Origin of the sequence: Bradyrhizobium agreste (genome assembly GCF_016031625.1) — a bacterium.
Taxonomy (GTDB): Bacteria; Pseudomonadota; Alphaproteobacteria; order Rhizobiales; family Xanthobacteraceae; genus Bradyrhizobium; species Bradyrhizobium agreste.
Genome location: NZ_JACCHP010000012.1, coordinates 115,344 through 171,581, shown reverse-complemented (window position 1 = coordinate 171,581; position 56,238 = coordinate 115,344). Strand labels below are relative to the sequence as shown.

At 65.0% G+C, this 56,238-nt stretch carries 52 protein-coding genes and 2 tRNA genes (2 of these 54 running past the window's edge); 33 read left to right on the top strand and 21 right to left on the bottom strand.

All coding sequences use genetic code 11. The features are described from left to right. The 9 genes from HZZ13_RS19995 to HZZ13_RS19955 form a co-directional block, all read left to right on the top strand. A protein-coding gene (locus HZZ13_RS19995; RefSeq protein WP_197961246.1) for a mechanosensitive ion channel domain-containing protein crosses the window boundary here: on the top strand, positions 1 to 653 show its end. The gene continues 1,678 nt to the left of window position 1, outside the view; the window shows 653 of its 2,331 coding nt (coding positions 1,679–2,331); its start codon lies off the left edge, out of view; the stop codon is at positions 651 to 653. A gap of 383 nt (positions 654 to 1,036) precedes the next feature. Next, positions 1,037 to 2,689, top strand: a complete 1,653-nt coding sequence (locus HZZ13_RS19990) for an NAD-dependent malic enzyme (protein ID WP_311972687.1) — start codon at positions 1,037 to 1,039, stop codon at positions 2,687 to 2,689. A gap of 265 nt (positions 2,690 to 2,954) precedes the next feature. Further along, a complete protein-coding gene (locus HZZ13_RS19985; protein WP_197961244.1) occupies positions 2,955 to 3,347 on the top strand; it encodes a BlaI/MecI/CopY family transcriptional regulator in 393 nt (130 codons plus the stop codon). Further along, complete coding sequence (locus HZZ13_RS19980) at positions 3,344 to 5,863, top strand: M56 family metallopeptidase (protein ID WP_197961243.1); 2,520 nt, start codon at positions 3,344 to 3,346, stop codon at positions 5,861 to 5,863. Before HZZ13_RS19985 ends, HZZ13_RS19980 begins: the two co-directional genes overlap by 4 nt. Positions 5,864 to 6,027: 164 nt before the next feature. After that, on the top strand, positions 6,028 to 7,482 hold the full coding sequence (locus tag HZZ13_RS19975) for a DUF1800 domain-containing protein (protein WP_197961242.1): 1,455 nt from the start codon (positions 6,028 to 6,030) through the stop codon (positions 7,480 to 7,482). Between the two features lie 2 nt (positions 7,483 to 7,484). Beyond that, positions 7,485 to 8,735 carry a DUF1501 domain-containing protein gene (locus HZZ13_RS19970; protein WP_197961241.1) on the top strand — a complete coding sequence of 417 codons (1,251 nt, stop codon included), beginning with the start codon at positions 7,485 to 7,487 and terminating at the stop codon, positions 8,733 to 8,735. A 29-nt stretch (positions 8,736 to 8,764) separates the two neighbouring features. Continuing rightward, positions 8,765 to 8,929 (top strand): hypothetical protein, encoded by a 165-nt coding sequence (locus tag HZZ13_RS19965; protein WP_197961240.1) that lies wholly within the window; start codon positions 8,765 to 8,767, stop codon positions 8,927 to 8,929. Positions 8,930 to 9,081: 152 nt separating this feature from the next. Next, the gene (locus HZZ13_RS19960; protein WP_197961239.1) at positions 9,082 to 9,600 is read left to right on the top strand and encodes a septal ring lytic transglycosylase RlpA family protein; all 519 of its coding nucleotides are present in this window, start codon (positions 9,082 to 9,084) and stop codon (positions 9,598 to 9,600) included. A 103-nt stretch (positions 9,601 to 9,703) separates the two neighbouring features. Next, a complete protein-coding gene (locus HZZ13_RS19955) occupies positions 9,704 to 9,859 on the top strand; it encodes a hypothetical protein (protein ID WP_197961238.1) in 156 nt (51 codons plus the stop codon). A gap of 69 nt (positions 9,860 to 9,928) precedes the next feature. On the opposite strand, the gene HZZ13_RS19950 is transcribed toward HZZ13_RS19955, so the two are convergent. The 3 genes from HZZ13_RS19950 to HZZ13_RS19940 form a co-directional block, all read right to left on the bottom strand. After that, on the bottom strand, positions 9,929 to 10,234 hold the full coding sequence (locus HZZ13_RS19950; protein WP_197949542.1) for a hypothetical protein: 306 nt from the start codon (positions 10,232 to 10,234) through the stop codon (positions 9,929 to 9,931). 84 nt (positions 10,235 to 10,318) lie between these two features. Next, entirely contained in the window at positions 10,319 to 10,591 is a 273-nt protein-coding gene (locus tag HZZ13_RS19945) for a hypothetical protein (RefSeq protein ID WP_197961237.1), read from the bottom strand. 141 nt (positions 10,592 to 10,732) lie between these two features. Next, positions 10,733 to 11,653 carry a LysR substrate-binding domain-containing protein gene (locus HZZ13_RS19940; protein WP_197961236.1) on the bottom strand — a complete coding sequence of 307 codons (921 nt, stop codon included), beginning with the start codon at positions 11,651 to 11,653 and terminating at the stop codon, positions 10,733 to 10,735. A gap of 162 nt (positions 11,654 to 11,815) precedes the next feature. Between HZZ13_RS19940 and HZZ13_RS19935 the strand changes: the two genes are divergently transcribed. Next, positions 11,816 to 13,144 carry an MFS transporter gene (locus tag HZZ13_RS19935; protein ID WP_246504489.1) on the top strand — a complete coding sequence of 443 codons (1,329 nt, stop codon included), beginning with the start codon at positions 11,816 to 11,818 and terminating at the stop codon, positions 13,142 to 13,144. Between the two features lie 85 nt (positions 13,145 to 13,229). Here the strand turns inward: HZZ13_RS19935 and HZZ13_RS19930 are convergent, their stop codons facing one another. Then, positions 13,230 to 15,917, bottom strand: coding sequence for a flavin-containing monooxygenase (locus tag HZZ13_RS19930; RefSeq protein ID WP_197961234.1), 2,688 nt, complete (start codon positions 15,915 to 15,917; stop codon positions 13,230 to 13,232). 192 nt (positions 15,918 to 16,109) lie between these two features. Between HZZ13_RS19930 and HZZ13_RS19925 the strand changes: the two genes are divergently transcribed. Then, positions 16,110 to 16,358 (top strand): hypothetical protein, encoded by a 249-nt coding sequence (locus HZZ13_RS19925; protein ID WP_197961233.1) that lies wholly within the window; start codon positions 16,110 to 16,112, stop codon positions 16,356 to 16,358. 76 nt (positions 16,359 to 16,434) lie between these two features. After that, positions 16,435 to 17,904: a carboxylesterase/lipase family protein gene (locus tag HZZ13_RS19920; RefSeq protein WP_197961232.1), complete on the top strand. Its 1,470-nt coding sequence runs from the start codon at positions 16,435 to 16,437 to the stop codon at positions 17,902 to 17,904. 6 nt (positions 17,905 to 17,910) lie between these two features. On the opposite strand, the gene HZZ13_RS19915 is transcribed toward HZZ13_RS19920, so the two are convergent. After that, entirely contained in the window at positions 17,911 to 18,090 is a 180-nt protein-coding gene (locus HZZ13_RS19915) for a hypothetical protein (protein ID WP_124159907.1), read from the bottom strand. Between the two features lie 153 nt (positions 18,091 to 18,243). Between HZZ13_RS19915 and HZZ13_RS19910 the strand changes: the two genes are divergently transcribed. Next, a complete protein-coding gene (locus HZZ13_RS19910) occupies positions 18,244 to 19,038 on the top strand; it encodes a DODA-type extradiol aromatic ring-opening family dioxygenase (protein WP_157284693.1) in 795 nt (264 codons plus the stop codon). A gap of 55 nt (positions 19,039 to 19,093) precedes the next feature. Here HZZ13_RS19910 and HZZ13_RS19905 read toward each other — a convergent pair whose 3' ends face one another. The 4 genes from HZZ13_RS19905 to glgC all read right to left on the bottom strand — a co-directional run bounded on the left by HZZ13_RS19905 (position 19,094) and on the right by glgC (position 22,944). Next, entirely contained in the window at positions 19,094 to 19,798 is a 705-nt protein-coding gene (locus HZZ13_RS19905; protein ID WP_197961231.1) for a substrate-binding domain-containing protein, read from the bottom strand. 138 nt (positions 19,799 to 19,936) lie between these two features. After that, a complete protein-coding gene (locus HZZ13_RS19900) occupies positions 19,937 to 20,197 on the bottom strand; it encodes an SWEET family sugar transporter (protein WP_197961230.1) in 261 nt (86 codons plus the stop codon). A gap of 33 nt (positions 20,198 to 20,230) precedes the next feature. Then, positions 20,231 to 21,685: a glycogen synthase GlgA gene (gene glgA / locus HZZ13_RS19895; protein ID WP_197961229.1), complete on the bottom strand. Its 1,455-nt coding sequence runs from the start codon at positions 21,683 to 21,685 to the stop codon at positions 20,231 to 20,233. Further along, positions 21,682 to 22,944, bottom strand: coding sequence for a glucose-1-phosphate adenylyltransferase (gene glgC, locus HZZ13_RS19890; protein WP_197961228.1), 1,263 nt, complete (start codon positions 22,942 to 22,944; stop codon positions 21,682 to 21,684). Before glgC ends, glgA begins: the two co-directional genes overlap by 4 nt. A 339-nt stretch (positions 22,945 to 23,283) precedes the next feature. On the opposite strand from glgC, the gene HZZ13_RS19885 reads away from it, so the two are divergent. From HZZ13_RS19885 to HZZ13_RS19870, 4 genes are all read left to right on the top strand, one after another. Then, positions 23,284 to 23,706, top strand: coding sequence for a hypothetical protein (locus HZZ13_RS19885; protein WP_197961227.1), 423 nt, complete (start codon positions 23,284 to 23,286; stop codon positions 23,704 to 23,706). A gap of 274 nt (positions 23,707 to 23,980) precedes the next feature. Continuing rightward, positions 23,981 to 24,826 (top strand): CmcJ/NvfI family oxidoreductase, encoded by an 846-nt coding sequence (locus HZZ13_RS19880; RefSeq protein WP_197961226.1) that lies wholly within the window; start codon positions 23,981 to 23,983, stop codon positions 24,824 to 24,826. 104 nt (positions 24,827 to 24,930) lie between these two features. Next, the gene (locus HZZ13_RS19875; RefSeq protein ID WP_376707060.1) at positions 24,931 to 25,245 is read left to right on the top strand and encodes a septal ring lytic transglycosylase RlpA family protein; all 315 of its coding nucleotides are present in this window, start codon (positions 24,931 to 24,933) and stop codon (positions 25,243 to 25,245) included. 43 nt (positions 25,246 to 25,288) lie between these two features. Beyond that, the gene (locus tag HZZ13_RS19870; RefSeq protein ID WP_197961225.1) at positions 25,289 to 26,458 is read left to right on the top strand and encodes a Gfo/Idh/MocA family protein; all 1,170 of its coding nucleotides are present in this window, start codon (positions 25,289 to 25,291) and stop codon (positions 26,456 to 26,458) included. A gap of 184 nt (positions 26,459 to 26,642) precedes the next feature. Here HZZ13_RS19870 and HZZ13_RS19865 read toward each other — a convergent pair whose 3' ends face one another. From HZZ13_RS19865 to HZZ13_RS19855, 3 genes are all read right to left on the bottom strand, one after another. Further along, a complete protein-coding gene (locus HZZ13_RS19865; RefSeq protein WP_197961224.1) occupies positions 26,643 to 27,953 on the bottom strand; it encodes an ABC transporter substrate-binding protein in 1,311 nt (436 codons plus the stop codon). A gap of 167 nt (positions 27,954 to 28,120) precedes the next feature. Then, complete coding sequence (locus HZZ13_RS19860; protein ID WP_246504487.1) at positions 28,121 to 29,305, bottom strand: calcium-binding protein; 1,185 nt, start codon at positions 29,303 to 29,305, stop codon at positions 28,121 to 28,123. 221 nt (positions 29,306 to 29,526) lie between these two features. After that, positions 29,527 to 30,744: an SMP-30/gluconolactonase/LRE family protein gene (locus HZZ13_RS19855; protein WP_197961223.1), complete on the bottom strand. Its 1,218-nt coding sequence runs from the start codon at positions 30,742 to 30,744 to the stop codon at positions 29,527 to 29,529. A 212-nt stretch (positions 30,745 to 30,956) separates the two neighbouring features. Here HZZ13_RS19855 and HZZ13_RS19850 point away from each other — a divergent pair, with 212 nt between their 5' ends. The 5 genes from HZZ13_RS19850 (at position 30,957) to HZZ13_RS19830 (ending at position 35,772) form a co-directional block, all read left to right on the top strand. After that, entirely contained in the window at positions 30,957 to 31,226 is a 270-nt protein-coding gene (locus HZZ13_RS19850; protein ID WP_210349407.1) for a hypothetical protein, read from the top strand. Positions 31,227 to 31,928: 702 nt separating this feature from the next. Beyond that, positions 31,929 to 33,491, top strand: coding sequence for a 2-isopropylmalate synthase (locus HZZ13_RS19845; RefSeq protein ID WP_197961221.1), 1,563 nt, complete (start codon positions 31,929 to 31,931; stop codon positions 33,489 to 33,491). 227 nt (positions 33,492 to 33,718) lie between these two features. Continuing rightward, entirely contained in the window at positions 33,719 to 34,723 is a 1,005-nt protein-coding gene (locus tag HZZ13_RS19840; protein ID WP_197961220.1) for a TRAP transporter substrate-binding protein, read from the top strand. A gap of 198 nt (positions 34,724 to 34,921) precedes the next feature. Continuing rightward, complete coding sequence (locus tag HZZ13_RS19835) at positions 34,922 to 35,530, top strand: Spy/CpxP family protein refolding chaperone (protein WP_197961219.1); 609 nt, start codon at positions 34,922 to 34,924, stop codon at positions 35,528 to 35,530. 166 nt (positions 35,531 to 35,696) lie between these two features. Next, positions 35,697 to 35,772, top strand: a tRNA-Lys gene (locus HZZ13_RS19830). 202 nt (positions 35,773 to 35,974) lie between these two features. On the opposite strand, the gene HZZ13_RS19825 is transcribed toward HZZ13_RS19830, so the two are convergent. Both HZZ13_RS19825 and HZZ13_RS19820 read right to left on the bottom strand, forming a co-directional pair. Then, entirely contained in the window at positions 35,975 to 36,913 is a 939-nt protein-coding gene (locus HZZ13_RS19825; RefSeq protein WP_246504486.1) for a tyrosine-type recombinase/integrase, read from the bottom strand. Positions 36,914 to 36,989: 76 nt separating this feature from the next. Continuing rightward, positions 36,990 to 37,268, bottom strand: coding sequence for a helix-turn-helix transcriptional regulator (locus HZZ13_RS19820; protein ID WP_197961217.1), 279 nt, complete (start codon positions 37,266 to 37,268; stop codon positions 36,990 to 36,992). Positions 37,269 to 37,353: 85 nt separating this feature from the next. Between HZZ13_RS19820 and HZZ13_RS19815 the strand changes: the two genes are divergently transcribed. Together HZZ13_RS19815 and HZZ13_RS19810 are read left to right on the top strand one after the other, a co-directional pair. Beyond that, positions 37,354 to 37,617 carry a hypothetical protein gene (locus tag HZZ13_RS19815; RefSeq protein ID WP_197961216.1) on the top strand — a complete coding sequence of 88 codons (264 nt, stop codon included), beginning with the start codon at positions 37,354 to 37,356 and terminating at the stop codon, positions 37,615 to 37,617. A gap of 192 nt (positions 37,618 to 37,809) precedes the next feature. After that, positions 37,810 to 39,060 carry a tyrosine-type recombinase/integrase gene (locus HZZ13_RS19810; protein WP_197961215.1) on the top strand — a complete coding sequence of 417 codons (1,251 nt, stop codon included), beginning with the start codon at positions 37,810 to 37,812 and terminating at the stop codon, positions 39,058 to 39,060. A 17-nt stretch (positions 39,061 to 39,077) separates the two neighbouring features. Here the strand turns inward: HZZ13_RS19810 and HZZ13_RS19805 are convergent. The 4 genes from HZZ13_RS19805 to HZZ13_RS19790 all read right to left on the bottom strand — a co-directional run bounded on the left by HZZ13_RS19805 (position 39,078) and on the right by HZZ13_RS19790 (position 42,830). Then, positions 39,078 to 39,153: transfer RNA gene (locus HZZ13_RS19805), tRNA-Ile, on the bottom strand. Positions 39,154 to 39,494: 341 nt separating this feature from the next. Next, the gene (locus HZZ13_RS19800) at positions 39,495 to 40,469 is read right to left on the bottom strand and encodes a Bug family tripartite tricarboxylate transporter substrate binding protein (RefSeq protein WP_197961214.1); all 975 of its coding nucleotides are present in this window, start codon (positions 40,467 to 40,469) and stop codon (positions 39,495 to 39,497) included. A gap of 149 nt (positions 40,470 to 40,618) precedes the next feature. Further along, positions 40,619 to 41,833, bottom strand: a complete 1,215-nt coding sequence (locus HZZ13_RS19795) for an ABC transporter substrate-binding protein (RefSeq protein ID WP_197961213.1) — start codon at positions 41,831 to 41,833, stop codon at positions 40,619 to 40,621. 103 nt (positions 41,834 to 41,936) lie between these two features. Then, positions 41,937 to 42,830: a substrate-binding domain-containing protein gene (locus HZZ13_RS19790; protein ID WP_197961212.1), complete on the bottom strand. Its 894-nt coding sequence runs from the start codon at positions 42,828 to 42,830 to the stop codon at positions 41,937 to 41,939. A 281-nt stretch (positions 42,831 to 43,111) separates the two neighbouring features. Between HZZ13_RS19790 and HZZ13_RS19785 the strand changes: the two genes are divergently transcribed. The 3 genes from HZZ13_RS19785 to HZZ13_RS19775 are packed head-to-tail and all read left to right on the top strand — an operon-like array spanning position 43,112 to position 47,062. Continuing rightward, positions 43,112 to 43,939, top strand: a complete 828-nt coding sequence (locus tag HZZ13_RS19785) for an ABC transporter substrate-binding protein (protein WP_197961211.1) — start codon at positions 43,112 to 43,114, stop codon at positions 43,937 to 43,939. A gap of 53 nt (positions 43,940 to 43,992) precedes the next feature. Further along, on the top strand, positions 43,993 to 45,099 hold the full coding sequence (locus HZZ13_RS19780) for a molybdopterin-binding protein (RefSeq protein WP_197961210.1): 1,107 nt from the start codon (positions 43,993 to 43,995) through the stop codon (positions 45,097 to 45,099). Between the two features lie 13 nt (positions 45,100 to 45,112). Then, positions 45,113 to 47,062: a molybdopterin biosynthesis protein gene (locus HZZ13_RS19775; RefSeq protein ID WP_197961209.1), complete on the top strand. Its 1,950-nt coding sequence runs from the start codon at positions 45,113 to 45,115 to the stop codon at positions 47,060 to 47,062. Between the two features lie 12 nt (positions 47,063 to 47,074). Here HZZ13_RS19775 and HZZ13_RS19770 read toward each other — a convergent pair whose 3' ends face one another. From HZZ13_RS19770 to fdhD, 3 genes are all read right to left on the bottom strand, one after another. Next, the gene (locus HZZ13_RS19770) at positions 47,075 to 47,311 is read right to left on the bottom strand and encodes a hypothetical protein (RefSeq protein WP_197961208.1); all 237 of its coding nucleotides are present in this window, start codon (positions 47,309 to 47,311) and stop codon (positions 47,075 to 47,077) included. A gap of 82 nt (positions 47,312 to 47,393) precedes the next feature. Beyond that, the gene (gene mobA, locus HZZ13_RS19765; protein WP_197961296.1) at positions 47,394 to 48,029 is read right to left on the bottom strand and encodes a molybdenum cofactor guanylyltransferase MobA; all 636 of its coding nucleotides are present in this window, start codon (positions 48,027 to 48,029) and stop codon (positions 47,394 to 47,396) included. Between the two features lies 1 nt (position 48,030). After that, positions 48,031 to 48,921, bottom strand: coding sequence for a formate dehydrogenase accessory sulfurtransferase FdhD (gene fdhD, locus HZZ13_RS19760; protein WP_197961207.1), 891 nt, complete (start codon positions 48,919 to 48,921; stop codon positions 48,031 to 48,033). 107 nt (positions 48,922 to 49,028) lie between these two features. Here fdhD and mobB point away from each other — a divergent pair, with 107 nt between their 5' ends. From mobB to HZZ13_RS19730, 6 genes are all read left to right on the top strand, one after another. Continuing rightward, positions 49,029 to 49,556, top strand: coding sequence for a molybdopterin-guanine dinucleotide biosynthesis protein B (mobB, locus tag HZZ13_RS19755; protein ID WP_197961206.1), 528 nt, complete (start codon positions 49,029 to 49,031; stop codon positions 49,554 to 49,556). A 9-nt stretch (positions 49,557 to 49,565) separates the two neighbouring features. Continuing rightward, positions 49,566 to 50,822 carry a molybdopterin molybdotransferase MoeA gene (locus HZZ13_RS19750; RefSeq protein ID WP_197961205.1) on the top strand — a complete coding sequence of 419 codons (1,257 nt, stop codon included), beginning with the start codon at positions 49,566 to 49,568 and terminating at the stop codon, positions 50,820 to 50,822. 47 nt (positions 50,823 to 50,869) lie between these two features. Further along, positions 50,870 to 51,103, top strand: a complete 234-nt coding sequence (locus tag HZZ13_RS19745; protein WP_197961204.1) for a sulfurtransferase TusA family protein — start codon at positions 50,870 to 50,872, stop codon at positions 51,101 to 51,103. 122 nt (positions 51,104 to 51,225) lie between these two features. Continuing rightward, positions 51,226 to 52,659 carry a sigma-54-dependent transcriptional regulator gene (locus HZZ13_RS19740; protein ID WP_197961203.1) on the top strand — a complete coding sequence of 478 codons (1,434 nt, stop codon included), beginning with the start codon at positions 51,226 to 51,228 and terminating at the stop codon, positions 52,657 to 52,659. Further along, positions 52,652 to 54,676 carry a sensor histidine kinase gene (locus HZZ13_RS19735; RefSeq protein WP_197961202.1) on the top strand — a complete coding sequence of 675 codons (2,025 nt, stop codon included), beginning with the start codon at positions 52,652 to 52,654 and terminating at the stop codon, positions 54,674 to 54,676. Before HZZ13_RS19740 ends, HZZ13_RS19735 begins: the two co-directional genes overlap by 8 nt. Before the next feature lie 342 nt (positions 54,677 to 55,018). Then, positions 55,019 to 56,238, top strand: the 5' portion of a protein-coding gene (locus HZZ13_RS19730; protein WP_197961201.1) for an OFA family MFS transporter. The gene runs 433 nt beyond the window's last position; 1,220 of the gene's 1,653 nt are visible here — the first part of the coding sequence; its start codon is at positions 55,019 to 55,021; its stop codon lies off the right edge, out of view.

Sequence of the window (56,238 nt, the reverse complement as noted above, 5' to 3'; positions counted from 1 at the left end):
TCACGGCGCTCAGCGAGATCGGCGTCAATGTCGCGCCGCTGCTGGCGGGCGCCGGCATCGTCGGCATCGCGATCGGCTTCGGCTCGCAGAAGCTGGTGCAGGATCTCATCACCGGCCTGTTCCTGCTGCTGGAGAACACGGTGCAGGTCGGCGACACCGTCAGCGTGTCGGGGTTGTCGGGCGTCGTCGAGAACGTCTCGATCCGCACCATCCGCCTGCGCGCGGGTGACGGCGCCGTGCACATCGTGCCGTTCAGCGCGGTCACGACCATCACCAATGCCAGCCGTGGCGCCGGCAACGCCTCGGTCAGCGTCAACGTCGCCTACAAGGAAGACACCGACCGCGCCGGCCAGATTCTCAAGGACATCGTCGACGAGATGCGCCGCGAGCCGGAATTCCGCGCGCTGATCCGCGGCGACCTCGAACTGTGGGGCGTCGACAAGGTCGACGGCGCGATGGTGTCGATCGTCGGGCAGATCCGCTGCACCGAGGCCGGCCGCTGGCCGGTCCAACGCGAATTCAACCGCCGCATGAAGCTGCGCTTCCAGCAGAACGGGATCGAGGTCGCATCGTCCGTCCAGACCATCCTGATGCACGTCGCGCCGCCGGCGGACAGCGCTGCCAATCTGACGGCCCGGCGGGCAGCCGGATAGCGATCCCGCAATCTTCGTCCTTGCGTCCGGCAGCGGCCATCATCCCTAAAGCCTCACCTTCGAGATTGTGAGGCTCTCCCGTCATTCCGGGGGCGACGAAGTCGCGAGCTACGGTGCGCAATTGCGCACCTGAGAATCCATCGGGCCGCAAAGATAGCCCGCGCAATGGATTCCGGGTTCGCGCTGACGCGCGCCCCGGAATGACGACGGGAGAAAGAAAGGCGCTCTCACTCGCCCGCGTTAACCTCTTGAACGACGGTGCCCCCGCACAGTCTCGCTGCGGTGCGAGATCACAATCGACGCACGAGTCCCAACGTCCTTGATCTCCGGGGAGCGGTGGCCGACAATGCATGCGGTTCAATAAGAAACTCCTTGGGGGAATCGTGAATAGACCTGCTCGGGTCAGCGCCCATTCGACATCATCCGAGACCGCGCACGGCATGACACTGCTGCGCGATCCCCTGCTCAACAAGGGCACGGCTTTCACGGAAGCGGAGCGCGCCGCACTCGGTTTGCGCGGCCTGCTGCCGCCCTGCGTGCTGACGATGGAGACGCAGGCCCAGCGCGTGCTCACCAATCTGCGCACGCTGCCGACGGACCTGGAAAAATACGTCGCCCTGAATGCGCTGCATGACCGCAACGAGGCGCTGTTCTTCCGTCTCGTCGTCGACAATATCGATGAGATCCAGCCGATCATCTACACGCCGACAGTCGGACTTGCCTGCCAGAAATACGGCCTGATCTTCCAGCGGCCGCGCGGCATGTTCATCTCCTCGCGCGATCGCGGCCAGATCGCGGAGATCCTGAAGAATTGGCCCTACCAGGCCAGGCTGATCGTGGTCACCGACGGCGAGCGCATTTTGGGACTTGGCGATCTCGGTGCGAACGGCATGGGTATCCCCGTCGGCAAGCTCTCGCTCTATACCGCCTGCGCCGGCGTGCACCCCGAACTATGCCTGCCGATCTTGCTCGACGTCGGCACCAACAACGAAGAGCTGTTGAACGATCCCTATTATCTCGGCCTGCGCGAGCGGCGGCTGACGGGCGAGGCCTATGACAGCTTCGTCGACGAGTTCATGCAGGCCGCGCGCAAGACGTTTCCGGGCGTGCTGATCCAGTTCGAGGACTTCGCCAATCATTCGGCGTTCAAGCTGCTGCACAAATATCGCGACGAGGCCTGCGTCTTCAACGACGACATCCAGGGCACCGCGGCGGTGGCGCTCGCCGGCCTGTTCTCAGGCCTGCGCGTCTCCGGCGGCAGGCTGAAGGATCAGAAGATCCTGTTCCTCGGCGCGGGCGAGGCGGCGACCGGCATCGCCGATCTCGTGGTCTCCGCCATGATGGCGGAAGGGGCTTCCGAGGCGGACGCGCTGCGCCGCAACTGGCTGGTGGATTCCCGCGGTCTGGTCGTTGCGGGGCGCGAAGGTCTCTCGGGCCACAAGCTGCGCTATGCGCACACCGACCAGGCGCCGATCGCCGACTTCCTCACCGCGATCCAGACGCTGAAGCCGACGGCGATCATCGGCGTCGCCGCGGTCGGCGGTGCCTTCACGCCCGAAGTGCTCAAGGCGATGGCCGAGCTCAACGAGCAGCCGATCGTGTTCGCGCTCTCCAACCCGACCTCGAAGGCGGAGTGCTCGGCGGAGGATGCCTATCGCTACACGGAGGGACGCGCGCTGTTCGCCTGCGGCAGCCCGTACGATCCGGTCAAGCTCAACGGCCGCAGCTTCGTGCCGCGCCAGGGCAACAATTCCTACATCTTCCCGGGCGTCGGCCTCGGCGTCATCGCCAGCCGCTCGCGCCTCGTGACCGACGAGATGTTCATGGCGGCGGCCCATGCGCTCGCCGATTGCGTCGGCCAGGAGGACCTCGCACAGGGCAGCCTCTATCCGGCGCTGCCGCGCATCCGCGAAGTCTCCATCCGCATCGCGGCGGCGGTTGCGGACGTGGCCTTTCAGCGCGGGCTGGCGGACGGACCTGCGCCCAATGACGTAAAGGCGCTGGTGCAGTCGCAGATGTACGAGCCGAAGTACTGAGCGGCCTGCGGCACCAGAACGGCTCGGTTCACGCTAACGTCTCCACATCGTCATGGCCGGGCTTGTCCCGGCCATCCACGCCTTACCGGATAGCACGAAGAACGTGGATGCCCGGGACAAGCCCGGGCATGACGACCTACTGAATGCAGGCTGCCGTCAGGTGAGCCCCGCCACCATCTCAGGTAGAATCGCCATTGTGCTCCGCGGTCGGATATGCGACAGTCTGTAGCGTTACAAGAAACTCAATCCGCAAGGTCAAGATGCCATGGACGATCGTTTGCCTGAACTCGGCGACCTCGAGCGTGAGGTCATGCAATTGGTTTGGGCCGATGGTCCGGTCACGGCCGAGATCGTGCGTGAGCGGTTGTCGCGGCGTCTGAAGGAATCCACCGTGCGTACGGTGCTGCGCCGGCTGGAAGAAAAGGGCTATGTCCACCACACCGTGGACGGCCGCACTTACGTGTACCACGCTGCCGAGCCCCGCGCGCGCGTTGCGGCCAGGGCGGTGCAGCGCATCGTCGACTGGTTCTGCAACGGCTCGATCGAGGAGGTCCTCGTCGGCATGGTGGACAACAAGATGCTCGACCAGCAGCAATTGCGCATCCTGGCCGACCAGGTGGCCAAGGCGAAGAAAGCGAGGGGAGTGAAGAAAGAATGATCGCAACTCTGGCAGAGGCGGCGCTGCGCTCCTTTGTGCTGGGAGGCGTCGTCTGGTTTGGTCTCACCCTGTTCCGCGTGCGCAATCCGCACGTCCACATGACGGCGTGGGTCGTCGTGCTCATGGCCTCGCTCGCGATGCCCTTCGTGATGCATTGGCCGACGCTCACCATCGACCGGTTACCCCCATCGATTCCGGTGCCGGCCGAATCGTGGCCGGCAGACATCGCCTTGCTGGAGACCTCGCAGCCGGACCTGCCGATCGCGCCGGGCGCCCTCGCTGCGCCGCCGGCGAGAAGTGGCGTTCCGATCGACTGGTGGCTGGTGACGACGATCGTCTATGCCGGCGTCGCCGCCCTGTTGCTGCTGCGGCTCGCCATCGGCCTCGGCCTGACCTGGCGCCTGACGCGTGCGGCGAAGCCGCTCAAAGGTGCGCAGCTGATCGATGCTGACATCCGCGTCAGCCGCGATGTCGGCGGTCCCGTCACCTTCGGCTCGACCATTCTGGTGCCGCCGCAATTTGCAAGCTGGGATGCGAAGAAGCGCATCGCGGTGCTCGCCCATGAAAGCGCGCATGTCGCCAACCGCGATTTCTACGTCCTGCTGCTTGCCTCGCTCAATCGTGCGGTGTTCTGGTTCAGCCCGTTCTCCTGGTGGCAGCTCGCGCGCCTTGCCGAGCTCGCCGAGATCATCAGCGACGCGCAGGCGATCGAGGTGATCGACGACCGGCTGTCCTATGCGGAGATCCTGCTCGATTTTGCCAGCAGCGTGAAACCGCGCCCCATGGAGCTTGCGATGGCGCGGGCTTCGACCGTGCGCGCCCGCGTCGAGCGCATCGTCGCGGCCGCCGCGATGCCCGTCGCCGTCGGCTGGCGCAAGCGGCTGTGGATCGCCGCCGCGATCGTGCCGGCGGTGATCGTGTCGACCGGCATGATCGCCTATCGCACGCCGGACCCTGCGTCCGCCATCGCCGATGGCGGCGAGGTGCCGGCCCAGCATTATCGCCCCTTCGTCAATTTCTACGCCATGGGTCCGGCCTCGGTGTTCGCCATCTTCCGCGAGGAAGACGAGCTCTACGGCCAGCTGACCGGGCAGCGCAAATTGCGCCTCTCGGTCGGCAGCGACGGCATTGCGTCCTACGCGGCATCGTCGGGCGAGATCACGTTCCCGGCTGATGCGGAGCGCCGCTCGGCGGAGCTGATGCTGCGCATGAACGGTCGCGATATCCGCGCGGTCCGCCTTGCCGAGATGCCGACAGCGGCCGCCGAAGCCGTATCACTCGATCAATATGTCGGCTGGTACAAGGTTGCGCCGAACCGCGTTCTGACCGTGCGCCGCGACGGCGATAAGCTTCAGGTGCAAGAAACCGTGCAGGGGAGGGCGACACTTCTGGCCGAAGGTGCCGACGTCTTCTCGATCAATGGCGACAACCTCCTGATCTTCCTGCGCGACGACCAAGCCAAGGTCTCGCGCGTGCTGGTCCAGAACGCGATCTTCGGCGCCCGTCTGGCGCCACGGATCGATCCGGCCGCGGCGAAGGCGATCGAGGCCGATTTCGCGCGCCGTGTTGCCGCGGTGCCGGACCGTTTCCGCGAGCAGGTCCCCGTCGCCGGCGGCAAGGACATGATTCTGCGCGGGATCGAGGACCTGCGCCGGGGTATGCCGAACTACGATCGGATGAGCGCACCGCTGGCCGCCAAGGTGCACCGTCAGCTCAACGAGATGCAGGCGACGTTCGTCGCGCTCGGCCCGGTGGAGTCGCTGTTCTTCCGCGGGGTCGGCCCCGGCGGCTACGACATCTATGGCGCGAAGTTCGAGAACGGCACGGCGGAATTCCGCCTGCTGCTCGAGCCCGACGGCAAGGCCGGCGACGTGATCTTCCGGGCGGATGGCAATGACGAGCTCGGCGGCATCCTGCCTTGCTCGGAGGAGGCGAACGTGCGCGGGCGCGCCGGCACCTCGCCGATCCGGATCATGGTCTACAACGAGCTCGGCGAGGACATCCGCGTCTTCAATCTCGATGCCGACGGCAATCGCAAGAGCCAGAGCGTCGTCAGGTCCAACATGAGCTGGGCGGCCACGACCACCGTGAACAATCCGTGGGTGATTGCCGACAAGTCGGGGCGGTGTCTGGAGGTCCTGATGCCGGGCCGGCAGACGCGTTTCCACAATGTCGAGGCGTCGAACCTCGGGGCAAAGCCGGGGCGAGCCGCGCGTCGCGCCGTTCCGATCGCCAATGGCGAAGAGATGCTGCGCCGTTACATCGAGGGCGTCGGAAAGGGTCGGCCCGATTACGAGCACATGACGCCGGAAGTCGCCGACATCACGCGCCAGCAATTGCCGTTCGACCAGGCGATCCTGGCGCGTCTCGGCGCCTTGCGTGCGCTCTCCTTCCGCGGCGTCACCGCGCTCGACAGCGACATCTACATCGCCCAATTCGCCAACGGTTCGGCGGAATGGCGGATCGGTGTCAGGAACGGCACGATCACCAAGATCGCGCTCGGGCCCAACTTTTAGGAGCGCGACGCCGCCTGCCGCCTGGGATGGGCGGCTCGCGATAGGAACGGGGACGTTGCAATCTCCGCTTGCCGAGGTGTATTCTGGCTGCTACGTTATGTAGCATTACGGTTCGTAGCCTCGTACGGCGCGGTGTCGTGCAGGCTCCAGAGAATGGGGTCGCCATGAGCAATTCCGCGAAGGCCGAAGCCGTGCTGGCGCTGCAGCGCTTCGGCATGGGGCCGAGGCCGGGATCGATCGCCGCAATGGGCTCGGACCCGCGCGGCGCGTTGATTGCGGAGCTCGACCGGCCGCTCGCGCTGGCCGAGGCCGCGAGCCTTCCCAGCAGCGCCAAGGCCTTCCGCACCGTTGCCGACGCCAATGCGCGCCGGACGGCGCGGGTCAAGCAGGCGCAGCAGCAGGCAAAGAAGCAGCAGATGGCGGCCGCCGCGCCGGCGATGTCGGAAGACCAGGCGCAAGGTCAAGTCCAGGACAAGGACGCCGCCGAGACGGCGGCCAGGCAGGCGGCCGACGCCGTGCCCGATCCCGGGCGCCCGATGTATTTGCAGGAAGCGAAGCTGCGCACGGAAGCCGCGCTCGCGGCCGAGATCGGTTTTGCCGAGCGGCTGGTGTGGTTCTGGTCCAACCATTTCTGCATCTCCGCCAACAAGATCCAGAGCATGTCCGGCGCCTATGAGCGCGAGGCGGTTCGCGCCAACGCGCTCGGCCGTTTCGTCGATCTCCTGCTTGCCGTCGAAGGCCATCCGGCGATGCTGTTCTATCTCGACAATCTGGAATCGATGGGCGCGAACTCGATCGCCGGCATCAATCGCAGCCGCGGCCTCAACGAGAACATCGCGCGCGAGATCATGGAGCTGCACACGCTCGGTGTGCGCACCGGCTATACCCAGGACGACGTGATCAGCTTCGCCAACGTCATGACGGGCTGGACGCTGGTGCCGCCGGGTGCCGATCCCCAGCATGGCGGCGAGTTCACCTTCAATCCGCGGCTGCACGAGCCCGGTGGCCAGACCGTGCTCGGCAAGCGCTACGAGCAGGAGGACGCCGAGCAGGGCCGCGCCGTGCTGCGCGACCTCGCCGCGCATCCGGCGACCTCAACCCACGTCGCGACCAAGCTGGCGCGGCACTTCGTCGCCGACGAGCCGCCGCCAGCGCTGGTCGAGCACCTGGCCAGGACCTTTCGCGACACCGAGGGCGACCTCAAGCAGGTCGCAATCGCGATGGTGTCGTCGGACGAGGCATGGCGCGGACCGCCATCAAAGCTCAAGCGTCCCGGCGAATGGGTCGTCGGCATGGTGCGCGCGACCGGCATCACCCAGGTCGATCCCGTCCTCTACACCGGTGGCCAGCAATTGCTCGGCGAGCCGCTGTGGCGTCCGTCCGCGCCGAAGGGCTATCCGGACGACGAGGCGAGCTGGATCGACGGGGTCGGCCGGCGGCTCGACGTCGCCAACAATTTTGCCGAGCACATCACTGGCATGGCCGATCCGCAAGTGATCATCGAGGACGTCTTCGCATCGCAGATCGCACCCGAGGTGAAGCAGGCGGTCGGCCGTGCCGAGAGCCGGCAGCAGGCGCTGGCGCTGCTGTTCATGTCGGTGGATTTTCAGAGGAGGTGAGCATGGGCTTTCATCGTCACCTGCCCACGCGGCGCGAGCTTCTGGCCGGCTCCGGGGCGCTGTTCGCCTGGAGCCAGATGCCGCGGATCGCGCGCGCGGAAGGGCGCGATCCACGCCTGCTCGTCATCATCCTGCGCGGCGCGCTCGATGGCCTCGGCGCGGTCGCGCCGGTCGGCGATCCCGACTGGATCGGCCTGCGCGGCGATCGCGCGCTGCTGCTCGACGGCAAGCCGCCGGCGCTGCCGCTCGATTCCTTCTTCGCGCTCAATCCGGCGATGCCGAACCTGCATCGGCTCTACAAGAGCGGCAAGGCGGCGATCGTTCATGCCGCGGCGACGCCCTATCGCGAGCGCTCGCATTTCGACGGCCAGGACGTGCTGGAGAGCGGCTTCACCAGGCCCGGTGCGACCGCTTCGGGATGGCTCAACCGTGCGCTGCTGGCGATGGAATCCGGCGGCCGGGTCGATCCGCGCGGCAGCCGCGCGCTCGGCATCGGCTCGGTGACGCCACTGGTGGTGCGCGGCGCGGCGCCGGTCATGACATGGGTGCCGCAAAGAATCCTGCCGGCGAGCGAGGACACACAGAACCGCCTGCTCGACCTCTATCAGCACACCGACCCCAAGCTCGCGACCGTGCTGCAGGCGCGCATGAAGCTCGCCTCGCTCGACGGTCCGAGGGGCACGGGCGATCCGATGTCGGACGATCCGACGCTGGCACCGCCGGGCATTGCACGCGTGCGCGCCTATTTCACTGAAGCCGCCGGCACCGCCGCGCGCTATCTCGCCAAGCCAGACGGCCCGCGCGTCGGCGCGATGGGCTTCGTCGGCTGGGACACGCACATCGCCGAAGGCGCGGCGTCGGGCCAGCTCTACAATCTGCTCGGCGCGCTCGACGGCGCGTTCGCGGCGATTGAAAGCAACATGGGCGAGGTGTGGCACGAGACGGTGGTCGCCGTGGTCACCGAGTTCGGCCGCACCGCGCGCATCAACGGCACGCAGGGGACAGACCACGGCACCGGCACGGTCGCCTTCCTCATCGGCGGCGGGCTCGCCGGCGGCCGTGTGATCGCGGACTGGCCGGGCCTGAAGCCGGCGCAACTGCTCGACGACCGCGATCTCAAGCCGACCACGGATTTGCGTGCCGTGCTGAAGGGCCTGCTCAGGGATCATCTGCGCATCGAGGAGAAGATCCTCGCCGATACGGTCTTCCCTGATAGCGCCGAAATCAAACCGGTGGGAGGCCTCGTCGGCTGACGGCGGCCTCTCGCAACCGGATCGGGTTGATGTGCACACTGACGCAATTGGAGCTCGACTTTCTCGCCAGCCTGAAAACGGGCTGGCGACGGCTCTATCGGCGCGAGCTGATGCGGCTCGTGAGGAGGGATAGCGAGGCCGGTGAAGCTCGGCCGGACGTTCGCCCGACCGGCTTGCGGGTCGTATCGGGCTGATCGTTCCTCGATCTGTCCCGATTCAGAACACGTCAGTGTGGTGGAATCGTCACAGCTGGCGCGAAACGGCCGCGGCCCCAGAGCCGCTTTTGTTCCGACAAGGTTCTGCCCTCATTGCCCACCGAAACTCGGGGTTGTTCGGAGGGCGCATCATGTCTCGCATTGCAAGTGCCGGAACTGCCCGGATGTCGCTGGCGAGCTCGAGCCGGTTATTGCTCGCGGTCCTGGGCGCCGCGTCGCTCGCTGCCTGCGCGCAATCGCCGGTTGGCCGTCAGAAAGCCGATCTCGCCGGAACAACCCGGCAAGCCGCGGTGGAGCGGCCGCATCGGGTGGCGGCGCTGCATCCACGGCCGATCAGCCGGGTGCGCAGCTCCGAGGGTGAGACCAGGCAGACATCTTCGCACGGCCTCGCCAGCTTCTATTCGGATACGGAGACCGCGAGCGGCGAGAAGTTCGACAAGAACGAATTGACCGCGGCGCATCCCACCCTGCCGTTCGGCACCAAGCTGCGCGTCACCGAGACCTCCTCGGGCCGGTTCGTCACGGTCCGGGTCAACGATCGCGGGCCCTTCGTGCGCGGCCGCGTGGTCGACATCTCGCCTTCGGCCGCCGAGGCGCTCGGCATGGTCGACAAGGGCATCACCAATGTCAGGCTCGAGATCGTGCGATAGGGCGCCACGCGTTGCGACCGATGCGGCGCGCTTAACCGGCTGTTAGCGGCTTTTCGAGCACCATGGCGGTCTGCACAATTCAGGGCTTTGGGGGAGGCGACGCTTGAACACGATCCAGCATCTCGAAGATCAGGCTGCGCGCGCCGAGCGGCTCGCCAAACGGATCACCGATGCGCTGACGATCGAAAAGCTGCTGACCTTCGCGGGCGAACGCCGCCGCGAGATCGAGGTCATCGCCGGCAAGCACCGCCGCAACTAGCTCTCGCGAACCATGCGGCAAGCGCGTCCGCTCTCGTTTTCCTGTCTGCGCAATGGATGCGACGCCCGCTCAGCTGTGGCTCTCGACGAAGTCGCTGAGGTAATCGGGGAGCTCTATCCCATCGATATCGCAGCGCGCCTTGATCTCGCCGGCGACGTCGGTCGAGATGTCTTTCATCCAGTGCTCGAGGGTGTTGAACGAAATCACCTGAATCGGATCGCTGAAGCAACCGGCGACGAGTTCGCCGATGGTGGCTTCGAGATCGCTTCGCTCGATGCGGATTTCGGTCGCCTCGTCGCGGCGATCGACCACGACGAACAGGGTCTGGTCTGCGCCATAAGGCACGACGGGAGATGTTACGCCAGCTTCAAACATGTGAGGCGCTCACCACTTGACTTCCGATCTCTGACAACGGGAAAACTCGGAAGAAGGTTCCTGCTCGCGCGCTTGTGAACGCCGTCAGAGAAATTCTCTCAGGCGCGACAGCTCGACGACGTGTTCGGGAGAGAGGATTTCGGTGACGAGCGGCGGCTGCGCTACGGTCCTGATCTCGTAGAGGTGCCGGGTGGTCGCCGGCTTCTGCATGAAAGCCGAGATGCAATCGTCGAGCGTGCCTTCGATCACCTGGTAGGGCTCCCGGTCAGGCTGGCGCCGATTGGCCAATGATGGCCATTTATGCAGCACCGCAGGCGCGCCGAAATCGACCTTGGAATCCCCGACCACGTCGCCCATCGCCCTGCCTCACGCAAGAGACGACCCCAGCACACGCGCTCGCGTGCCGGGGCCCATACACCTGTCGCTGCATCTCAATGCCACGAGCCCCAACGCGGCAGCCGGGAAAAGGTTCCCGGCTCATCCGCTGCGGCGTAGGACTCAATCACTTGGGGTCTTCGGAATTTGCAATATCCAGCGGACAAACGCCTTCACGCGGGGATCTTTGGCCATTGCCGCGGGCCAGCGCACGATTTGAGCCTTGCTCGACGGCAAGTCCCACGATTGCGGAAGCACCCGCACCAGCCTGCCGTCCTTGAGGGCATCCTGGACCAGCAGCGAACGCGCGAGCACGATCCCGTTGCCGGCCAGGGCGGCGGCAATGGCGGTAGCTATCGTTGCAAAGCGTATCTCGGCGGGTGGCGGGCGGCCGAGGCCCAATCGTTCGAACCAGGTGATCCATGACCACTCGACCCCGCGGTCTTCGCCGGTCCGGCCCTTGTGCAGGAGCGGCAGCGATTTGAGGCGCGTCACGTCGGTCAGTGGTCGCTGGCCAGGCAAAAGGCGCGGGTGGCAGACGGGGTAAACATGCTCACGACATAGCAAGCGCTGCGTGGACGTCGGCCTCAAGCCCGCTACTGGTTGCCACAGCACCGCGACGTCGAGATCGGCCGACCTCGCGTGTGTGTCGGCTTCACGTACGGCCAGCTCAACCGGTATGCCGGGATGCGTCTGCGCAAAATCGGGCAGGCGGCGCACGAGCCAATAGTCGGCAAGCGCTGCACCGACGCCGACTTTCAAGGCCGGTGGCGGAGCGGCGGCGCGACAAAGCGCACGAAAATCCGCCATCCTGTCGAGCAAACCGGCCAACTCGTTCGAGAGGGCAATACCGGCGGGCGTGGCACACAAGCCACTCGGCTGCCGAATGAGGAGGGGTGTGCCGACGAAGTCCTCGAGCTTGCGGAGCCGATGACTGACCGCGCTCTGTGTGAGCCCGAGCTCCGCGGAGGCGCGCGTGACGCTCGCATGTCTCAAGGCTGCCTCGAATGCAATCAGCCCGTCGAAAGGAGGAAATGAGCGCATTGCATCATCATGAAATATTTTCATGCCGATGTGAAGACATCGCATTGGCGCAGGGCTTGCCCTCGCATGCATACCGGTACCAGACGCTTTCACGACGGGACAACGATGATCACGCCCGAACTCCATATGCGGCCGAGAAGAAGCTGGCACGACCTGCCGGCGATGGTGCTCGGCATGGCGGCCTTTTTGACGCAATTTGACGTGACCGCGGTTGTTGTCGCGATGCCGGCCATGGCCGCCGAACTCGGTTTCGGCGGCGCCGCCTATGCCTGGGTGATGGATGCCTATAGTCTGGCATTTACCGGTGGTCTGCTCGCGGCCGGCGCGCTGGCCGACAGGTATGGACGCCGACGCGCTCTGCTTGGCGGCAACGTCGTATTCCTGCTTGGATCGATCGTTTGTGGCCTTGCGGCAGGCGGTCCAATGCTGTGGGCCGCGCGTGCAGTTCAAGGCCTTGGCGCGGCGTTCGTGATCACGGGAGGCATTGCGCTGCTCGCGAGTGCCTATGCCCGGCCTGACGAGCGCGCCCGCGCCTTTGCGTTCATGGGCGTGCTCTCAGGCACCGCCATGGCGCTCGGACCAGCGCTCGGGGGACTTGTCTCGGCCTGGTTCGGATGGCGCTGGATCTTCCTGGCCAATATCCCGCTTTGTCTGCTCACGCTTCTGGCCGTTCCGCGGCTGGTCGCAGAGTCGCGTGATCCTGCCGGCCGGCCGCTGGACTGGAGCGGCGTCGTGCTTCTCACGTCTGCGCTTGGTGTTGCGATCGAGAGCCTGTTGACGGGAAGTGCGATGCCGGCCCGGATTGCAGCGGGCCTCGGGCTGAGCGCGTGTCTGCTCGTCATCTTCGTGATGCAGCAGCGACGCCGGCCCGTGCCGATCTTCGACTCCGCTGTGTTCATGCGGCCGGTCATGGTCGGCGTTTCCTCACTGCTGATTGCTGTTTCCGTTGGATACTGGGCGGTTCTCGTCTATCTGCCGCCGTTCCTGAGCGCCGCGTTCGGCTGGGCAGGCCCGTCCGTTGGCTTCGCAATGCTGTTCGCGACGTTGCCGATGCTCCTGCTGCCGCCCTATGGTGCTCGCCTCGCAACACGCTGGGGCTGGCGCCGGATGTTCGCGACGGCGATGCTAGCACTGCTGGCAGGCGATCTCATTCTGGTCCTGGCGGCGAGCGGCTGGCTCCCGAACGCGCAAGTCGTTCTCGCTGCGGCGGCAACGGGAATGCTGCTGACCGGAATTGGCGCAGTCCTCGCGCATCCGCAACTGTCGGGCGCCGTCGTTGCATTGGTGCCTCCGGCCCAAACGGGTATGGCCTCGGCCGTCACCGTGGTCATGAGGCAGGCCGGATTTGCGCTTGGCATCGCAATGCTCGGTGCGATGCTATCGGACGAAGGAACGGCTGCCGGTTACGCGTGGCCCTGGCTTGTTGCCGCTTTCGGATCAGCAGGGGGCCTCATCGCCGCATCGATGTTGCTGCCTGACCACCAACCGTAGCTGCATCTGCAGATACAGCCGGCTGCCGGGGCCACGCCAATCGCCGGGTCGGCCGGGAAGCGCTTCCCGGCCGCTCCGCTTCCGCTCAGCTCGCCGCCGCGGCGATCTCGCGCCCCGGGCTGGCGTGGTCGTGTCCGTGATCGTCACTGCTGCTGATCTTGGGCGGAAGCCCGGCAAAGCGCCGCAAGGCCTGCGCCATCTGCACCCGGCCCGACACGCCCGTGATCACCACGTCGACCATGGTGAAGGACGAGTGGAAGTGGCCGCGCGCCTTGAGCTGCTCGACCGGGACGCCGGCTCCGGCCATGGCCTCGGCATAGGCGATCCCCTCGTCGCGCAGCGGATCGAACTCGCAGGTGACGACGAAGGCCGGCGGCAGGCCGGCGACCTTGCCGCGCAGCGGCGAGACCCGCGGGTCGGTGCGGTCGGCCGGCGAGCAGTAGAGGTCCCAGAACCAGTACATCAGCGAGCGCGTCAGGAAATAAGCGGTCCCATTTTCGTTGTAAGAGGGCCGATCGTAGCTGCAGTCGGTGACCGGGCAGACCAGAAGCTGGCCGGCGATGGCGGGCCCGCTGCGGTCGCGCGCGAGCTGGCAGGTGACGGCGGCGATGTTGCCGCCGGCACTCCAGCCGGCGACCAGCACCGGGCCCGGCCTGCCGCCAAGCTCGGCGGCGTGCTCGGCGATCCAGCGCGTCGCCGCATAGCCGTCCTCGGCCGCGGTCGGGAAGCGATGCTCCGGCGCGTGGCGATAGCCGACGCTGACGAACATCATGCCGGTCCGCCGCACCATGTCGCGGCAGAACGGCTCGTCCGATTGCTCGTCGCCGAGCACCCAGCCGCCACCATGGAAATAGACCACGACCGGATGCGGTCCCGGTGCTGCCGGCTTGTAGACACGGTACGGCAACGCACCGTCGGTAACGGGCAGGGTGCCGTCGACGATCTCGCCGATCGGCCGCCCCGCAGGCCGGCCCTTGTTGAACTCGTTGACGAAGGCACGGGCGCCGAGCGCGCCCATCGATTCGATCGGCGGCAGGTTGAGCGAGGCGAGCAGGTTCAGCACCAGCCGCACGTCCGGCTGCAGGCGTACCACCTCGCCGTCATTGCATTGGACGGCACCATTGGGGCCGGTGAGCTTGAAGCCGAGCATGCCGCGGCTGACCACCTCGTCGCAGATGCTGCGGTAAGGGCCGACGCCGCCGGTATAGGGCATCAGCCCCTGCACCTTGCCGGGCACGTTGGCGCCCGTGTACCAGGTGTTGGCGAGCCGGTGCAGCGTCAGCATCGAACAGTCGGCCATGTGCCTGTTCCAGCCGGCCTGCGCCGTCTCGGTCGGCTCGATCGTGGTGAAGCCGGCATCACGCAGCGCCGCAAGGCGATCGACCACCCAGTCGACATGCTGCTCGATCGAAACCGCCATATTCGAGAGCACCGACGGGCTGCCGGGGCCGGTGATCATGAAGAAGTTCGGAAAGCCCTCGACGGTGAGGCCGAGATAGGTCTGCGGCCCCTGCGCCCAGACGTCGGACAGCGACTTGCCGCCGCGCCCGGTGATCGGATGCACGGCACGGATCGCGCCCGTCATGGCGTCGAAGCCGGTTGCAAAGACGATGACGTCGAGGTCGAAGCTGCGGCCGTTGGTGGAGATGCCGCTCGCAGTGATCGCCTTGATCGGCTCCTTGCGCAGATTGACCAGCGTGACGTTCGGACGGTTGTAGGTTGCGTAATAATTGGTGTCGAGGCAGGGGCGTTTCGCGCCGAACGGATGGTCGTCCGGCATCAGTGCCGCGGCGGTCTCGGGGTCCTTGACGGCGGCGCGGATCTTCTCGCGGATCAGGTCCTGGACGATCTTGTTGCCGTCGAGGTCGACGGCCTGGTCGGCCCAGAGCTGCGTCAGGATGTGGACGAGGTCGCCGGCGGCCCAGGCGCGTTCGAACCGCTCGCGACGCTCGGCATCGCTGAGCTGCCAGCTCACGACCGTCTGCTGCGGGTAGGGCACGCCGGCCATCGACTGCCGCGCCTGCTCGCGATAGGCCGCGCGGTCACTCTGCAGCAGGTTCATGCGGTCCGCGGGCGCCGGGCCATTATGCGCCGGCAATGCGAAATTCGGTGTGCGCTGGAACACGGTCAGATGCGCGGCCTGCTCCGCGATCAGCGGGATCGACTGGATCGCCGAGGAGCCCGTGCCGATCACGGCGACGCGCTTCCCTGTGAGATTGACGCCGTCATGCGGCCAGCGGCCGGTGAAATAGACCTCGCCCTTGAAGTCCTTCACGCCATCGATCTCCGGCGGCTTTGGCGCGGAGAGGCAACCGGTCGCCATGATGTAGTGGCGGCAGGAGACGGGCGGCCCATTGTCAGTGGTGATGAGCCAGCGCTCGGACGCTTCGTCCCACCTGGCTTCGGTGACCTTGGTCTTGAAACGGATATCGCGGCGCAGATCGTAGCGATCGGCGACGAAGCCGAGATAGCGCAGGATCTCGGGCTGCGTCGCGTATTTCTCCGACCAGGTCCAGGCGGTCTCGAGCTCGGGATCGAACGTGTAGCTGTAGTCGATGGTCTGGATGTCGCAGCGCGCGCCCGGATAGCGGTTCCAATACCAGGTGCCGCCGACATCGCGGGCCTCGTCGAGGCCGACCGCCGAAAACCCCGCCTTGCGCAGGCGATGGAGGAGGTAGAGGCCGGAAAAGCCGGCGCCGACCACGGCGACATCGACCTTTTGAGCGGTTCCGCGCTCATCCGAGGCACGTGTGGCAACCATTGCGTCAGGCATGTTGTTCCTCCCGTACGTTTTGTTTTGCCGGCAGGCTATCGCCGCAGGCTCAGCTTGTCATTACGGCAAGTGCAATCCTGGGGTTGTCGTTTGCGGCGGCTTCGTGACCACGCGAAATATTGCCGCACCACACGCACCGCGACGCACAATGGCCGTGATAGCCCGGGGTAATCAGACCTCATCCTTCTGTGTATGCTTGCGCTTACAAGCCACGCGTACCGTCCGGGCGTCATGACAGAGTTGAGTGAGCGAACCAGAGCGAACATGGACGTCGTTCTCGAGGAGACGTGCCGGCAACTGCCGCATGGCGGCGATCACGACAGCCGCAGGTTCATCGCCGAGCGCCTGATCGAGGCGGCGCAGTCCGGTCACTCCACGCTGGGCGAGCTTGGCATCGTCGCGCGCCGCGCGCTCACGGAGCTGCTTGGCAAGGGCGGGTAGGTGCAAGGCGCGAGGCTTGCCTTGCCGACGGCTCAGGACATAACCTGCCGAACCCTTCATCGAGATCGTTGCGAAGATGCGGGCCTTGCTTGCATTCGTTGCGGCTATTGCAGTCCTGTGTGGCGCCGGCTCGGCCGTCGCCCAGGCGGTCGGGCAGTTTCCATTCGCGCTGACGCGTGAGGGGCAGATGCTCGGCGCCGTGCAAGGCGAGGTGGCCGCGTTCAAGGGGCTGGCTTACGCGGCGCCGCCGGTCGGCGCGCTCCGCTGGCAACCGCCGCAGCCGACGACCGAAAGCTCGGAGATGCGCACCGCCTACGATTACGGCGCGCCGTGCCTTCAGCCGGAATTGCCGGCGGCGAGCGAGGATTGCCTGACGCTGAACGTGTTTCGTCCTTTCGGGGTCGACGGCCCGTTGCCGGTGATGGTGTTCATCCATGGCGGCGCCTTCGTCTCGGGCACCGCGAACGATCCGCTGTTCGATGGCGCCAAGCTGGCGCAGGCGGGCCTCATCGTGGTGACCGTGAATTATCGCCTCGGCGCGCTCGGCTGGCTCTCGCATCCCGCGCTGTCGGACGCCGGCTCCGGCAATTTCGGCCTGATGGACCAGCTCGCCGCGCTGCATTGGGTGCACGACAACATCGCGGCCTTCGGCGGCGATCCTGATAACGTCACGCTGTTCGGCAGCGATGCAGGCGCGACGTCGATCGCGTTGTTGATGCTGTCGGCGCAAGCGCGCGATCTGTTCCACAAGGCCATTCTGCAATCGGTGGCCGGCCGCGCGCGCCTGCGTTCGGCAGAAGAGGCCGAGGCCATTGGCCGGGAGTTCGTGGCCGCGCTCGGGCCGAAGACGGATCTGCGCACAGCCGAGCCGCGGCGCGTGCTCGCTGCCGAAAAGCAATTGCTGGAGAAATCGCCGCGCAGCTTCGCTCCTATGATGGATGGACGTCTCGCGACCGAGGACCTCGCCGCGGGCTTTGCGGCCGGACGCCAAAGCCGCATTCCCGTGATCATCGGCTCGAACGAGGACGAGGCCGGCTTTGAGAACGAGTCCGCGATCAAGGAGGAGCTCGTGCCGACGGGCCCGGGCAGCGACGAATTGCGCAAACTCTATCCCGATCTGGCCAGACCTTCGGATCTCGCGGCAAGACTCTACACCGACAAGGTCTTCTCCGAGCCGGTGCGGCTGCTGGCACGGCTGCACGCGGCAGGCGGCGCGCCGACCTTTCGCTACCGCTTCGCCTATGTGCCGGAAGCGCGCCGCGCCAATCCGGACGTCGTCCACGGCCGCGAGCTGCAGTTCATCTTCGGTGCGGAAGGCGTGCCCGGTGCGGGCATCCTGTCGCGGCACGATCGCGAGGTCGCAAGCCGCATGCGCGCCTACTGGATCAACTTCGCCAGAACCGGCGATCCCAATGGTCCCGACCTGCCGCGCTGGGACGCAGCTAGCGGCGATCGCCTGCTGCTGATCGCGAACGACGGCATCGCGAGCGGCGACGATCCATTCGCGGATCGTCTCGACCGGCTCGCAAATGAGGGCAGGAGATGAGTTGGATTAAGCCGCGAGCTCGACGCGCGGCGCGAGGCTAAGCCGGTCTTCCTCCAGGTAATCCATCGCGCCGTCCTTCTCGACGGCATAGAACTGTTGGCCATCCCGCGACTTGAAGGCGGCGCGGACGACACCGCGGCGGCCCTTGTCACTGTTGACGACGTCCCCCAGCGCAAACTTCCTCATCGCACGTCTCACTTGTCTTCAGGCCGACTGCTTCGGCCCGGCGGGATTCTGGGCGGCAAATCGTTAACGACTTGCTAACCATGCTGCTTTGCCTATGCTCAACGCCGATCGTGCGGACCGCTCGCACGCCCCTGTTGTCAACGAGACGAACCGATGACGCGATTTCCGACCCTGTTCCTGTCGCATGGCGGCGGCCCCTGGCCCTTCATGGAGGACAGGCGGGTGCAATATGCCAAGACTGCCGAGGCGTTCGCGAACTTGCCGCAGCTTCTGCCCGAGAGGCCGAAGGCCGTGCTTGTCATCACCGGGCATTGGGAAGCCGACGCCTTCACGGTTTCGACCTCGCCGCATCCGCCGATGGTCTACGACTATTACGGTTTCCCCGAGCATACCTACCACCTCAAATATCCGGCACCGGGCAAGCCCGAGCTCGCCGCGCAGGTGAAGGCGCTGCTCACGCATGCCGGCCTCGATTGCCGCGAAGATCCCGACCAGGGTTTCGATCACGGCACGTTCGTTCCGCTCGGGCTGATGTATCCGAATGCCGATATGCCGATCGTGCTGCTGTCGCTGAAGTCCAGCTATGACGCGGCCGAGCACGTCAAGGTAGGGCAGGCGATCGCATCCTTGCGAGACGAAGGCATCCTGATCGTCGGCAGCGGCCTGACCTATCACAACATGCGCGGCTTCAATCGTCCGGAGTCCAAGCCCGTCTCGTATGATTTCGAGGCCTATCTGAACGAGGCGATCAGCAACCCCGATGCGGCGCGCCGCAATGCGATGCTGGTCGATTGGGAGAATGCGCCGAGCGCACGCCTTGCGCATCCGCGCGAGGACCATCTGCTGCCGCTGATGGTGGCGGCCGGTGCCGCGGGCAGCGACGTCGGACGGCGTGTCTTCGTCGACGAGGTCGCGCATGTGGCGATGGCCTCGTATGTGTTCGGATGAAGGTGGAAGCCGATTAGCGAGCCGTGACCCGCCATTACCAGTCAAAGATCAGAGATCACGCCTTGTAACGCGCAATGCCGTGCGACAGCAGATAAGCGTCATGGGCCGCATCCGACAGGAAACGGATGAGTTGCGCCGAGGCCTCCCGCCGCTTGCTGCGGATATGGACGAACATCGACATATCAATGCTGAGATCGAGCTCGCCCGGAAACGTTGCGACCGGAACGATGCCGGGAGCCGCTATGATCCTGGACAAAGGTGCGATGGCATATTGCACGCATCCCTGTGACACAGCGAGCGGCGGCTCTCCTGCTCCCATCGGCCGCAATCGATCCGCCAGCTGTTGTTCAAGTCCCATGACCTTGATCGCCCGCAGGAACGTCTTGCCGCTGGTCCCGATGTCCGTGTAGGCGATCGTATCGGCGCTCGCGAGGAGATCGCGGACTTCCTCTTGCGAGCTGACAATTTCCCGCTCGGGTCCGGCAGCGCCGATCGCCAGCGGGATTCGGCCGAATGGCACATGAACGTCTGGAATGACGCAGCCCTGCGCGATCATCGCTTCGACATACCAGGGATTGTTCAGTCCGACATCGAAGACTTCGCCGGCCATGACCCGCTTCGCAACCGCTGGATTGACATCGTATTTGACCTGAATCCCCAAGCCGCGCTCACGGCTGAAGCGCGGCAGCAATTCTTCGAGCTCCGCGTGGATGGCGACGGCGCTCAGCACCCTGATCTCGGCCTCGTCTGGATTGCTCATACCGGTCTCCAGTCGTTCGGCCGTGTTGCAGCCCGCCTAGAACGATCTCTCGGTGCCATGGGACGTAGCCACATTCAATAGCGGTCTGCATCCCATTGCGCGGCCATTTTCCTAATCCACCCTACGCAGCAACAACGCTCACCCGTATCTTAGCTTCATCACCAGGATGCCGCCGGCGAGCACCATGGTAATGGCGTTGGCGGCGACCAGCGGCGCGTCGCCCGAGAGCAGGCCGTAGATGAGCCAGAGCGCGAGGCCCAGCACCATCACCAGGAACATGCCGAGCGAAATGTCGCCGGTGGAGCGGGTCTTCCATACCTTGATGGCTTGCGGCGCGTAGGCGACGGTGGTGCAGGTAGCGGCGGCAAAGCCGATCAGCTTGATCACGAGGGGTTCCATGCCGACTCTATAGCATGGATTCGATGATGGTCATCACGAACGGCGCGCCATGAGATCGCGGTACAGCGCGGCATAGTCGCCGGCGCGGTTGCGCCAGGAGACGTCGGTCGCAAGGCCGCTGCGTTGCAGGCGGCGCCAGGTCAGCTTGTCGTGGAAGGCGACATTGGCCTTGCGCAGCGTCCCGGCAAGGGCATCTGCGGTCACGGGAGCGAACTTGAAGCCGGTGGCATCGTGGCCGGATGTATCGGCCTCGCCGATATCGACGATGGTGTCTTCGAGGCCGCCGACGCGGGAGACGATCGGCACGGCGCCATAGCGCAGCGCGCAGAGCTGGGTCAGGCCGCACGGCTCGAAGCGCGATGGCACGATCAGCGCGTCCGAGCCGGCCTGGATCAGATGCGCGAGAATCTCGTCATAGCCGATCACGACGCCGATCCGGCCGGGATTGGCGCGGGCCGCGGCCTGATAGCGATCCTGCAGATCGCGGTCGCCGCTGCCGAGCAGGGCGAGCTGCATGCCTTCGCGCAGGATGGTCGGGATGGCTTCCAGCAGCAGATCGAGCCCCTTCTGCCACGACAGCCGGCTGATGACGCCGAGCAGCGGCGTTTCGTCCGAGGAATCGAGGTTGAACTGCTGCTGCAGCACCGCCTTGTTCGCGGCCCGGAAGGTCAGCTCCTCCGCGTCGAAGCGATAGGCGATGTGCGGATCAGTTTGCGGATTCCAGACCTCGGTGTCGACGCCGTTGAGGATGCCGCTCAGCACGTCCGATCGCTGACGCAGCAGGCCGCCGAGCCCCATGCCGCCTTCGTCGCTCTGGATCTCCTTCGCGTAGGTCGGCGATACCGTGGTGATGCGATCGGCGAACCGCAGGCCCGCCTTCAAGAAGCTGATGCCACCGAAATATTCCAGGGCATCGACGTTGAACGCGTGCCAGGGCAGGCCGATCGATCCGAGCAGCGCAGGGGCGAACTTGCCCTGATAGGCCATGTTGTGAATGGTCATCACGGTGCCGGGCCGCGGGCGGTCGTCGTAGTGCAGGTAGGCAGGCGCGAGCCCCGCCTGCCAATCGTGGGCGTGCACGACATCGGGCACGAAGGCCGGCACGAGAGCGTGGCCGATATCGGCCGCCACGCGCGACAGCGCGGCGAAGCGCACGCCGTTGTCCGGCCAGTCGACGCCATCGGCGGTGACGTAGGGGTTGCCGGGCCGGGCATAGAGATGCGGTACGTCGAGCACGAACAGATCGAGCCCGGCATGCGAGCCCGCCAGCAGCCGGCCAGGGCCGCCGAAATAATCCGGCCAGCGCCGCAGCTCCTCTGTGCCTGACAAAAGGCGCATCACGTCGGGATAGCCCGGCAGCAAGGTGCGCATCTCGACGCCATGTGTCTTCAGCGCAACCGGCAGCGCGCCGGCGACATCTGCGAGGCCGCCAGTCTTGACGAGGGGATAGACTTCAGAGGCGACCGCGAGGACGCGAACAGGCGTCATGTATTGAGCCTGTCGATCATCGGCTGGGTGATCAGCGAGATGCCTTGCTCGGTGGTGCGGAAGCGTTTCCCGTCGAACTCGGGATCCTCGCCGACGACGAGCCCTTCCGGGATCTCGACGCCTCGGTCGATCACGACGTTCCGGAGGCGGGCGCCGCGGCCGACATTCACGTAAGGCATGATCACGGCATTCTCGACATTGGCATAGGAGTTGACGCGCACGCCGGTGAACAGCAGCGAGCGGCGCAGCGAGGCGCCGGAGATGATGCAGCCGCCGGAGACCAGCGAGCTCACCGCCTGGCCGCGCCGGCTCTCCTCGTCATGGACGAATTTCGCCGGCGGCGTGATCTCGGCATAGGACCAGATCGGCCAGGCGTGGTCGAACAAATCGAGTTCGGGCACCACGTCGGTGAGGTCGATATTGGCCGCCCAATAGGCGTCGACCGTGCCGACGTCGCGCCAATAGGCGCGGGTGTCGCTGCCGGAGCGGACGCAGGAGGTCGAGTATTGGTGCGCCATCGCGCGGCCGTTCTTGACGAGGTAGGGAATGATGTCCTTGCCGAAATCGTGGTTCGAGTTCGGGTCATCGGCGTCGCGCTTGAGCTGGTCGAACAGGAATTTCGCATCGAACACGTAGATGCCCATGCTGGCGAGCGAGACGTCGGGCTTGCCCGGCATCGGCGGCGGATCTTTCGGCTTCTCCAGGAACTCCTGAATCCAGCCGTTCTCGTCGATATGCATGATGCCGAAACCGGAGGATTCGGACCGCGGCATTTCGAGGCAGCCGACGGTGACGTCGGCGCCGCTCTCGACGTGCTGGCGCAGCATCACCTCGTAGTCCATTTTATAGATGTGGTCGCCGGCCAGCACCACGATGAAGCGGCAGGCATGGGATTCGATGATGTCGATGTTCTGGTACACCGCGTCCGCCGTGCCGACATACCACATGGTTTCGGACACGCGCTGGCTGGCGGGCAGGATGTCAAAACTCTCGTTGCGTTCGGGGCGGAAGAAGTTCCAGCCCATCTGAAGGTGCCGGATCAGGCTGTGCGCCTTGTATTGGGTCGCCACCGCGATACGGCGGATGCCGGAGTTCACCGCATTCGACAATGCGAAATCGATGATGCGGGACTTGCCGCCGAAATAGACCGCCGGCTTGGCGCGGCGGTCGGTCAGCTCCAGCAGGCGGCTGCCGCGTCCTCCGGCCAAGACAAAGGCCAGCGCCTGACGGGCAAGCGGCTCGGGTCTCGCGGCACTCATGTGATCCTCCCCAACTTCTGGCGCTCGCGAGAAGCCTCCCGGCCGCGCACACTGGAACCGATAGTAATGGCATGAATAGTAAATCGTGAAGGTGGTTGTTGGTTGCGAATGCACGGGAAGCTTAATGCTGTGCCGGGTGACCGGGCCTCAGGCACCGTCGTGCGGGTGTCACAGACGACGATATCGCCGGGCACCAATTGATCAGAACGGAGGCAACCGTCTTGTGCGGTGCACGCAAACTCCAGGCTTTGAAATTCAACGCTTTGACTTGGCGCAAGGATGCCCGATCATGGCGCTGCGATCCTTTGCCAAGCGAAAGCTCAGACAGGGAGTAAGACGATGAGGATCTGGAGGACGGCAATTGCCTGTTCGCTGGCCGGCGCGGTCATGGCGGCCCAGATCGGGCAGGCCACGGCGGCCCCGATGCCGACCAACGTCGCGGCGATGAAGGCTGCGGCCGGTGACAACGTCGCGCAGGTGCATTGGCGTGGCGGATGGGGCTGGGGTCTCGGCGGTCTTGCGGCCGGCGCGATCATCGGCAGCGCCATCGCGGCCGGCGCTCCTTACGGCTACGGCTATTACGGCGGACCGTATTACGGCTATGGATATCCGGGCTACGGCTACGGTTATGCCCCAGCCTATTATGGTTACGGCTACGGACCGGCTTATCCGCGCTATTATCGGCCCTATCGTCCGTATTACAGCTACGGCTACTACCGGCCGTACCGGGTGTATCACCGCCACTATTACAGATATTGGTGAGCACCGCGCCGCTAGAACGAGAGCCACACGATCAGGCTCATGTATGCAACATGCATGAGCAGGATCGCGGCGAGATGCCGTCGACACGAGAATTTACGAAGCCTCTCGCATCCGTGAGACGAGAACGGCGTTTCCCTAGCACCGGCATTTCTCGCCAACTTCCTTCTGCGTTCCTCGCCGCCGACAACAGCCGTATTGCTATTTGCACCGCAGCTCTTGCAGCACGGTGCACTCCCGCAAAGATCAATCCGACGATCACATCGGGAGACTGGCCATGGGCCTGCAAGAAACAAAAATCGAATCGCTTCCCTTCGTCACTGCCGAACTCAATTATCTCGCGCCGATCGACGGCAAGCCGCGCACCTATGCGTTCGATCCGCCGCCGGGCGAGCCGAAAAGCACCTCGCTGCCGGAGCCGCACCAGGTCCCGGTCTTCGATGCGCGGCTGATCGCGCAGAATTTCTCGCTGGATCGCGAGGGCTTTGCGCTGGTGCGTCACCCGACGCAGGTGAAGGACTTTTACAACGACGAGGAAATCCGCAGCGTCTACTATCCAGCGGTCGAGGCGTTCCTGCGCGCGACGCTGAAGGCTGATCGCGTTGTCATCTTCGACCACACCGTGCGCAAGCGTGTCGAGGGCGCGCCGGACATCCGCGGCGGCGGCCCGCGTCAGCCGGCCACGCGCGTCCACGTCGACCAGACCATCGCGTCCGGTGCCAATCGCGTTCGCGAGCATCTGCCTGATGAAGCCGAGGAGCTGCTGAAGGGGCGTGTGCAGGTGATCAATCTGTGGCGGCCGATCCGCGGCCCCTTGCGCGATTCGCCGCTCGCCATGGCCGACGGCACCACGGTTGAGCCGGAAGACCTCGTCGCTTCCGACCTGATCTATCCCAACCGCCGCGGCGAGACCTATTCGGTGAAATACAATCCGAACCACCGCTGGTTCTATTTCCCGGAGATGACGCCGGACGAGGCGCTGCTGCTGAAGTGCTATGATTCCGCAACCGACGGCCGCACCCGCTTCGGGCCGCATACCGCGTTCGCCGATCCAACCACGCCAGCCGATGCCGCGCCCCGCGAAAGCATCGAGGTCCGCACGCTGGTGTTCCACCGGCAGTAACAAAGTGTGATCGCCCTGCCGGGCATTTCCCAGCAGGGTTCCCGGAACCCAAGGGAACAAAGCGACGTTTGCAGCGCCGGGCAAGGGCCAACCGGAGCGGTGCCGTGCGCGCGCAGCCGATGCTATTGCTTTGCCTTGCGGCTTCAAGTCTCGCTTTCACGTCCATTGCAAATGCCGAAACCGGACTCGCTTCTTATTACGGATACGGAAAAGCCGGCAAAGGCGGCGAGCTGACCTGCGCCCACCGCACGCGTCCGTTCGGCAGCGTGCTCAGGGTGTCCTACAGCGGTCGCACGATCCAGTGCCGCGTCAATGATCGCGGCCCCTTCATCCGCGGCCGCATCGTCGATCTCTCGGTGCCCGCCGCCCGGGCGCTCGGCATGATGAGCGCCGGCGTGGTGCGCGTCTCGGTGGATTAGGCCTCGGACCGCGCTATAGTGCCGCCCAACGCAAGGGGGCGCTATGGCTGGGATCAGGGTGGGACTCGTCGGCTGCGGCTTCGTGTCGGAGCTGCACATGTATGCGTTCCGGCGCGTCTATGGCGTTGACGTCGAGGTCGCGGCGGTCGCCGCCCGCGGCGACAAGGTTGTCGCGTTTGCCCGGCATCACAATATCCCGCGTGTTTACCGGAGCTTCGCCGAGCTGATCGCAGATCGCGATCTCGACGTCGTCGACATCTGCACCCCGCCCAATCTTCATGCCGAGATGATCGTCGCCGCCATGCAGGCCGGCAAGCATGTCATTTGCGAAAAGCCGTTCGCCGGCTATTTCGGCCGCGAGGGCGATCCGCAGCCGATCGGCAAGCACGTGCCGAAGGCGCTGATGTATGAGCGCGTGATCGAAGAGATGGACAAGACGCGCGCCGCGATCGAGCGCACGGACAAGCTCTTCATGTATGCCGAGGACTGGATCTACGCGCCGGCGGTGACCAAGACCGCCGAGATCATCAAGGCGACCAAGGACAAGATCCTGTTCATGAAGGGCGAGGAGAGCCATTCCGGCTCGCACGCCGCGCATGCCGCGCAGTGGGCGATGACGGGCGGCGGAGCGCTGATCCGCATGGGCTGCCATCCGCTCTCGGCCGTGCTGTATTTGAAGCAGGTCGAAGCCAAGGCGCGCGGTGAGCGTATCCGCGTCGCCAGCGTCACCGGCGATGTCGGCAACGTCACCGCCGGGCTCAAGCCCGAGGAGCGCAGCTACATCAAGGCCAATCCCGTCGACGTCGAGGACTGGGGCACGCTCACCGCCACCTTCTCGGACGGTACCAAGGCGACGGTGTTCTCCGGCGACATGATCATGGGCGGCGTGCGCAACCTGATCGAGACCTATACGAGCGGCGGCTCGCTGTTCGCCAACATCACGCCGAACAATCATCTGATGAGCTATCAGACCAGCGAGGAGAAGCTCGCGGGCGTCTACATCACCGAGAAGGTCGACCGCAAAACCGGCTGGCAATATGTCTGCCTCGAGGAGGAATGGACGCGGGGCTATTTGCAGGAGATTCAGGACTTCATGGAATGCGCCGCGACCGGCCGGCAGCCGTTGTCGGATCTCGCGCTGGCCTATGAGACGATCAAGGTGAACTACGCGGGGTATTGGGCCGCAGAGGAGGGGCGGCGAGTGGTGTTGTAGGGGCTGCTCTTTACCCTCCCCTGGAGGGGGAGGGTCGATCGCGCGTAGCGCGAGCGGGGTGGGGTGATCTCTCCAATCGGGCAGTGCCCGCGTGGAGAGATCACCCCACCCCGCCACGCATTCCGCTTCGCTGCATGCGTGGCGACCCTCCCCCTCCAGGGGAGGGTGGGAGTGCGACGCTCTCTCATGCCCCGTAGGTCGAGCCCTTCGGCAGCGGGAAGACCGGGTCCTGCGTGCGGATGTTGGTCGGCCACACCACGGAGATGTGCTCGCCGGCGTTCTGCATCACGACCGGCGTCGAGCGTTCGTTCTGGCCGGAGAGCGGGGTGCCCGGCGGGAAGAATTTCACGCCATAACCCTGGATCGTGCCGCCGGCGGGGATGTCGACGTCGAGCGCCGCTTTCCGGATCGCCTCGGGCTCGAAGCTGCCGTACTTCTCCTTGGCGATCGGCAGCACGTTGTTGAGCAGCACCCAGGTCTGGTTGAAGCCCATCGAGCAATGTGGCGGCACGTCGGTGGCGCCGGTCTTGGCCTTGTAGCGCGTGACCATCGCGTTGATGAGGTCGCCCATGCCGGGCGCGAGCTTGGCGGGATCGAGCAGCTGGGCCGGCACGGGGTCGATGTTGCAGAAATGATCGATGTCGGCGCCGAAAGTGGCGCGCAGCTTGTCGAGCTGGCTGTAGCCGGCACCGGCCCCGAACAGCATCTTGAAGCGCAATCCGCTCTCGCGTGCCTGGCGCAGGAACAGGGTGATATCGGGGTTGTAGCCCGCATGCGAGATCACATCGGCCTTGGCACGCTTGATCTTGGTCACCAGCACCGACAGGTCGGGTGCAGAGGCCGAATAGCCCTCGCGCAGCACGACCTGGATGCCGGCCTCCTTGGCATAAGTCTCGTCGGCAGAAGCAACGCCGACGCCATAGGGGCCGTCCTCGTGGATCAACGCGACCTTGACCTCCTTCGGGTCGATTCCGAGCTTGGCTTTGGCATGCTCGGTGAGGAAGCTTGCAAAGGCCTGGCCATACTGGTCTGAATGAATTTGCGCGCGAAACACGTATTGCAGGTTCTTGTCCTTGAACACGGCGGTCGAGACCGCGGTCGTGATCCAGAGGATCTTCTTCTGCTGCTCGACCTTGGCCGCGAGCGGCACCGCATGCGAGCTCGCATAGACGCCGTTGAGGATGTCGATCTTCTCCTGGCTGATCAGGCGTTCGGCCTCGTTGATCGCAACGTCGGGCTTGCTCTGCGAATCCGCGGCGACCGGAGCAATCTTGTATTTGCCGCCGACACCGCCTTTCTCGTTGACGAGATCGATGGCGATCTGCGCCCCGATCGACGAGGCGACCGAGCCGCCGGCGGCGAAGGGGCCGGTGAGGTCGTAGATCAGGCCGATGCGTATAGTCTCGGCTTGTGCTTGGGCGCGGGTCCAATCGAGGCTGAGTGCGGCGGCGGCAGCCGCCGAGGTCTTCAGCAGCTGCCTGCGTGAAGTCGGCATCCTATCCTCCCTCAAAACCGTCGTTTGATCTTGTTGTTGTTCGCGAAGTATGGGGAGCGCGACGGCGGAAAGTCAACATCGCGAAAGTCGAGGTCCGCCGTCCGCGGCATAGAACGCAATTGCGAAATGGGCCGTCGTCCCGGGCGACCGAGCCGATCACACTGCGTTCAGATGATGAAATCCGTGGCCTTCAGATCGGCCGCGTGAATCCCGTTCAGCGTGATCGTGTCATCGCTCGCCAGGTGGATCACGGCATTGCCGGAGCCGTCGTCGCCGATCAGGCTCTTCAACGCGCTCCATCCTGACAGGTCATAATCTTGCAGGTCGATGACATCGTGCTCCGCTGCGGTGCTGCCCCCAGCCGCGTTGCCCTGATCGAAGTCGTTGATGACGTCCTGGCCCGAACCCGCGTTGAATACGAACAGATCGTTGTTCGGTCCGCCCCAGATCTGATCATTGCCGCCGCCGCCGTTGAGGACGTCCCGGCCGCCCGCGATCGAGCCACCCACGGCGGGGGCGTAGGTGCGCGCATCGCCAAAAAGCCAATCGTCGTGATTGCTCCCGGAGAGGATATCGTTGCCACCCTGTGCGTTGCCGAACATCAGTGAGGCATCGCCGACGAGCGCGATGGAGATCGAATCGGGATTGCCGTCGACGGTTGCGATCAGGAGGTCGTCTCCGCCGCGGGCATTGTCGCTCATGTAACCGCCATCGCCGAAAAGCGATGCGCCGCCGGACCGCGCGTCGACAGCGACCGTATAGATGAGCATGTCATTGCCGCCGCGCGCATCGCCCATCATGGACATCAAGGTATCACCGGACAGCGACACGTTTCCGGAGGGACCGGCCTGGACCACGCTGATGACGTCGTTGCCGCCTTGGGCGTTGCCGCTCATGAGCGATCCGGCATCGCCGCTGAACTCACCATACGATCTGTCGCCCATCTCTGCCGTGATGAGGTCATTGCCGCCCTTGGCGTCGCCGGTCATGGCGATTTCGGCCTCGCCCGAGAGATAGACGTTCGCATAGATCGCGCGCGAGGCGTCGACATGCAGCACGTCGTTGCCGCCATGGGCTTGGCCGGACATGATCTGCGCGTCTCCGTCGAAATACGTATAGGTCAGAAGGCCCTGGACGGTCGCGACGAGAAGGTCGTTGCCGCCATGCGATCGGCCCTCCAGGACCGACTCGTCACCGACGAACAGCAGGCTGCTGGGCCCGCCATCGACCGTTGCGATCATGATGTCGTTGCCGCCGCGGGCGTCGGCTTGTAGACCGGGGTCTCCGAACGCGATCACGAGCTCCTGGCTTCCAACGCTGACGATGATGGTGTCGTTTGGCATGCGGCGCATTGCGCAACTCCCATTTCATGCTCGAGGCTGGCTGGAGATCGCGTCATGCTTTCACGCCGCGCCACGGTTCTGCTGCGCGACCCATCTTCGTTGATTTGATGGCGGAGATTTGCTCGACGATCGGAAAACGGCGATCAGCGTGTCGTGGTGCCGTCACAAAACGCAAATTAACTCCGCGCCGGCGCTTCACGCCGGCGCGCTCGCTCGTGGGACGGTGCCGCTCAGCCCGGTCCGGCGCCTTGCGTCGCAGTGTATACGGCGTAGAGCGATTGGCTCGCGGCCATGAACAGGCGGTTGCGCTTGGGACCGCCGAAGCAGACGTTGCCGCACACTTCCGGCAGGCGGATGCGGCCGAGCAGCTTGCCCTCCGGCGACCATACCGTGACGCCGCTGTAGCCGACGGCGCGTCCGGCATTGCTGGAGGCCCAGAGATTGCCGTTGACGTCGCAGCGCAGACCATCCGGTCCGCACTTCACGCCGTCGATCACGCAATCGCTGAACTTCTTCAGGTTCGACAGCTTGTTGTCGCTGCCGACGTCGAACACGAAGATCTCGCCCTTGCCGCCGGGGCCGCTGTCGCCCGGTCCCTTTCCGGTAGAGGCGATGTAGAGCTTCTTGTAGTCGGGCGAGAAGCAGAGCCCGTTCGGGTCGGGCACCTGGTCCTCGGTGACGACGAGGTCGATGCGGCCAGAGGGATCGATGCGATAGCAATTGGTCGGCAGCTCGCGCTTGCCCGGCACGAAGCCGGCCGGCTGTCCAATTCTCGGGTTGAGCTTGCCGCCTGCATTGCTCGGGCCGCCCGCGACGTCGGGCTCGCCTTCGTAGAGCTGGCCGCCATAGGGCGGATCGGTAAACCAATAGCTGCCGTCGGGATGCGCGGCGATGTCGTTCGGCGAGTTCAGCTTCTTGCCCTGGAAGGAATCGGCGAGCACCGTGGCGGTGCCGTCATGCTCGTAGCGCGTGACCCGCCGCGTCAGGTGCTCGCAGGAGAGCTGGCGGCCCTGGAAGTCGAACGAGTTGCCGTTGGAATTGTTGGAGGGCGAGCGGAACACGCTGACGCGGCCGTCGTCCTCGGTCCAGCGCATCTGCCGGTTGTTGGGAATGTCGCTCCACAAGAGATAGCGGCCCTGCGCACTCCACGCCGGGCCTTCGGCCCAGAGCAGCCCCGTGTAGAGACGCTTGATCGCGGTGTTGGGCTGCGCGAGATCGTTGAAGGACGGATCGACCGCGATGATGTCGGGATCCCAGAAATAGGTCGTCGGCGCGCCGCCCGGGCCGAAATCGCGCGGCGGCGTCGTGATCGTCGTCGGCGGTGCGGCGGGCCCGGTCTGGGCCAGCGCGGGGCCCGCCAGCGTGGCCGCGGCGCCGAGCGCCAGCCCCCGGACCAGTGTTCGTCGTGAAAGCGCATCATCCTGCGCACGCTGTTCTTGGCGTGTCATCACGTCCTCCCTTTTGCATTCGCTGGCCGGTTGATCCGGCCGAGCAACTGGAGGTTAATGCGGTCCGAGGTCGGTTGCGAGAGCGGAATAGAACTCTCCGCGCGATCGCAGGCCGCAATGTCGTCATATTCGAATGCGCCACGAACATGCGTGTCGAAGCCATGATTTCGCGCCGATTGCCACGCAGAACCGTCAGGGGGCGGTGAACGGAGTTGAACGTGGCTGGCGTCATCATCTTGATCGTATTGCTCGGGATCGCATTCGCGGCCGGCTATTTCACGCGTGACTACATCTCCAATAAGCGACGCGCGGAAGCCCGCCGCTGGCGCGAATATGCCGAGCCGGAATGGCTGACGGCCAACGCGCCGGCCAACACCAATGAGATTTCGAGCGCCATTACGGCCATCCCCGCGGTCACCGGCGAGCTCGGCCAGATGCTGGATCGCTGGGAGAGCAGGGCCCGCGCCCGCCGTGCGGGATAGGGTGCGCTTCTCGTGGTGTGGACGCTGATGGGTGGAGCGCTTGCAAAACCCATCATGTTTCCGCGAGACAAATGCGCGATGGGTTTCGCTGCGCTCTACCCATTGATATGAGTGCCGGTCGGAGACCGTGTGCCGCTCCTCGCAATGACGGGAGCGCGCGCGCCCCACACTCCGCTCGCGTGCCCCGGACGCAGCGCAGCGGCCCGACGATGCGGAGCATCGTCCGGGGTGGTGCGCTGCAGAGCCGGGGCCCATCTCGATGCATGCCGAGCCGCTCCTGGGTCCAGCATCGCTTACGCGCTGCAGCGCGTCCGGGACACGGAGTGGCGAGCCCCAACCAGGTCAGTCACCCTGACCATCTTTTGGCGTTGCAGTTGCGGTCATTTCTCGTCTAGAAACGGCCGTATCGGGCCTCCCGGCAACCAACCGTCAACGGTTTTGACCGAGGATTTTGAGGCTCAACAGGGTCCGGCAATGCTGATTCGCGGCCAAATCGAGGGAATTTCGGGGGAGGTGGCTCTGGCCGCCGCCGCGATCCCGGCTGCACTGCTGCCCACCCTCCTGATTGGCGGCCTTCTTCTTACTTGCCCCTGAGGGCCGGCTGGGCGCCATGCGCCTGGGCGCTCAGGGGTTGGTCGAGATCACCGGACACCTCAAGCGCCAAGGAATGAACGGCGCAAACGCTCAAAAGGAAATCTAGGAATGGCCACCGTGAACAAGTCCGAGAAGGACCGCGTCATCATTTTCGACACCACGCTGCGCGACGGCGAGCAGTGCCCCGGCGCCACCATGACCTTCGAGGAGAAGCTCGAGGTCGCCGAACTCCTGGACGATATGGGCGTCGACGTCATCGAGGCCGGCTTCCCGATCACCTCCGAAGGCGACTTTCAGGCGGTCAGCGAGATCGCACGCCGCTCCAAGAATTCGGTGATCGCCGGCCTGTCGCGCGCCCATCCCGCCGACATCGACCGCTGTGCCGAGGCCGTGAAGTTCGCCAAGCGCGGCCGCGTCCACACCGTGATCGCGACCTCGCCGCTGCACATGCGCGTGAAGCTGAACAAGACCCCGGAGCAGGTGATCGAGACCTCGGTCGCCATGGTCGCGCGCGCCCGCAACCAGATCGACGACGTCGAATGGTCGGCGGAAGACGGCACCCGCAGCGAGATGGACTTTTTGTGCCGCATCGTCGAGGCCGTGATCAAGGCCGGCGCCACCACGGTGAACATCCCCGACACCGTCGGTTATACGGTGCCGGAGGAATATACCCACTTCATGAGGACGCTGATCGAGCGCGTGCCGAACTCCGACAAGGCGGTGTTCTCCGTGCACTGCCATAACGATCTCGGCATGGCGGTTGCCAACTCGCTGGCCGGCATCACTGGCGGCGCGCGCCAGGTCGAGTGCACCATCAACGGCATCGGCGAGCGCGCCGGCAATGCCGCGCTCGAAGAGATCGTGATGGCGATCAACGTGCGCAACGACAAATTCCCGTACTGGAACAAGATCGACACGACGCAGCTGACCCGCGCCTCGAAGCTGGTGTCGGCGGCGACCTCGTTCCCGGTTCAGTACAACAAGGCGATCGTCGGCCGGAACGCCTTCGCGCATGAGAGCGGCATCCATCAGGACGGCGTGCTGAAAGACGCTTCGACCTACGAGATCATGCGCCCCGAGATGGTCGGCCTGAAGCAGTCCTCGCTGGTGCTCGGCAAGCATTCGGGACGCCACGCCTTCGTGCACAAGCTGGAGGAGATGGGCTACAAGCTCGGTCCGAACCAGCTGGAAGATGCGTTCACGCGGATGAAGGCGCTGGCCGACCGCAAGAAGGACATCTACGACGAGGACATCGAGGCGCTGGTCGACGAGGAAATGGCGGCCTCGCACGATCGCATCAAGCTGACCTCGCTGACCGTGATCGCCGGCACCCACGGCCCGCAGCGCGCGACCATGAAGCTCGACGTCGACGGCCAGATTAGAATCGAGGAGGCCGAAGGCAACGGCCCGGTCGACGCCGTGTTCAACTGCATCAAGCGCCTCGTGCCGCACGAAGCCAAGCTCGAGCTGTACCAGGTCCACGCCGTGACCGAAGGCACCGACGCGCAGGCGGAAGTGTCGGTGCGGCTGGCGCAGGACGGCCGCTCGATGACGGCGCGCGCGGCGGATCCGGATACGCTGGTGGCTTCGGCCAAGGCCTATCTCGGCGCGCTCAACAAGATCGTCATGAAGCGCCAGCGCGACACGGTGACGACCGCCGCGGCGAGCTGACGAACGAAGTTCGTCATTCCGGGGCGATGCGAAGGCATCGAACCCGGAATCTCGAGATTCCGGGTCTGGTCCTTCGGACCATCCCGGAATGACGCCGGTTGTGGTGGTGAACAGCTGCCCTGCTAAGGGACAATAGCGGCTTTGTAGGCGAGCCGCTATTGATGCAGCCGGCATAAGATTGGCTACCCGGCACCGCCGGGGGCCCAAACGAACAACAGGGAGAGACTATGCGCACCTTGGCGATCGCCGTGTCCATCGCGGCTCTGGCACTTGGCTTGACCTGGCCGGCACTGGCCCAATCACCGATCATCATCAAATTCAGCCACGTCGTCGCCACCGACACGCCGAAGGGCAAGGGCGCGGAGAAATTCAAGGAGCTTGCGGAGAAGTATACCGGCGGCAAGGTGAAGGTCGAGGTCTATCCGAACTCGACGCTCTACAAGGACAAGGAAGAGCTCGAGGCGCTGCAGCTCGGCAGTGTGCAGATGCTGGCGCCGTCCAACTCCAAGTTCGGGCCGCTCGGCATCCGCGAGTTCGAGGTATTCGATCTGCCGTATATCCTCCCTGACATCAAGACGCTGCGGAGGGTGACGGGAGGGCCGCTCGGCACCAAGCTGCTCAAGCTGCTCGAGCCTAAGGGCATCACCGGCCTTGCCTATTGGGACAACGGCTTCAAGCAGATGAGCGCGAACAAGAAGCTGATCACGCCCGCGGACTACCAGGGCGTCAAATTCCGCATCCAGTCCTCGCGCGTGCTGCAGGCCCAGTTCAAGGCGCTCGGCTCGCTGCCGCAGGTCATGGCATTCTCGGAAGTGTACCAGGCGCTGCAGACCGGCGTCGTGGACGGCCAGGAGAACACCTGGTCGAACATCTATACCCAGAAGATGCACGAGGTGCAGAAGTACATCACCGAGACCAATCACGGCTACATCGGCTATGTCGTGATCGTGAACAAGAAGTTCTGGGACGATCTGCCCGCCGACATCCGCGACCAGCTGACCAAGGCGATGAAGGAAGCGACCGACTTCAGCAACGCACAGTCGCAGAAGGAGAACGACGACGCGCTCGCCGAGATCAAGAAGAGCGGTAAGAGCGAGATCATCAAGCTCACGGCCGAGCAGGACGAGGCGATGCGCAAGGCGATGGAGCCGGTCTACAAGGATGCCGCCGGCCGCGTCGGCCAGGCGCTGATCGACGAGTTCCTGAAGGAAGCCAAGAGCACGACGAACTGACCGCCACGGGCGGCCAAGGAGGGGCTTCCGCGCACCGCACGGAAGCCCCTTTTTGCTGCAAATCATTTCGGTTTGCATCTGAACGGGCATTCACGGCGGTTACATCCCTGAAAAGAGCGCGCTTCCTGTCCAAGTTGTAAGTTGCGCCTCAGCCTCCTCGCGCTCATCCTTACGGGCATCCTTCCGGAGGAGGTCAGGATGAAGAAATTCACCATCGCCGCCATTGCCGTGCTCAGCATCGCCGGCTCGGGCGCGGTCTATGCCCAATTTCATCGCCCGTGGATGGAGCACGTCCGCCATATCCGCATGAACCCCGAGGACCGTGCCGCCTTCGTCGATGCGCGGATCGCCGCCGTCCATGCCGGCTTGAAGCTCAACGCCGAACAGGAGAAGCTGTGGCCGCCGGTCGAGGCGGCGGTGCGGGAGTTCGCCAAGCTGCGCATCGACCGTGCCAATGCGCGGATGAATGCCGGGCCGGGAGACGCGTCGCGGGATTCCGACAGGCCGGACGATCCGATCGCCCGCCTGCGCCAGCGGGCCGAGGACATGGGCGCCAGCTCCGCCGCCCTGAAAAAGATCGCCGATGCCGCCGATCCGCTCTACAAGACCCTCGACGAGGGCCAGAAGCGGCGCCTCGCCGTGCTGACCCGGCACCGCGGCCCGTTCGGCGGCGGCGAGGACGGCCCGCGCCACCACCATTTCATGGAGCGCATGGACCGCATGATGGAACGGGGCATGGACCACTTCCACCATGACCGCTTCGACCGTGACGGCGGTCCCGACCGGGACCGGGAGGGCCGGCTCTGAATGGACCGGTTCTCGCGCCGTGAACCCTGGCGAAGCCGCTGGAATCCAGCGGCTTTTCGCATTTCCGAGCCTGTGGACGAGACCTTGGAAAACTTGCGTCCGATCGCTTGCCAGACCCGGATCGCTTTGCTAAACGACCGGCCTCGCAAGGCCTTGACCGCCTTTCGGGCGCATAGCTCAGTTGGTAGAGCAGCTGACTCTTAATCAGCGGGTCCCAGGTTCGAGCCCTGGTGCGCCCACCAAGCAAATCAAGCACTTACAGCAGTGCGCGTCAGAACGGACCATTCGGTTTGACGTCCGGTTTGAGAAATCTGTTCATTATCCGTACGCCGATGGCGGGATGGCTGCGCGTCACCGCAGCGGCTAGCTTGTTTCCGCGGCGGCGTGGAGCACTCTCTCACGCAGGAGCTTGGGCGACCGAGGACGCCTTCACCTGGAATCGATTCACATCCCAATCTGTTGTTCCTGCCCGTACACTTCGCTCAGCTTTTTGATCGCTGACTCCGCGAGTTCGAGCCGGCCACCCAGGTAGTGCGCGTCCAGGATCTCCTGCACGGTCTTCATCGAGTGGCCGGTGATCGAGGCGATCTCCGGCACCGAGCAGTTGGATAGCGCGAGACGCGTAACAGCAGTGCCGCGCAAATCATGGAAGTGCAGGTCCTTCAAGGACGTTTTCTTAAAGGCCTTGTCCCAGCTCGTCCTGAAGCCGTCCTCCGTCCAGGGCCGTCCGAACGAATTGACCAAAATAGTCACTGCAGAGCGCTTTTCCTTGAGCGCAGCATCAAGCGCTCCCTTAAGCGGCGGCCCTACCGGTATGGTTACACGGCGCCTGCCCTTGCTGCCGCGTCCCTTAGACTGACGCATCCGGATGTACGTGCCATCGTAGTCCTTCCAAGTTAGGCGCAGCAGGTCCCCTTGGCGCTGGCCCGTCCACAGTGCAAGCAGTAGAGCGGCCTGCAGCTCAACGGACGCAACGCTGCAGAAGGCCCGGATGTCCTCGGCGCTCCACACGATCTCCGATCGGTCAGAGTCGTAAAGCCGCCCGCCGCGCTCGCAAACGTTCACTGCGATCTTGCCGCGATCTTTCGCAACGGACAGAACACGCGCAATCGTTGTCCAAACGTAGTCCGCCTTGCGCGGCGTATCGGAGAATGAATCACGAAACTCTTTGAAGTCACCCCTCGCGCGCTTGTCTTCGAGAGCGCCGATTGGCATCGATCCAAACTTGGCCTCGACGAGCTTGAGATATCCATCGTAAGCGCGCTTACTCTTGTCGCCGAGATCTTTGTACTCGCTACAGTCCTTGAAGTAGTCAATGAGCGAGCTAAACGTCTCGGCATTCTTCGTTGTGTACGACGACGCTGCTTCGTTGTAGAGGCGCATAAACTCCGGTGTGCCGGGTTCCGCGTCAATGCGCGGGCCTCCTTTCCAAGCGTACCAGTAGGTCTTCGATGTACCGTCAGCGAGCTTTTTTATGGACCAGTTGATCCCTTTCAGCCGCACTCGCATTCTGGGAAGCCTTCCATGCGTCGTATGGTGTTAGTTGAGCTTCAATCTTAGGCTGTAAACCAGATAGCCGGTCAAGGGCCGCGTCAATAGCTTTTCTATCCCATTTGCGTGTTCCGGGAATCGGTTTAGGCATAATTCCGCGTCGAATCCATTCGTTGAACGCCGAAAGCGACTCGCAGCCAGCGTAAGCCGCAGCTTGTTTTTTCGAAATGCCACGGGGCTCGGTCACACTGTGCTCCACTGCTGTGAATGGCGCCGTATTTCGATCAAACCCGAAAATGCGGCCGAACAAAGAGTGTGGGATCGGCTGTCGTATGTTCGGCCAGCCTGGCGTGGAATTCGGTCAGTGTGCGCGCATGATCACGGACTTGGCTGTGGAAAATGATGCGGCACGCGGCAAGAGTGAAGGCCCTCGAAATCTGGACAAGCTTCCAAAAGATTATGAAGCACTGCTTTTCGGAGTTTTGTGCCCGCGTCTGATCAGCGTCGCGCGCGGCGTTCTTGGTGTTGAGCTGCTTTGGTCTCGATCGCTGGTCCTGTGGTGCTGGCGCACGAGCGCGGGCGGTTTACAGGTCTGAGGATCGAGTGCAACCTGAAATTACACCTGATACCCCTCTTCGCCTTGCTGATGCCGTGAAGATCGCGTTTCCTTTAGGAGGAATGACGGTCGCGGGTTTGCGTCGTGAGCGCGATCGTAATCGATTGGTTATCGAGAAGGTTGCTGGCAAGGATTTTACAACGCTGGCTCATATCGAACGGATGCGAGAGCTATGCCGCGAAGAAGCAAGGGGGCCCGACTTCAGCTCAAGGCCGCCCGCCGAAACAAGGGCGGGAAGATCAGCCACCAGGCAACCTGGATCATCAGAGACAACGGCCGGGATGTCAGCACAGGCTGCGCTGCAAATGAGATTGCGGCCGCGGAGCAAAAGCTAAGAGACTACATAGACTCTAAACACACCCCAAAGCGACGAATTCGCCACATAGACGATATCGCTATTGCGGATGTCCTCTCGATTTATTTGGACGCGCAGTTGGACAAGCTTCGGGGCCGTTTCAATGTCGATAGCGAGAGCGAAGATACCATCCCCGATATCCGCAAGTTCAAGAAGCGGATCGAACGGTTGAACGAGTGGGGGGGAGCAAAAATGCTGGGCGAGGTAAATGGGGAGGCATGTCGCTCGTACGCCAAGAAGCGCGGCAAAAGGGGAGGCGCGCGCAGAGACCTGGAAGACCTCCGCGCTGCCATCGGTCACCATGCAGCCGAGGGATATCATCGGGAAATCGTGAAGGTGTCGCTGCCGGAGAAGGGGCAACCGCGAGACAAGTGGCTGACGCGCAGCGATGCGGCCAAATTGGTTTGGACCTGCTGGCGCTATCGCGAAATGCAAAAAGGCTCGCGCCGTCCGATGGAGGACGTGAAGGTCCCCACAAGCAAGCGTCCCCTTCGCCATCTTGCGCGGTTCATTTTGTTGGGCATCTACAGCGGAACCCGTGCGGGAGCTATTGCAGCCGCGTCTCCCATTCCGGCGATCGGTCGCTCCTATGTAGACCTGGAGCGCGGCCGCTACTACCGTCTGAAACAGGGCAGCGCCAAAACCAACAAGCGGCAACCGACGGTGCCAATCCCCTTTCGCTTGCTAGCTCATCTGCGGCGCTGGCACCGGATTGATCCAGAGGCGAAGCATTTCGTCGAGTACAACGGAAGGCCCATCACCTCGGTCAAAACGGCGTTCAAGAGTGCTGTGAGGCTTGCAGGGCTTGGTCCGGGCATCTCGCCTCACACTCTGCGCCACACGGCGGCTACTTGGCTGATGCAGAGAGGGGCAGATCCTTGGCAGGCGGCAGGCTATCTCGGAATGTCGCTTGAGGTTCTGCTCAACACGTACGGCCATCACCATCCCGACTATTTGTCCGACGCCGTCGAGAAAATCGCCAAGCGCGATCCCGCCGGCGAACGAAAAGGGGTCGTATCTGGTGCGGTTTCTGGTGCGGTGATTCCGATCAGACGAAACGGGGTCTGATAAGTTGCTGATTCTATTGGTGGGCCCGGCAGGACTCGAACCTGCAACCAGACCGTTATGAGCGGCCGGCTCTAACCATTGAGCTACAGGCCCCGCCGCGAGGCGGCCGCTTCATGAGCGGCCAGCAACGGTGCGCGGTTCGTTTACAGGGCCTGAGGCGGGGGTGCAATGCTGGCTCTCGCGGGCGGGAACGCCGTCACGGCATCATGGGACATTTGCGAATAACCGAAATTTTCCGATGTTGCCTGTATAACCCTGTTTTGCCCGACGAAGCAAACGGCCTTTGCGGAGCTCCGTCTGTTTTTTGGGGCTAGGTAACCCATTGAAATCACTGGCCTCGTCTACTGTGCATGGGGTTGTTTTCGCACTTTTTGTTTGAGAGGGCCTGTCGGCCCCCTCGAATGTCGTGCGGGCTCGGCGGCGGGGCCGCCGCCCTAGTCCACCGAGACCCCGGCGAACTCGACCACCTTGCGCCACTTCTCGGTTTCGTCCGCGACCAGCTTGCCGAACTCGGCCGGCGTCATCGGCTTGGGCAGGCCGCCGACTTCGGTGAGCCGCGCCACCAGCTTCGGGTCCTTCAGCGCCTCGCCGACGGCCTTGTTGAGGATCTCGATCACCTCGTTTGGGGTGCCCTTCGGCGCGGAGATGCCGTAGAAGCCGACCGATTCGAAGCCCGGCACGGTCTCGGCGATCGCGGGCACGTCGGGCACGCTCGGCCAGCGCTGCGGCGAGGTCACCCCAAGCGCGCGGACGTTGCCGCCCTTCACCTGCTCCATCGCCGAGGGCAGGTTGTCGAAGATCAGCTGCACCTTGTTGGAGATGATGTCGGGGAAGGCGACCGCCGAGCCGCGATAGGGCACGTGCACCATGTCGCACTTCGTCATCGCCTTGAACAGCTCGGCCGACATGTGCACCGAGGTGCCGTTGCCGGAGGAGGCGTAGGTGATCTTGCCGGGATTGGCCTTGCAATAATCGATGAACTCCTGGACCGTCTTCGGCGGAAACGCGTTGGAGACGACCAGCATGTTGGTGAGCTGCATGATGCTGGCCACCGGCACAGTGTCGCGCAGGAAGTCGAACGGCAGCTTCTTGTAGAGCGAGGTCGAGATCGCGTTGTTGGGCGCGACGAACAGCAGCGTGTAGCCGTCCGGCGGCGAGCTGATCGCGGCCGCGGCGGCGATGTTGCCGCCCGAGCCGGTGCGGTTCTCGACGATGAATTGCTGGCCGAACCGGTCCGACAGCCACTGCGCCATGATCCGCGCCACGATGTCGACCGGCCCGCCCGCGGAAAAGCCGATCAGCCAGTGCACGGGGCGGTCGGGATAGGCGGCGGAGGCGGGAGGGGTGGCGCTGAAAAGACCGAAGAGGACGGCGAGGCCGAAAACACCGTGACGCAAAATTCGCAACATGACACCTCCCGTTGTTCTATTGTCGTTGCGCGGCATGCTTTCACAAAAACGCCTCGCTGCCTACATCGCCGCAAGTCGCGAATGGCGAGTTGCGAATAGCGAATGGAATCGGATCCCATTCGCCATTCCCCATTCGCCACTCGCCAATCTCACTTCTTCACCATCGCACACGCCGGGTCCGGCGGGCCGAACGCCTTGTCGCCGGAGATGGTCGTCAGGATCTTGTAATAGTCCCACGGATATTTGCTCTCCTCCGGCGTCTTCACCTGCACCAGCCAGAGGTCGTGCACCATCAGATTGTCCTCGCGAAGCTTGCCGTTGCGGGCGAAGAAATCCTCGATCGGCTTCTCGCGCATCTTGGCGGCCACCTTCAGCGGATCGTCGGTGCCGGTCTCCTTGATGGCGTTGAGATAATGCATCACGCTGGAATAGACGCCGGCCTGCCACATCGTCGGCATCCGGTTCATCTTCGCGAAATAGCGCTTCGACCATTCGCGGGTCTTGTCGTCCATGTCCCAGTAGAATGAGGTGGTGAGCAGCAGGCCTTGCGCCGCCTGCAGGCCGAGGCCGTGGATGTCGGTGATCAGCGCCAGCAGCGCCGCCATCTGCTGGCCGCCCTTGAACACGCCGAATTCGGCGCCGGTCTTGATCTCGTTCATGTTGTTGGGGGGACCTGCGGCAATGCCGATGATCTTGGCCTTGGAGGCCTGCGCCTGCAGCACGAAGGAGGAGAGGTCCGGCGTTGCCAGCGGCGGCCGCACCGAGCCCAGCACCTTGCCGCCATTGGCGGTGACGACGGCGGAGGCGTCGCGCTCCAGCGAATGGCCGAAGGCGTAGTCGTCGGTGATGAAGAACCAGCTGTCGCCGCCGCGCTTGACCACGGCGTCCGCGGTGCCGACCGCGAGCGCGCGGGTGTCGAACACCCATTGGATGGCGTAGGGCGAACAGAACTTGCCGTGGAAATCCGCGGTGCCGGTGGAGTGGGTGATGAACAGCCGCTTCTTCTCGTTGGCGATGTTCTGCACCGCGAGCCCGACCGCCGAGACCGGCACGTCGACGATCAGGTCGACCTGCTCGACATCGAACCAGCGCCGCGCCAGCGAAGCGCCGATGTCGGCCTTGAGCTGGTGGTCGCCGACCACGACGCTGATCGGCTTGCCCAGCACCTTGCCGCCGAAATCGTCGATCGCCATTTGCGCCGCGGTCACCGAGCCCTGGCCGGTCGGCGCCGAGGCCGGGCCGTTCATATCGGTGAGCACGCCGATCTTGACGACGTCGTCGGAAACTTGCGCCGACGCCGCGCCGGACAGCAGGGCCGCCAGCAAGGCGGCCGCGACCCGCACTCCAAATCCGATTGGGTTCACGTTTCTCCTCCCCTGATCCGGCTCGTTGGCCGGTGTTGCTTGTTCCGGGTATGGCCCGGCCGAATTGGTTTCTTTTGCAACTATGAGGGGGCTGGCGTCAATGTCAGGCTGCGAAGCGGATCAGTCCTGCAGGGGAGGCATCGTAGCCGGTCAGCTCCTCCGCGCGCTGGCGCAGCCGCCGCTCGTTCAGAAAGCGGAGCAAGGCCTGCATGGCGGGGCGGAAATAGCTGCGCTGCCGCATCGCAAGATCGAAATTCTCCCAGACCAGCGGCACGAAATCGAGACCGGCCGAGCGCGCCGCCGCGCGCGTCGCGATGCCGCAATCGGCCTCGCCGGCGCGAACCAGCTCGGCGAGATCCGGGCCGGTCAGCGCCGGCGTCTCGATCCGGCGCAAGTCCCGCATCGAGGCGCCCGCGCGCTTCAGCAGCACGTCGAGCAGCATCTGCGCGCCCGTGCCCTGTTGCCGCATCGCCATCCGGGCGCCGGTTGCGAGCACGTCGGTCAGGCCGTGCAGGTGCTTGGGATTGCCGTGTGGCAGCACGAGACCTTCTTCGCGGCGCACGAACGCGACCAGCACCGCATCATGCAGGTCCGGCGTGGTCCGCAGCGCTTCGATACTGGCATCGCCGGCGAGATTGTCGGCGGCGTCCAAGGCGTGGAAGTGCACCGCGGCCGCCATCACCTCATTGCGCTGCAGGCGCTCGAGCCCGCGCGCGCTGCCCTCGCTCATCGATCCGAGCCCCGAGCCGGACTCGCGCAAACTCCAAACGAGCAGTTCGTCCTGGCTGCCGCCGACCACCGGCGGCGGCTCAGCGATCAGCATTCCGGAGGGGCGCGCGAGGCCCGACAGGACCCAGAGGTCGAGCTCGTGCCGTGGGAAGAGCCATTTCCCCGTCACCTTGCTGCAGGGGATCGCACCGGTGGTGACGAGCTCGTAAAGCTTGCGTTCGCCGAGCCGAAGGTAGTCGGCGGCTTCGCTGGTGGTCAGGAATTCCATCCTGCATTCCTATGCAAATTCTTGCTTCTTTTTGACTTCCGACGCAGGTGGAATTCTGCATTTCAGATTTTTGTCGCGGGGAACCATGCCCGATCATCTCGCTGCTTTGCAACACATCCGCACGCGCGATTTCCGCTTTGGTGAACGATCCTGAAGAGATCGCGCGCGGTGCGTCTCGACGAAGTTGCCGAAATTTCCCGGCCGGCAGTGCAAAATCGCGTCACGAGTGCGGCGCAATCGATCATCATCATTGATCGCGTCACACCTGAGGGAACCCGATCATGGGCCGCCTGTCCGTTGCACTTGCGCTTCTGTGCGGCCTTGCCGCGAGCGTTGCGGCTTCGTCCGCGGAGGACCGCAGCATCGTCCTCGCCTCGACGACGGCGACGCAGGAGTCCGGCCTGCTCGACTATCTGCTGCCGATCTTCCGCGACAGGACCGGCATCGACGTCACCGTGATCGCGCGGCGCGCCGACGAGGTGCTCGATGGAGCGCGGCGGGGCGAGGTCGACGTCGTGCTGATGCACGCGCGGCCTCAGGAGGAGAAGTTCGTTGCCGACGGCTTTGGCGTGAAGCGCTACGACGTGATGTATAGCGACTATGTGCTGATCGGGCCGAAGAGCGATCTCGCGGGCGTGAAGGGCAAGGACATCGCGACGGCGCTGAAGGCGATCGAAGCCAAGGGCTCCCCGTTCGTGACGCGCGGCGATCGGTCGGGCACTCATGCCGCGGAGCTCGCGCTTTGGATCGTCGCCGGCATCGACATTGCCGGCGCCAAGGGCGCCTGGTATCGCGAGGCCGGGCCCGGCATGGCCGCGGCGCTCGAGGCCGCGCGCGCCGCCAATGCCTATGTGCTGGCGGATCGCGGCAGCTGGGTCGCCTTCGTCGATCGCGGCGATCTCGACATCGTCGTCGAAGGCGACCGGCGGCTGCTCAACCAATATGGCGTGATGCTGGTGAACCCTGCGAAGTTCCCGAACGTGAAGAAGGACCTCGCGCAGACCTTCGTCGACTGGCTGACCTCGCCGGAGGGGCAGGCGGCGATCGCCGGCTACAAGGTGGACGGGCAGCAATTGTTCTTCCCCAATTCGGACCGGTCGGGCGGCTGAAGCCGGCACCGCCGGCGGTTGCCAAACCGGACGATGCATGGTCCTCATGGCGCATGACCCAGCGCCTGCCACCCTCGCTCACGCCGCTCGACACCGCGCTCGCCGCGCTGCTGCGCGGCGTTGATCCCGTCGCGCCGGTGGAGGTGAAGCTGGCGGACGCCATCGGCTGCATCGCGGCGGGTGCGCCGCCGCTTGCCGCCTCTCCTTCGCGCGACATTGCGGCGGTGGACGGTTGGGCGCTCTCTGCCAACGATCTCGTCGGGGCGTCCGCTTACGCGCCTGTGCAGCTGGCAATGGCCCCCACATGGGTCGAGGCGGGCGAGGCGATGCCGGCGGGGTGCGACTGCGTGCTCGATGCCGACGCCGTGGAAACCTCGGGGCCGCTTGCTCAGGTGCTCGCAGAGGGCGCGCCGGGGCAGGGTGTCAGGCGCGCCGGCAGCGACATTGCCGCGCGCATGGCCGTGGCGGCCGCGGGCCGTCCCATCGGCGCGGCGGACCTGCTGCTGGCGCGCGTGGCGGGCGTGGAGAAACTTGCCGTGAGGCGGCCGCGGCTGCGCATCATCGATGTGCCGAGTGGAACGGTCACGGCGCAGACGATTGCTGGGATCGCGCACGCAGCGGGACTGGATGTGGAAACGCGCCGGGCGCGTGCGCGCGATGAAGCGTCGATTGCCGATGCGCTAGATGCGTCCTCCTGCGATGTTCTGCTGACCATCGGCGGGAGCGGCGTCGGCCGCCAGGACGCCGCCATCGCGGCCCTCGCCCGGCGCGGCGAGGTGATGGCGCACGGCCTTGCGCTCCAGCCCGGACGCACCGCCGCGGTCGGCCGGCTGGGGCGGGTTCCCGTCATCGCCTTGCCCGGCTCGCCCGATCATGCGCTTGCAACTTGGCTTGTACTCGTGCTGCCGCTCGTCGACCGTCTGTCGGCGCGTCGACCGCGTCGAAAGGTGTCGCTGCCGCTTGCGCGAAAAATCGCCTCCAGCGTCGGCGTCACGGAGATCGCTTTGCTGGCTGAGGAACATCGTGCCTGGATGCCGCTTGCCGTGGGCGAATGGCCGCTTCAGGCCATCGCCCGTGCGGACGCATGGCTGCTCATTTCCGCCAGCGACGAGGGATTTGCGGCAGGTACGTCGATCGATGCGTATCTGATGCGGGCGTGATAAGGGTTCTGGCATGACGATGATCCCGAAGCCACCGGACCGCAGCGCGATCGAGCAGGAGCAGTTCCTCAAGGTCCTGACGCGCGAGGAGGCCTTGGCGCGCTTCGAGGCGGCCTTGTTCCCGCGCGCGCGCTGCACCGAAACGCGCAAGCTCGCAGCCGCGCTGGGCGCTGTCCTCGCCGGAGATATCACGGCGCCGATCGACGTGCCGCCGTTCGACCGCTCCAATGTCGACGGCTTTGCCGTGCGCTCCGCAGACCTTGCGGCAGCCGGCGAGGGCGCGCCCGTGCGCCTTGCACTGAATAGCGAGACCATTCATTGCGGGACCGCGCCGACGCTGCAGGTGGCGGCCGGAACCGCAACGACGATCGCCACCGGAGGTCCATTGCCGCGCGGCGCCGATGCCGTGGTCATGGTCGAGCACACCCAGCCGGCCGGCCAGGATGCCATCGATGTCCGTCGCGCCGTCTCGCCGGGGCAATTCGTCTCGTATGCCGGCTCCGACATCGCGCGCGGCGAGGCGCTGCTGCGCGCCGGCACCATCATCGGCTCGCGTGAGATCGGCATGCTGGCGGCTTGCGGCATCCCCGAGGTGAATGTCGCGCGCAGACCGCGGGTTGCCGTGATCTCCACCGGCGACGAACTGGTGCAGCCCGGCCAAGTGCTCGCGCCTGCCGAGATCTACGATACCAACGGCGCCATCGTCGCGGCAGCGATCGACGAAAACGGTGGCGAGGCCGCCTTCGTCGGCGCCGTTCCGGACGACGAAGCCAGGCTCGAAACCGCCATGCGCAACGCGCTTGCGGAAGCCGACATGCTGGTGCTCTCGGGCGGCACCTCGAAAGGCGCGGGCGACCTCTCTCATCGCATCATCGGCCGGCTCGGCGCACCCGGCATCATTGCGCATGGCGTCGCGCTCAAGCCCGGCAAGCCGTTGTGCCTTGCGGTGTGCGACGGCAAGCCGGTCGTGATCCTACCGGGCTTTCCGACCTCGGCGATGTTTACCTTCCACGACATGATCGTGCCGGTGCTGCGCAGGATGGCCGGACTGCCGCCGCGCTCCGATGCCAAGGTGAACGCGACCGTGCCGGTGCGCATCGCCTCCGAGCTCGGCCGCACCGAATTCGTCATGGTTTCGCTGGTCCAGGGCAGGGAGGGCCTCATCGCCTATCCCTCCGGCAAGGGCTCTGGTGCGATCACGTCCTTTGCCCAGGCGGACGGCTTTCTGCGCATCGACGCACTGGCCGACCAGATGCCGGCCGGGACCGAGACCGAGGTGACGCTGTTCACGCCGCATGTACGCGTGCCCGATCTCGTCATCGTCGGCAGCCATTGCACCGGCCTCGATCTCGTCACGGCACAGCTCGCGCATGCTGGTCTCACCGTGCGCTCGATCGCGGTCGGCAGCCTCGGAGGATTGGCGGCGGCAAAGCGTGGCGAATGCGATCTCGCCCCGATCCATCTGTTTGACGATCGCAGCGAGACCTACAACACGCCCTATCTCGTCGAAGGACTCGAACTCGTCGCCGGCTGGCGGCGGATGCAGGGCATCGTCTTCCGCAAGGGCGACAAACGTTTCGAGGGCCTGAGCGCAAAGGATGCCGTTGCCGCAGCGCTCGCCGACCCCGCCTGCATCATGGTCAACCGCAACCAGGGCGCCGGCACGCGCATCCTGATCGATCGGCTGCTCGGCGGCGCGCGTCCGGAAGGCTACTGGAACCAGCCGCGTTCCCACAATGCGGTGGCGGCGGCCGTCGCGCAGCACCGCGCCGATTGGGGCATGACTATCGCCCCGGTCGCCCACGCCGTCGGCCTGGATTTCATTCCGCTGGCCGAAGAGCATTACGATTTCGCGCTGGTGACCGCGCGCAAAGAACGTCCGGGCGTGCGGGCCTTTCTCGATGCGCTGGGCTCGCACGCAGCGCGCGCCGCACTCGAGCGCGCGGGTTTCCGGCCTGCATAGATATCAGCTGATCTACGGTTGCGACGCCTGATCGGTGGCGCTGGGGGCCTGATCGGATTGCTCGCGCTTGCGCTCCCGTTCCTCGGCCTCGGCCAGCGCACGCTGCGCGGGGGCCGGCAACGGCTTCGGGTCGGGCGGGACCTCGACGAGGTCAGGCTTGCTCAGCTGCTTCGTGCGATCGATCACATCCGAAACATCGAGCGCGAGATCGACGACATCGAAAACGACATCCAAGAGAGAGTCGGCCATGGTTCATCCCGGCGGCAACGTACCAATTATTGGTCGCTCCCGTGCTCGGTCGGGTTCACGGCCAACAGCTCGGCGCACCGGCTTAAGAGGCGTCATCCAGCGCCGCCAGCCGTTCGGCCTCGGCAATGTCCTCGACCGTGTTGGCATTGAAGAACGGATCGAGCGGCTCGCTCGGCCAGGTCACCGTCGCGAGCGGATAGCGCGCGGTCCAGCGGTCGATCTTGCGGAGGTCTTCGGCCACGAGCGCGTGGCGCAGCTCCGCGCGCAAGGCGACGCGCCACAGGCCGATCACCGGATGTGACTGCGCGCCTGATGCGGCGACCGCAAGCTGCGCGTTCTCGCGGCTCCGCGCCTCATGCAGGCGCGCGACGAGGTCGCGCGGCAGGAACGGGCAGTCGCCGGCGGCGCTGAGCACCCATTCGATCTCCGGCCGGTTCGCCGCGGCCCAGTCGAGCGCGGCGAGGATGCCGGCGAGGGGACCGGGGAAGCCGGGCACATCATCGGCGACCACCTGCAAGCCGAACGCGGCAAAGCGGGCGGGATCGCCGTTGGCGTTGAGGATCAGCCCGCTGCACTGGGGCGAAAGGCGCGCGATCACGCGTTCCAGAATGGTGCGGCCGCCGATGGTGCGCATCGGCTTGTCGCCGCCGCCCATGCGCCGCGCGAGCCCGCCGGCAAGCAGCACCCCAAGAGTCGGCGGAACACGCGCCGCGGACATGTCAGTCGTCACCGCCTTCACCCTTGCGCTTGTGCTTGGCCGACTCTTCTTCGACATAAGCGAGGTTCTGGTCGTAGACGATGCGCTCTTCGCCTGCGAGCGCGATGAAGCGCTTTCCGCGGGTGCGTCCGACCAGCGTCAGGCCGACCTGCCGTGCGAGATCGACACCCCAGGCGGTGAAGCCGGAGCGCGACACCAGGATCGGAATGCCCATGCGGACGGTCTTGATCACCATCTCCGAGGTGAGGCGTCCCGTGGTGTAGAGGATCTTGTCGGAAGCGTCGACGCCGTGGCGGTACATCCAGCCCGCGATCTTGTCGACGGCGTTGTGGCGGCCGACGTCCTCGGTGTAGCAGAGGGGGGTGCCCTCCTTGCAGAGCACGCAGCCGTGGATCGCACCCGCTTCCAGATAAAGCGAGGGCATGGTGTTGATGGTCTGCGTCATCTGGTAGAGCCAGGAGGTGCGCAGCTCCGCCTTGGGCAGGGCGACGCTCTCGACCGCCTCCAAGAGGTCGCCGAAGGCGGTGCCCTGCGCGCAACCGGAGGTCTGCGTGCGCTTCTTCAGCTTTGCCTCGAAATTGGTGTGGTGCTCGGTGCGCACGACCACCACCTGGAGGTCGTCGTCATACTCGACCTCGGTGACCACGTCGTTATATTTCAGCATGTTCTGGTTCAGCAGATAGCCGAGCGCCAGATATTCCGGATAGTCGCCGATCGTCATCATGGTGACGATCTCCTGCGCGTTCAAATAGAGCGTCAGCGGCCGCTCCATCGGCACCTTGATCTCGACCCTGGCGCCGGTCTGATCGGTGCCGGTCACGCTCTGGGTCAGGCGCGGGTCGTCCGGATTGGGGACGATCAGGGGCACCGGGGCTTTGTCGATCTTCATCATGGCGGCGACGTTAGCATGACATTCGGGTCAACCCGATATAAGCATGTTCAAGACGATGGAGAAGGCGGTTCCGGCCGCGTCGTGCGGCCGGCGGAGATCGAGTTACGATGAAAGTCATCGGCCTTGCAGGCTGGAGCGGTGCGGGCAAGACCACGCTGTTGACGCGGCTGATCCCGCATTTCAACGCGCAAGGCCTGCGCGTCTCTGTGATCAAGCATGCGCATCACCAGTTCGACGTGGACGTGCCCGGCAAGGATTCCTGGCGCCATCGCGAGGCCGGCGCGGCGGAGGTGCTGGTCGCTTCGTCGAAACGCTGGGCGCTGATGCATGAGCTGCGCGGGGCGGCGGAGCCGCGGCTGCCGGAGCTGCTCGACAAGCTCTCCGCGGTCGATCTTGTCGTGGTCGAGGGCTTCAAGCGGGAGCCGCATCGCAAGATCGAGGTGCATCGTGCCGCCAACGGCAAGCCGCTGCTGTTTCCGGACGATCCCGGAATTGCCGGGATTGCGACCGACGTCGCGATTGACACGAGGCTCCCGACTGTCCATCTCGACGATATCGCGGCTGTCGCGGCATTGATGCTACGGGCGGCGATGCCGGTCGAGGAAGCTTTGGCGAGAAGCGCCGCGATACGCTGACGAGGCACCATGGCGCAACTGTCGGACGATTGCTTTGCCTTCGGCGGCCCGATGATGTCGGTCGACGAAGCCGTCGGCCTCATCACGACGCGCGTCAACGCGATCGTCGATCTCGAGACGGTGGCGCTGGTCGATGCCGACGGGCGCGTGCTCGCGGGCGATGTCGCCGCGCCTTTGCCGCTGCCGCCGTTCACCAACTCCGCCGTCGACGGTTACGCCGTGCGCAACGCCGACCTTCCGGCAAGCACAGAGCGGGCGTTCCCGCTCGACGGCCGCATCCAAGCCGGCGGACTTGCGCAAGCACCGATCAAGCCCGGCCACACCGCGCGCGTCTTCACCGGCGCGCCGATGCCGCCGGACGCGGACACCGTCTTCATGCAGGAGGACGTCCGCATCGATGAGTCCGGCAGGATCGTGCTGCCGCCGGGGCTGAAGCTGGGCGCCAATGTCCGGCCCGCAGGCGAGGACATTGCGCAAGGTCAGGTCGCGCTCCGCGCCGGCCAGCGCCTGCGGCCGCAACATGTCGCCCTTGCCGCCGCGTTCGGCCTGACAAGGCTCGACGTCGTCAGGCGCATCCGTGTCGCCGTGTTCTCGACCGGCGACGAGCTCGCCTCGCCCGGCGAGCCGCGTGCCGCCTCGCAATTGTTCGATTCCAATCGCTTCATGCTGATGGCGATGCTGCGGCGGCTCGGCTGCGAGGTCAGCGATCTCGGCATTCTGCGCGACGAGCGAATTTCGCTGGCGAGCGGTCTGAAGCAGGTTGCGGGCGACCATGACCTCATTCTCACCACCGGCGGCGTCTCGACCGGGGAGGAGGACCACGTCAAGGCGGCCGTGGAGAGCATCGGCTCGCTGGTGCTGTGGCGGATGGCGATCAAGCCGGGTCGTCCCGTGGCGATGGGCATCATCGACGGCACACCGCTGATCGGACTGCCCGGCAATCCCGTCGCGAGCTTCGTGACATTCGTCCACGTGGTGCGACCGACGGTGTTGGCGCTGTCGGGCGCCTTGCCGGAGCCGCTCTTGCCGATCCCGCTGCGCGCGGCGTTCACCTACAAGAAGAAGGCCGGCCGGCGCGAATATGTGCGCGCCTCGCTGCGGCGCGCGCAGGACGGCGGGCTCGAGGCGATCAAGTTCCCGCGCGAGGGGGCCGGGCTCTTGTCCTCGCTGGTCGAGACCGATGGCCTCGTCGAGCTCGGCGAGGACATCACGAATGTCGAGCCGGGGCAGGACGTCGGCTTCTTGCCCTACGCCAGCCTGATCTGATGCCTCCTCACGTTGACGCGGCCGTTCCACCTCGCCATGGTGCGGCCATGACCAGGACGACACTCGATCTCACCGGGCTGAAATGCCCGCTACCGGCCCTCAAGACCCGCAAGGCGCTCAAGCCGCTCAAGGCAGGGGACCAGCTCGAAGTTCACTGCACAGATCCGCTCTCGGTGATCGACATCCCCAATCTGATCCGCGAGACCGGCGACAAGGTCGAGATCACCGAGCGCAACGAGACGCGCATCGTGTTCCTGGTCGAAAAGGGCGACGCCCCGTAGAAAGGCGAATGTTCACGGCGGCGGCCTTCCACTATGCTGCATCCGTGGGGAAACGGTCGGAGCTTCGCTGCAATGCGAAAGGTGCCGACCCTCTCGTGAATGATCAATTCAAGACATCGGGCATGACTTTCTCAACATCGAGGGCAAGCGCAGCCGCAGGTCCCGCGGCGGGCCGCGAGCCTGCCGTTAAGCCTAGCAAGACGGCTGCAGGGCCGGAGTTCAGCGCGCTGGCGCAGGCCTCCATCCTGATCGTCGATGACGAGCCGGGCATGCGCAACTTCCTGGTGCGCACGCTTGCGCCGCGCTGCAAGCTGGTGGACGAGGCGGCCGACACCGACCAGGCCTCGCGCAAGCTCGATTCCAACCGCTACGACGTCGTCATTCTCGACAACATCATGCCGGGCAAGAACGGCGTCGATTGGCTCGCCGAGCAGCGCGCCGTCGGCTTTTTCGCCGACGCGATCCTGATCACCGCCTATGCCGACCTCGACACCGCGATCCAGGCTCTGCGCGCCGGTGCGGCCGATTTCGTGCTCAAGCCGTTCCGTTCCAACCAGATCCTCAACGCGGTGGCACGATGCCTCGATCGAGTCCGCCTCCAGCGCGAGAACTATGTCCTGCGCTATGCCTTGCGCGCCTCGTCGGACCGCACGTTCCTGCGCGACAATCTGGTCGGGCAATCGGCTGCGACGCTGCGCGTGCGCGAGACCATCGCCCGCGTCGCCGGCCTGCCGACCTCTGTCCTCCTCACCGGCGAATCCGGCACCGGCAAGGAAGTGGCGGCGCGCTCGATCCACTCGCTGTCCGACCGCGCCGACAAGCCGTTCGTGCCCGTGAATTGCGCGGCGATCCCGCCCGACATGATCGAGGCCGAGCTGTTCGGGCACATCAAGGGCGCCTTCACCGGCGCCGATTCGGGGCGCGAGGGCCTGTTCCTGTATGCGCATGGCGGTACGCTGTTCCTCGACGAGATCGGGGAGCTGCCGCTGCCGATGCAGAGCAAGCTGCTCCGCGTGCTCGAAGACCGCCGCGTCCGCCCGGTTGGCTCCGAGCGCGAGGTTCCGGTCGATCTGCGCTTCATCTTCGCGACCAATGCCGAGCTGCAGAAGGAGGTCGAGAAGGGCCGTTTCCGCGCCGATCTGTTCTACCGGCTCAACGTGATGCAGATTCGCCTGCCGCTGCTGAAGGATCGCGGCGACGACGTGCTGGAGCTTGCCGCCATCTTCATGAGCAAGCTCTCGGTCCAGCTCGGTATGCCGCCGGTGCCGATCGACGCCTCCGTGCGGGCGGCGCTCGCAAGCTATGACTGGCCGGGCAATGTGCGCGAGCTGCGCAATCTGATCGAGCGCACGCTGATCCTCGGCGCCTTCCCCGACGATTTCGCCGGTTCCCGCAACGAGGGTCAGTCGGCGCCTGCCGACAGCCTCGCCGAGCTCGAGCGCCGGCACATTCTCGGCGTGCTGAAGGAGGTCAACGGCAATCGCGAGGAGGCGGCGCGGCGCCTCGGTATCTCGCGCAAGACCATCGACCGCAAATGCGCGTTGTGGAATGTCTGATGCGGCCGGCCGCAGCGGCGAGCCAGTCCGGCGGCGCTCGGTCCGCTTCCGGCTGCTCGCGATCGCGCTGCTGCCGATGCTGGTCATCCTGCCGCTTCTGCTCGGCGTTGCGATCTATCGCTGGAACGCGAAATTCGACGCGACCCTGATCTCCAAGGTGAACGGCGATCTCACCATCGCCCACCAATATCTCGCCCGCATCCTGGAAAAGACCGGCGTTCAGCTCCGGGCGCTCAGCCTGTCGGCCCGCTTCCACGAGGTGCTGGCGCCGGATGCGCGCGACTCCTTGCGGGAGCTGCTCGAGGAGACCCGCAAGGAGATCGGTCTCGATTTCCTGTATCTCACCAACGATCGCGGCGACGTCCTGGCCTCATCGCCGCCGCTGCAGCACCGACCACGAAGCGACTGGCCGATCATCGCCGCGGCGCTGTCGGGCCAAGCCTCTGCGACGGGCGTCGACATCTTCGGCAATGACGAGCTCGCCGCCATCTCGCCGGCCCTCGCCGAGCGCGCGCGATTGGACCTCGTGCCGACCCCGAACGCGGTGCCGACCGACCGCAGCGTGGAGACGCGCGGCATGGTCGTGCACGCGGCGAGCCGGGCGATGCTGCCTGGCGGCGGCGCCGCGGTGCTGGTCGGCGGCACCCTGCTCAACCAGAATCTCGAATTCATCGACACGATCAACGATCTGGTTTATCGCGCCGCGAGCCTGCCCGAAGGCAGCCAGGGCACCGCGACGCTGTTCCTGGACGATGTGCGGATATCGACCAATGTCCGTCTGTTCGAGGGACGGCGCGCGCTCGGCACGCGCGTGTCGGCGGCGGTGCGCTCGGCCGTGCTGGGCGAGGGACGCACCTGGCTCGACAGCGCTTTCGTGGTCAACGACTGGTACATCTCCGCCTACGAGCCGCTGGTCGACAGCTACGGCAAGCGGGTCGGCATGCTCTATGTCGGCTTCCTGGAGAAGCCGTTCAGCGAAGCCAAATACCAGACATTGGTGATCATCATCGCGGCGTTCATCATCATCACCGCCGCGACCGTGCCGATCTTCCTGCGCTGGGCCAGCTCGATCTTCATGCCGCTGGAGCGCGTCACGGCGACGATCACCGAGGTGGAGCGCGGGAATCTGTCCGCCCGCACCAGCATGCCCGTATCTAGCGACGAGATCGGCCGCGTCGCAATTCATCTCGACAGTCTGCTCGACCAGATCCAAGAACGCGACCGACAGCTGCGGGAATGGAATGAGGAGCTGAACGTCCGCGTGCGGGAGCGCACCCGCGACCTCGAGCACGCCAATCTCAAGCTCGAGGCCACGACCAAGCAGCTCATCATGTCCGAGAAGCTGGCGGCGATCGGCGAGATCACCGCCGGCGTCGCGCACGAGATCAACAATCCGATCGCGGTGATGCAGGGCAATCTCGACGTCATCCGCAGCGTGTTCGGGGCCGATGCCGACAAGGCCAAGGTCGAGTTTCGCCTGCTCGACGAGCAGATTCACCGCATCAGCCAGATCGTGACCAAGCTGTTGCAGTTCGCAAGGCCGGAGGAATATGCCGGCTATGTCGAGCGCCATGCGCCGGCCAGCGTCGTCTCCGACTGTCTGCCGCTGGTGCAGCATCTTCTCAACAAGACCGAGATCGCCGTGGTCAGGGACGACCGAGCCGACCGCCTCGTGCTGATGAACCGCAACGAGCTGCAGCAGGTCCTGGTCAATCTCATCGTCAACGCGATTCACGCCATGCCGGAAGGCGGCATCCTGACGCTCCGCTCCTTCGATGCCGAGCGCGACGGCCAGCAAGGCGTCGCTATCGAAGTCACCGATACCGGCATCGGCATGAGCGCCGAGGTGGTCGAAAAGATCTTCGATCCCTTCTACACCACGAAGCGGCGGCAAGGCACCGGGCTCGGCCTTTCCATCAGCCAGACGCTGATCAAGCGCCAGGGCGGACAGATCACCGCCGAAAGCCGCGTCGGCTCCGGAAGCACATTCACGGTGTGGCTGCCGGAAGCGACCTGATTGGACATTTTGTCCGAGGGCTTCAGGACATTCTGTCCTCTGCACTATATTGCGTTGCGGGAAGTCGTTGAATCGTCACGATGCGACTTCTGGCACGTGCGTTGCTCATCTCACGACAGGGTGTTGAGGGGGATGAGGGCGCGATAGCCGTCACGGCAATGCTGCTTGCGGGGCGAAGGGACATCCCCCGCCGTCGGCAGCTTGCTCGGCGCACATGGGCGATGCGCACCAGACGATCCGCTTCGGCATGAAGTCCGACCTGTCATGCGCGGCCGGAAAGGCACGCGCGCGACCGGTCTCAAACCGATGTGCCGGCAAGGCCGCGCTTGAGAGGTGATGCTGATGACGACTGCCGATACTGTTCTTGCACCGGTTGGTGCTCCCGGCTTTCTCGATCGCGAACGCACGATCGCGACGGCCGGTTTCAATCGCTGGCTGGTGCCGCCGGCGGCGCTGTGCATCCATCTGTGCATCGGCATGGCCTACGGCTTCTCGGTGTTCTGGCTGCCGCTGTCGCGCGCGATCGGCCTGACCGCGCCGAAGGCCTGTCCGGACATGTCGCTGTGGCAGGAGCTGTTCACGACCAGCTGCGACTGGAAGGTCGCAAGCATGGGGTGGATGTACACCCTGTTCTTCGTGCTGCTCGGCATCGCGGCTGCAGTTTGGGGCGGCTGGCTGGAGCGGGTGGGCCCGCGCAAGGCGGGCTTCGTCTCGGCGCTGTGCTGGTGCGGCGGCCTCTTCCTCGGCGCGATCGGAGTCTACACCCATCAACTCTGGCTGTTGTGGCTGGGATCGGGCGTGATCGGCGGTGTCGGCCTCGGCCTTGGCTACATCTCTCCGGTGTCGACGCTGGTGAAGTGGTTCCCGGACCGACGCGGCATGGCGACCGGCATGGCCATCATGGGCTTCGGCGGCGGCGCCATGATCGGCGCGCCGCTGGCGAATCTGTTGATGAACTACTTCAAGAGCCCGAGCTCGGTCGGCGTCTGGGAGACCTTCGTCGCGATGGGCGTCATCTACTTCGTGTTCATGATGATCGGTGCATTCCGCTATCGCTTGCCGCCGTCCGGCTGGCAGCCCGAGGGCTGGACCCCGCCGGTCAAGGCCAACGCGATGATCTCGAAGAACAACGTCCATCTCAACGATGCGCACAAGACGCCGCAGTTCTGGCTGATCTGGTGGGTGCTGTGCCTGAACGTGTCGGCCGGCATCGGCGTGATCGGCATGGCCTCGCCCATGCTGCAGGAGATCTTCGGCGGCAAGCTGATCGGCCTGCCGGACGTCGGCTTCAACGCCCTCGATGCCGGGCAGAAGGCGCAGATTGCCGCGATCGCCGCCGGCTTCGCCGGGTTGCTGTCGCTGTTCAACATCGGCGGCCGCTTCTTCTGGGCCTCGCTGTCGGACAAGATCGGCCGCAAGAACACCTATTACACGTTCTTCATCCTCTGCATCGCGCTCTACGCGCTGGCGCCGACCTTCGCGGCGATGGGCTCGAAGCTCTTGTTCGTGCTCGGCTTCGGCATCATCCTGTCGATGTATGGCGGGGGCTTTGCGACCGTGCC

Bases quoted from the DNA above. Each gene is read 5' to 3' on its own strand.
- HZZ13_RS19930 (WP_197961234.1), bottom strand. From the start codon at position 15,917: ATGCCTGACGCAATGGTTGCCACACGTGCCTCGGATGAGCGCGGAACC.
- HZZ13_RS19860 (WP_246504487.1), bottom strand. From the start codon at position 29,305: ATGCGCCGCATGCCAAACGACACCATCATCGTCAGCGTTGGAAGCCAG.
- HZZ13_RS19925 (WP_197961233.1), top strand. From the start codon at position 16,110: ATGCTTGCGCTTACAAGCCACGCGTACCGTCCGGGCGTCATGACAGAG.
- HZZ13_RS19835 (WP_197961219.1), top strand. From the start codon at position 34,922: ATGAAGAAATTCACCATCGCCGCCATTGCCGTGCTCAGCATCGCCGGC.
- HZZ13_RS19965 (WP_197961240.1), top strand. From the start codon at position 8,765: ATGTGCACACTGACGCAATTGGAGCTCGACTTTCTCGCCAGCCTGAAA.
- HZZ13_RS19815 (WP_197961216.1), top strand. From the start codon at position 37,354: ATGTTCGGCCAGCCTGGCGTGGAATTCGGTCAGTGTGCGCGCATGATC.
- HZZ13_RS19905 (WP_197961231.1), bottom strand. From the start codon at position 19,798: ATGAGCAATCCAGACGAGGCCGAGATCAGGGTGCTGAGCGCCGTCGCC.
- HZZ13_RS19845 (WP_197961221.1), top strand. From the start codon at position 31,929: ATGGCCACCGTGAACAAGTCCGAGAAGGACCGCGTCATCATTTTCGAC.
- HZZ13_RS19750 (WP_197961205.1), top strand. From the start codon at position 49,566: ATGGCGCAACTGTCGGACGATTGCTTTGCCTTCGGCGGCCCGATGATG.
- HZZ13_RS19870 (WP_197961225.1), top strand. From the start codon at position 25,289: ATGGCTGGGATCAGGGTGGGACTCGTCGGCTGCGGCTTCGTGTCGGAG.
- HZZ13_RS19960 (WP_197961239.1), top strand. From the start codon at position 9,082: ATGTCTCGCATTGCAAGTGCCGGAACTGCCCGGATGTCGCTGGCGAGC.
- HZZ13_RS19900 (WP_197961230.1), bottom strand. From the start codon at position 20,197: ATGGAACCCCTCGTGATCAAGCTGATCGGCTTTGCCGCCGCTACCTGC.
- HZZ13_RS19865 (WP_197961224.1), bottom strand. From the start codon at position 27,953: ATGCCGACTTCACGCAGGCAGCTGCTGAAGACCTCGGCGGCTGCCGCC.
- HZZ13_RS19910 (WP_157284693.1), top strand. From the start codon at position 18,244: ATGACGCGATTTCCGACCCTGTTCCTGTCGCATGGCGGCGGCCCCTGG.
- HZZ13_RS19775 (WP_197961209.1), top strand. From the start codon at position 45,113: ATGACGATGATCCCGAAGCCACCGGACCGCAGCGCGATCGAGCAGGAG.
- HZZ13_RS19780 (WP_197961210.1), top strand. From the start codon at position 43,993: ATGACCCAGCGCCTGCCACCCTCGCTCACGCCGCTCGACACCGCGCTC.
- HZZ13_RS19825 (WP_246504486.1), bottom strand. From the start codon at position 36,913: ATGCGCCTCTACAACGAAGCAGCGTCGTCGTACACAACGAAGAATGCC.
- HZZ13_RS19745 (WP_197961204.1), top strand. From the start codon at position 50,870: ATGACCAGGACGACACTCGATCTCACCGGGCTGAAATGCCCGCTACCG.
- HZZ13_RS19940 (WP_197961236.1), bottom strand. From the start codon at position 11,653: ATGCGCTCATTTCCTCCTTTCGACGGGCTGATTGCATTCGAGGCAGCC.
- HZZ13_RS19980 (WP_197961243.1), top strand. From the start codon at position 3,344: ATGATCGCAACTCTGGCAGAGGCGGCGCTGCGCTCCTTTGTGCTGGGA.
- HZZ13_RS19920 (WP_197961232.1), top strand. From the start codon at position 16,435: ATGCGGGCCTTGCTTGCATTCGTTGCGGCTATTGCAGTCCTGTGTGGC.
- HZZ13_RS19970 (WP_197961241.1), top strand. From the start codon at position 7,485: ATGGGCTTTCATCGTCACCTGCCCACGCGGCGCGAGCTTCTGGCCGGC.
- glgA (WP_197961229.1), bottom strand. From the start codon at position 21,685: ATGACGCCTGTTCGCGTCCTCGCGGTCGCCTCTGAAGTCTATCCCCTC.
- HZZ13_RS19735 (WP_197961202.1), top strand. From the start codon at position 52,652: ATGTCTGATGCGGCCGGCCGCAGCGGCGAGCCAGTCCGGCGGCGCTCG.
- HZZ13_RS19740 (WP_197961203.1), top strand. From the start codon at position 51,226: ATGACTTTCTCAACATCGAGGGCAAGCGCAGCCGCAGGTCCCGCGGCG.
- HZZ13_RS19985 (WP_197961244.1), top strand. From the start codon at position 2,955: ATGGACGATCGTTTGCCTGAACTCGGCGACCTCGAGCGTGAGGTCATG.
- HZZ13_RS19855 (WP_197961223.1), bottom strand. From the start codon at position 30,744: ATGACACGCCAAGAACAGCGTGCGCAGGATGATGCGCTTTCACGACGA.
- HZZ13_RS19800 (WP_197961214.1), bottom strand. From the start codon at position 40,469: ATGTTGCGAATTTTGCGTCACGGTGTTTTCGGCCTCGCCGTCCTCTTC.
- HZZ13_RS19790 (WP_197961212.1), bottom strand. From the start codon at position 42,830: ATGGAATTCCTGACCACCAGCGAAGCCGCCGACTACCTTCGGCTCGGC.
- HZZ13_RS19885 (WP_197961227.1), top strand. From the start codon at position 23,284: ATGAGGATCTGGAGGACGGCAATTGCCTGTTCGCTGGCCGGCGCGGTC.
- HZZ13_RS19915 (WP_124159907.1), bottom strand. From the start codon at position 18,090: ATGAGGAAGTTTGCGCTGGGGGACGTCGTCAACAGTGACAAGGGCCGC.
- HZZ13_RS19785 (WP_197961211.1), top strand. From the start codon at position 43,112: ATGGGCCGCCTGTCCGTTGCACTTGCGCTTCTGTGCGGCCTTGCCGCG.
- glgC (WP_197961228.1), bottom strand. From the start codon at position 22,944: ATGAGTGCCGCGAGACCCGAGCCGCTTGCCCGTCAGGCGCTGGCCTTT.
- HZZ13_RS19950 (WP_197949542.1), bottom strand. From the start codon at position 10,234: ATGTTTGAAGCTGGCGTAACATCTCCCGTCGTGCCTTATGGCGCAGAC.
- HZZ13_RS19880 (WP_197961226.1), top strand. From the start codon at position 23,981: ATGGGCCTGCAAGAAACAAAAATCGAATCGCTTCCCTTCGTCACTGCC.
- HZZ13_RS19935 (WP_246504489.1), top strand. From the start codon at position 11,816: ATGGTGCTCGGCATGGCGGCCTTTTTGACGCAATTTGACGTGACCGCG.
- HZZ13_RS19945 (WP_197961237.1), bottom strand. From the start codon at position 10,591: ATGGGCGACGTGGTCGGGGATTCCAAGGTCGATTTCGGCGCGCCTGCG.
- mobB (WP_197961206.1), top strand. From the start codon at position 49,029: ATGAAAGTCATCGGCCTTGCAGGCTGGAGCGGTGCGGGCAAGACCACG.
- mobA (WP_197961296.1), bottom strand. From the start codon at position 48,029: ATGTCCGCGGCGCGTGTTCCGCCGACTCTTGGGGTGCTGCTTGCCGGC.
- HZZ13_RS19975 (WP_197961242.1), top strand. From the start codon at position 6,028: ATGAGCAATTCCGCGAAGGCCGAAGCCGTGCTGGCGCTGCAGCGCTTC.
- HZZ13_RS19810 (WP_197961215.1), top strand. From the start codon at position 37,810: ATGCCGCGAAGAAGCAAGGGGGCCCGACTTCAGCTCAAGGCCGCCCGC.
- HZZ13_RS19770 (WP_197961208.1), bottom strand. From the start codon at position 47,311: ATGGCCGACTCTCTCTTGGATGTCGTTTTCGATGTCGTCGATCTCGCG.
- HZZ13_RS19840 (WP_197961220.1), top strand. From the start codon at position 33,719: ATGCGCACCTTGGCGATCGCCGTGTCCATCGCGGCTCTGGCACTTGGC.
- fdhD (WP_197961207.1), bottom strand. From the start codon at position 48,921: ATGATGAAGATCGACAAAGCCCCGGTGCCCCTGATCGTCCCCAATCCG.